Below are 56,060 nucleotides of genomic sequence, written 5' to 3'. Positions count from 1 at the left end.
GTAGTCGGTAACCGTAGCGGTGAGTTGACCGTTCTCCTTGTAGCGGCGAGCCGTTTCCTTCACGATGGCGAAAGCGGCCGGCAGCACTTCCAGCAGCACGACTTCCAGCTCCTTGTTACGCTGCTTTTCGAGCGCGTCGATCTGGTCGAAGAGCTGCTCTTTCTGATTAATGTCGAGCGTCGCATCCTCGGCGATGCGCTGGTGCAGGCCGGCAATCTGATCGTCGGTAGCTTTTAAATGCGCATCGATGCGGGCGCGGACTTCCTGGGTCTGCTGGCGCAGCTGGTCGTCGGAGAGCAATGCCAATTTGGCATATTCGGCGTTGATGAGCGCCACGTATGGGATAATCTCCTTCAAGTCCCGCTCCGATTTGGAGCCGAAAATCTTGGCGACGGTTTTCCCTAGGAAATCAAACATGCTGGTATTTTTTAGCTTAAAACGCCGGGGCGCATCTCAAATTTACGGCGTTTTCGGGAAACTCCCGGCTAAAAAGCCCCCCAGCCTCCAAAACGACGAAACCCCGCCACCTCAAAGAGTGTGCGGGGTTCCCAAGTCGGCTGAGTTGTCAGGCAGCACCCCCGGTCTCTGGCCAAAATGTAGCACGAACAGAGGGACGGCGTAGCCAGGCTTCTGCTTGGCGCTACATCTCAACGGCCACAACGATTCCCCAGACCGCCGCCTGGGGTTGGTTACGAAGCCGCCGCGATCTGCTCCTGGGGGGCATTTAGCATGTCGGCGGCCTCGTGCAGGTAGCGTTGCAGGCTGACTTCCAGTGCCGGCAGCAGCGCGCCGTGCTCGCTGCCCAGCACGCTGTATGCCGGTCGCGCGGCGGGCCAGCCAAAGGCCGCCCCTGGCCGTCCCACGATCATGGCGGGGTCGAGGCCAGCCAGCGCCGTGGCGGTGCGGGCCAGCTCGGCCCAGGTGCAGGTGCCCGCGTTGGCCAGGTGCCAGAGGCCTTGCTCCTCATCAAGCAGCAGGTCCAGGGAAGTATTCACTAGGTCGGGCACGTAGGTGGGGGCGATGCGCTGATCGTCGGCAGCCTCGAACAATTCGCCTTCGCCGACAGCGCGCAGGGCGTGGTAGACGAAGTTATGCTCATCCCAAGGACCAAAAAAGGCGCTGGTGCGCACGACCAACGCGGCCGGCATATGCGTGAGCACGTCGCGCTCAGCCAGGCGCTTGCTGTTGCCATACACGTTCAGCGGGCGCGGCAGGTCACTTTCCAGGTACGGAGTAGATTTTAAGCCATCAAAAACTAGGTCGGAGGAAAAGGTAAGCAGCTGCACGGCGCGGTGGGCGCAGGCGGCGGCCAGCACGGCCGGGCCAAGGGTGTTCTCGCGGTAGCAGCGCCGAAAATCGGTTTCCGCGTCATCTACGCGCACGTAGCCGGCGGTATTCACCACGGCCCAGGGCTGATACTGCTCTAGGGCTTGCTCTACGGACACCAGATCGGCAATGTCCATGTCTTGTCGGCTCAGGAGCACCGCTTTGATGCCACGGGTGTGGCAGATGCGGTGAAAGGCGCGGCCCAGCGTGCCACTGGCCCCGGTAATAAGCAGGGGCGGAATAAAGGGGACTGGCTCGGGTAAAAGCTCGGGTAGAATTCGCATAAGTAAAACGGACAAGTGACTATATGTGACAATGATGGCGGTAATGCAGGCGTACGTCGCGCTGCCACCAGCCTTCGGACCGCAGGACGGGGTGGTCGTAGTGGCCGTGGCGGGCCAGGCTCCGCACCATATTGAAGAGGGCAGTGGGCCGGGGCTGGCCGCCGCGCACGTCGAACACCCCGGTTTCGTAGTGGCCGTCGTCGCGGGTGAGCAGGCTGTTCCAGTCGAAGGCGCCCAGCAAGGACCAGACGGTAACGGCCTCTATCTGTACGCCCTCGGCGCGGAGGGCGTTGGCGGCCTGGCAGGTTTGGTGGACCCAGCGCATCTGCTCCTCGCGGGTGCAGGCCAGGTGGGCTTCCGTCACGGCCAGGGGCAGCTGGTAGCGCGTCCAGGCTTCGGTCAGCAGGCTTTGGATGCCTGTCAGCCGGGCCGGACCCACGCGCACGGCTTCCACGTCGGCGTAGTCGTCGCGACCGTTGCCGCCCACGATGGCGCAGTGCGCGGGGTAGTGGTGCAGCTCCTCATCGAGGTAGCGCTCACTGGTCACGTAGTAGTTTAGGCCGATAATATCGGGCGGCAAGGGGTTTTGCACGAATTCGTGCAGCTCGGCCTCCGTGGCCTGGCTATGGCGCAAATACCCCCAGAGCGGGTGCTGCTCATTCACGCGCCCGCAGAGCAGGTCGTAGGTCAGCCAGCGCCGATGGTTCTCAAACTCGGCCTGATACGCCAGCGCGGGCGTACTGTGGGTCTGGCCCAGATCCTCGGTTTGGACCAGTTTAGCCGCCGGCGTCACTTCCCGAATGGCCAGCATGGCCAGCCTGGTAGCTTTTAGCTGGTTGAGCAAGATGCGCACGAAGGTTGCGTCGTCGTGGCCGTGCGGATACCAGAAGCCGTACAGCCCGCTGAAGCGGGCCGTGGTCAGGGGCTCGTTGATGGGCGTGAAGTGCGTCACCCAGGGGTAGCGCTCCGCTACCAGACGGGCATAGCGGGCCAACTGGGGGGCAAAATCAGCCTGATCCAGGGCAGTATAGCGCGGCCCGCTGCCGTGGTGGACGAGCCCCACAATGGGGTCAATGCCCAGCTCCCGCAGGCGGGCAAGGCGCTCGTCGGGCCAGCGCCAGTCGGGCTCATCAAGGCTGTGGGGGGCAATTTGCTCCCACAGCACCGGGTAGCGGAGCTTCTGCAGGCCCAGCTCGGCGATGCGGTCCAGATCGGAGAGGCGGGTGAGATGCCCGCTGCGCTGTAGTTGGTTGGAGTAGGTATCGCCGATTCGGCGAATACTGCATTCTATTCCGCCCCATAGTGGTACTGCGGCCATAAGCTGTTGCCAGTTATGAGCTGCTCGCGGCCCGTTTTTCTATTGCCTAGAATTGTGTTGGCCAGGCTGCTAAACGGCTCTGTCATCCCGAGCAGAGATGAGGGCTTTAGTGGAAAGACCCTGTACTCTACGCAGGATGACAGATGCAGTTTATTTTCCTGTCTGGGTAAGCGTTGGCCGGGCGGCGGCCAGCCCGGTTTATTCCTTCGCCGGAGCGCGGGAAACGAGTTTTTCTACGAGTGAGGTCGAGCCGGAAATAGCGGGCTTCTTGGCCTTCTGCGCTTCCTCGGTTTTCTCCGTCAGCCTCTTGTACAAGGTCAGGGCCTGGGCTACTACCTGGTCCATGTTGTAGTACTTGTACGTGGCCAGACGACCCACGAAATGCACGTTGGGCGTCTCGTCAGCCAGCTTCTTGTACTTGTTGTATAGGTCGGCATTTTCGAGGCGCGGAATGGGATAGTATGGGTCTCCCTCCGCTTTCGGATACTCGTACACCACGCTGGTTTTGGGGTGCTGCTGGCCGGTGAGGGCCTTAAACTCCGTAATGCGGGTGTACAGATGCTCGTTGGGGTAGTTCACGACCGGCGCGGCCAGAAACTTCTCCACGTTCAGCGTTTCGTGCTTAAACTCCAGCGAGCGGTAGGGCAGCTTGCCAAACTTAAAGTCGAAATACTCATCAACCGGACCCGTGAAGATGATTTCTTTGAATGGGATGAAGTCGATGATGTCGTGGTAGTCGGTGTTGAGCATGATCTTGATGTTCGGGTGGTCGAGCATCTTCTCAAACATACGCGTGTAGCCGTGCAGCGGCATGGCCTGGTAGGTGTCCGTGAAGTAGCGGTCATCGCGGTTGGTGCGCGTAGGCACACGCGAGGTCACCGATTTGTCCAGCTCCGAGGGGTCCATGCCCCACTGCTTGCGGGTGTAGTTCTTAAAGAACTTCTCGTACAGCTCGCGGCCCACTTTGCTCACCACCACGTCTTCCGAGGTCTTGATCACCGGAATGCTCTCGGCCAGCGACTCCAGAAACTGCTCGACCTCAAAGCTGTTCAGGCTCAGGCCATACAGCTTGTTGATCGTGTCCAGGTTGATGGGCATAGGCACCATCTGCCCATCCACGGAAGCCAGCACGCGGTGCTCGTAGGGGCGCCAGTCGGTGAAGTTTGTCAGGTATTCGAATACGTCCTTGGAGTTGGTGTGGAAGATATGGGGGCCGTATTTGTGGACCAGGATGCCTTCTTCGTTGTAGTGGTCGTAAGCATTGCCCGCAATGTGGCTGCGCTTATCAACGATGAGCACTTTTTTATTGGAGCGTGTAGCCAGCCGTTCGGCCAGTACGCTGCCAGCGAAGCCGGCCCCAACGATCAGATAATCGAACATAGCTAAGTTTGTGTTTTGGTGAAAGAGATAGGGGCAGAAAAGCTACTATAAGTGTGATCAATTACGAGGACTATCCCCGATTCGGTATTGTCCAATTAGTTCTTGTCGGCTAAGCGCTGCTGCATCAGGTTTACCATGCCTTGCCAGGTAAGATCCCAGGAAATGGTAGCCAGGTAAACATCCGTGCGGGCGAGCCACTCAGCATCATCTTTTTGCTGTAAAGCCCAATTTATTGCTTGCCCGAAGTCGTCGGCATTAGAAGCAATCTGTACCAGGTTTAACTCACCGTAAGGCCGCACTACGTCCCGAATGGGTGTACTGACTACCGGCTTGCCCGCAGCCAAGTACTCGGGTGTTTTGGTGGGCGAGATAAACTTAGTACTCTCGTTATCAGCGAACAGCAGCGTTGCTACATCCCAACCCCGCAAATACATAGGGAGTTCCTTATAATCTTTGCCCCCCAGATAATGAATATTGGCAGTGCGGGGCAAGACAGCGTCTTCGATCTTCACTACCGGCCCAATAATGACAAACTGCCACTCCGGGTGAGCATTGGCTAGTTGGCCCAGCAATTCTATATCCAGACGCTCATCTACCACGCCAAAGAACCCGACGCGCGGATGTGCAATTTTAGCCTGGTCGGCCGGGTCGGTGCCGGCTTCGCGGGCCTGGCCAAAATGAGCTTTATCAATGCTGCTCGGAAAAGCATGCGCATCAGCGTGCTGCTTGCTTTTGGCCTCGTACAAACTTTGCCCCCCAGTAAAAACCAGGTCGGCACGCTCAAATAATTCCTGCTCCAACTCACGCAGACGCGGGGGGGCAAATTTGAAATTTGCCAATTCATCCATGCAGTCATACACGGTAAGAGCAGCCCGTAAATGACGTGATTTGCTTAGCGCCATTGGCGTATAGTACCACGCTACGAACTGGCTAATACTATTTTGAGCGAAATACTGCGTCAGCAGCTTCGCTTGCGCCTGATCAGCAGCTTCTTCATCCAGACCAGCCGGCAGGTGAGCTACCAGCACTTTCAGGCCATTCTGTCGCTCTTTTACTTCAATGTGAGCTTCAAGAGACTTTTTATCTCCATGCACAAATGGCTCTTCTACATAGAAAACCCGCCCGTACTGCGCGAAACGCGACAGTAAATGCTGAGGACGCTGCCACACAAAATCCCAATGCAGGTGCGCAAAGCAGACCAGATCAGGTAAAGTGTAAGAGGAGAGAGTATTAGTAGTCGGGTGAGAAGAGGCAGAAGTTTGGGTAGGTACTGAGGCTGAAGCGCGCGTAGGCGTTCCCGCCGAGGTGGAAATCGGCATAGACAAAAGGCTAGAAAGTATCGTGGTAAACCGGATGCGCTAACTCAACAGTATAATTCTCCGATGCTACAACGCTTAACTTATACGGACGTTTGCTAAAAAGGATACCACTTTCTCAATGCTATTTTAATTAGCAAAAAACAACCTCAACGCTATTAAGTCTCCCTTTAGTCCTAAAACGTGTAAGTATTTAATATACCGCTCATTGCCTCGTACAATAGTTTTTATAAAATTTTCTGAAGCTCAACAGCATCATTCCACCCGGCATCTGTCCGTAGCCACTCCTGCCGGATGCCAACCCGCCGGAAACCTGCCTTCCTAAACAGGCGTAAACTAGCTTGGTTGGTAGCTGCTACCGTACAATACAACTGATGTAAGCGTAGCGTGAGCCGAGCGTACTCTAGGCCCACCGCTACTGCCGCCAAAGCATAGCCACACCTGCGTTCGGCGCTCAAAATAGTAATGCCCAGGCCGGCCCGCAGGTGTAGCGGCTGGAAGTCGAATATATCGAGGATACCTACGGCTCGCCCATCCGTCGGAGCGCAGATAACGAGCCGCAGTTGGCGTACCTCATAGAAGTCGGCGGCCGCATGAGCCAGATATTCGCGCAACGCATAGCGCGACACCGGCGCCATCGTGTCCGACACCCCCCAGATAGCTGGATCATTTTCCAACGCGTACAGAAACTCCAGATCGGAGTCTTCGAGGGCACGCAGAAAAACCGGGGCAGATGACATTGAGTTGAAATACAGGATGTGCAGTAGACGTTACCAGCCAGCTGGGGGGCAAAATGGCAAGCGGCTAGACGGCTATGCTGCCCTCAAATACGCGGACGGCCGGACCGTTGAGGTAAATGTTAGTGAAAGAGCCATCGGGCTGGGCTTCGAAGGAAACCCGGAGGTCGCCGCCGGGCGTGCGTAGGTGTACTGGGCTGATAGCACCACGCCGGGAAGCGGCCAGCGCAACGGCTGTCACGCCGGTTCCACAGGAAAGGGTTTCATCCTCCACGCCCCGCTCGTAGGTGCGCACCTGCCAGGGCAAATCAGGTGTGGGGGGGATTTCCGCGAAGTTTACGTTGGTTCCGCGCTCCCGAAACCGCTCATTATAGCGAATGGCCCGTCCTTCATTGACCACGTTTAGCTCCGTCAATCGACTTGGGTCTAGAAAACGCACGATGTGGGGCGAGCCCGTATTCAGGAATACGCCGTCTTCGCCTACCTCCTGCTGGCCCAGCACATCCTGCATGCGCAGATTCACGGTGCCATCGGCCTCAATATGAGCTTCGTGCGCACCATCGGCGGCAATAAAGCGGGTTTCATTTTCAATAACCCTCAAGTGGTGTGCGAAAGCCACAGTACAGCGCCCACCATTACCACACATTGAACCCAGATACCCATCGGCGTTGAAATACACCATCTCGAAATCAAAGTCGACGTGCTGACGCAACAGAATCAGGCCATCGGCCCCAATTCCAAGCCGCCGGTCGCAGAGGCGCCGCACCAACTGATGGTTGCTCGCGTCGAACTGCTGAACGCGGTCATCCACCATCACAAAGTCGTTGCCGGTGCCCTGGTATTTATAGAAACGAATAGTCATAAAACAAAGGTCGCATTTATGGGCCGTAAAGTGTACTTCGATGTCGGCACCGGAATTATGTAACCAACTTGGTTCGTACCAAGGCCAACTGACCGGCATGCTACACATACGCTGTATCAGGAAAGCTACTCCTTCCGGTCCTAAAATAACCCGATCAAACGCAAAGGCTTACGCGCCTGCCTTACCTTTGGCCACCCACCCGGCGGCAATTTCACTCCACTCTATGTACTCTTTCCTCACTACCGGCACTTGGCCCGATTATGAGCTGCTCGACGCGGGCAACTTTGAAAAACTCGAACGCTTCGGGCGCTACGTGCTGGCCCGGCCCGAGCCCCAGGCCATTTGGGACCAACATTTGCCCCCCAGCGAGTGGGAACGCGCCCACGCTACCTTCCGCCGCGAAAAAGGCAGCCAGGAACGCGGCCAATGGCAGCTCAAATCCGGGATGCCCGAGCAATGGGCGATTAACTACGACCAGGGCGACCTGCATTTGCGCTTCCGACTGGGGTTGTCGGCGTTTAAGCATGTTGGGCTTTTCCCGGAGCAGGACCCTAACTGGCGCTTTATTTTTGAGCAAACCAAAAAGCGCCGCGCGGCTCAGCCGCGGGTGCTCAACCTGTTTGCCTACACTGGCGCGGCCACGCTGGCTGCCCGCGCCGCCGGTGCCGACGTTACCCACCTCGACTCGGTGAAGCAAGTCAACTTCTGGGCCCGCGACAATATGGAGGCCAGCCAGCTCGATGGTGTGCGCTGGCTCGTGGAAGATGCCATGAAATACGTGCGCCGGGAGGTGAAGCGCGGCAGCAAATACCAGGGCCTCATCCTCGACCCGCCCGCCTACGGCCGTGGCCCCAACGGTGAAAAGTGGCAACTGGAAGACGAGTTGAACGAGCTACTGAAACTCTGCAAGGAGCTACTGGATCCGCAAGACCATTTTTTTCTGATCAACTTGTATTCGCTGGGCTTCTCGGCGCTCATTCTCGACAACCTGGTTGCCAATATCTTCCCGACCATTACAGGCACCCGCGAAATCGGCGAAATCTATCTGCACGACCAAGGGCAGCGTAAGCTGCCACTGGGTACGTTCTGCCGGTTTAGCTCGTAGACCTTCCCGTTAGAAGTCAGACTTTCCATTGACCACCTATCCCATGACAATGACCAAATCGCCGCGTCTGGCCCTAATTGACATGGGCACCAACACATTTCATCTGCTCATCGTAGAAATGCCCCCCACGGGCTCCGGTGCCGAGCCCACCGTCTTGCTGCGGACCAAAGTGGGCGTAAAATTGGGCGAAGGCGGCATCAGCAACGGCGAAATCGCGCCTGAAGCCTTTGCGCGGGCTTTGCATACGCTGGCGGCTTTTCAGGAGGAAATAGAGCTACACCAGGTCATGGATGTGCGTGCTACGGCCACCAGCGCCGTGCGCAGCGCCCGCAATGGCGTGGAACTGGCGGAAGCCATTTTTGAGCAGACAGGCATTAAAGTCGATATTATTCCGGGTGACCGGGAAGCGGAATTAATCTGCCACGGCATGCGGCAGGCCGTAGCTCTAGGTCATACTCCTCATCTGCTGGTTGATATTGGCGGGGGCAGCGTGGAGTTTATTATTGCCAATGGGGATACTATTTTTTGGAAGCAAAGCTTTGAAATCGGGGCCCAGCGTCTGCTCGACCTGTTTTTCAAGCATGACCCGGTTACGGCCGACGATGTACGCGCCGAGCAAGCATATCTGGCGGCGCAACTCGCACCCCTGACCGCCGCCGTGCGGCAGTTCCAGCCAGTTGCCCTGGTAGGGGCCTCCGGCACGTTTGATACTCTGGGGGATTTGCAGGCGGCTCAGCGCGGCGAGTTTCGTCCCGACATGCCACCACCCGTTACCGAAATCACACTCCAAAGTTTTTACCAAAGCTACGAGTTGCTGCTCACCACTACCCACGCGCAGCGCCTGGCCATGCCCGGCATGACGCCCCTGCGTGCCGACATGATTGTGGTGGCCTGCATCCTGATCGATTTCATCTTGACAACCTACCAATTTACCGCCACCAACATACGGGCATCGTCTTACGCGTTGAAGGAAGGCTTACTGGCAGAGATTCTAAAGTCCTGAATCCACCCGAACCGGCGCTTGTAAGCTGCTACCACTTCGAAAGCCGAAATTTGCCCCCCAGCAGTCCTGATCCCCGTTTTTCACTCACTGGTTCGCATTAATTCCTTGATGCACGTCAGCGCCCGCCAGTATTACCTGCTATGACTTTTTCCTACAATCACCTGTTCACGTTCACAGAAGCCATCTTTCGCAGTATTGGCTGCCCTGAGGCCGACGCTGTACAGGCTACGGAAGCGCTGCTAGCGGCTGACCTGCGCGGCATCGACTCGCATGGCGTAGCCCGGCTCATTGGCTACGTGCGTCTTTGGGAAGCAGGCCGCATCAACCCTACGCCGCGGGTGGGTGTAGTGTATGAAACGCCCAGCACGGCCGTAGTGGATGGTGATGGTGGCCTGGGCCTGGTGGTAGCGCCCAAAGCTATGCAGGTAGCTACAGAGAAAGCTCGTTTGGCAGGTACTGGCTGGGTATCAGTTAAAAACTCTAACCACTTCGGCATAGCCGGCTACCACGCCATGAAGGCCCTGGCCCACGACATGATTGGCATTGCCATGACGAATGCCAGCCCTTTGGTAGCTCCTACGCATTCGCTGGACCGTTTGCTGGGCACTAATCCCATTGCCGTAGCCATTCCGGCCGGTGAGCAGCCCGATTTTGTGGCTGACTTTGCCACTACGACAGCCGCCAACGGTAAGCTTGAGATGTTGCAGCGCAAGCAGCAGCCCGCGCCTGCTGGCTGGATTCAGGATGCGCAGGGACATTCCTCGACCAACCCGAATGAGTTGAAAGACGGGGGCGCCTTATTGCCGCTGGGGGGCGAAACTGGTTCACATAAAGGCTATTGCCTGGGCAGCGTGGTCGATATTTTTTCGGCGGTATTATCCGGTGCTAACTATGGACCTTGGGTACCACCTTTTGTTGCCTTCCTCCAGCCGCCTGCCGACTCAGTGGGCCAAGGCATTGGCCACTTCTTTGGGGCCATGCGCGTCGATGCCTTCCGCCCGGCCGCCGAGTTCAAAGCCCATATGGATAACTGGATTTCCACTTTCCGTCAGGCCCGCGCCGTGGATGGTCAGCAAGTCCTCATTCCCGGCGACCCAGAGCGTGAAATGGCCGCTGAGCGCCTGCTGGGGGGCATTCCGCTGCTTGAAATCGTGGTGCAGGATCTGGAAACGGTTGGCCGCAAGTTTGGTGTGCAGCTATAGCATCAGGCGCAACGTACAGCACAAAAAAGCCCCCCGGAACTGATTCCGGGGGGCTTTTTTATTATCAATGAACCTTAGATCATTTGATTAACACTAACCAGAGTAGATAAAGCTACATCCTGGTTCAGGTACTTGGAGGAGTAATTCGTATCGGAACCATTGAGGAACAAGCAGGTTTTGCCACCTACTTCGTCAATAATCTGGGCGTATTGATCCATGGGCAGGGCTGGGCAACCAAGGCTGCGACCCAAACGGCCATACTGACGAACGAACTCCTCACTCACATAATCAGCGCCGTGCATTACTACCGAGCGAGCCAAGGCGTTACTATTGTAACCTTCATCCACGCCATCTAGCTTAAGCGAACGGCCATGTTTGCCGATATACTCATCCTGAGTTACATAAAAACCCAGGCTGCTCATATTCGATTCGTTCTCGTTGGAAAAAGTGCTGGTCAGGTTTTCACCCGAGTTGCGACCGTGGGCCACGAGCGTATGAAATTTTACCTCTTTGTTTTCGAGGTCTAATACCCACAAACGCTTCTCAGTGGAGGGCTTTTCGAAGTCAACAACAGTCAGGAGCTGCTTTTCGCCAAGCTTGTTTTCGCTGCGCAGATTGAGGTAGCCAGTCATAGCTTTCTCAAACACTTCAAAACGCAGGCCCTGCTGCTCCACATTCAGGTCGCGGTACAAATCGTGCAGGCGCTGGTCGAAAAAGGCAGTCTCCATTTCCTTTTCCGTCGGCATTTTCACCTCTACACCCTTTGTATTAGCCATAGTGCTTTTGATGGGCGTAGCCAATGGCGTAGCCATAAACAGCGAGGCCATAAAGGGCAGCATCCGCCGAACTACCCGACGGGCACGACGCTTCAAACGCTGACGATGTACTACACTGGTCTTTTCCATCTGCTTGGTTCTTTAGGATGAGTAACTTAGCTAAGCAGAGCTTACTTTCTCCACACAAAGACTCTTATACGCAAAGCCTCACGAAACGATATAGCTATTCAAAAATGCTAGGAGTCGTTTTAACATCTCGGGGCTATTTTTGATTCCATAAAAGGTTTGCCTCCGCATCTGCTTGGTAGATCAACGACCGTTTTCCTGCCATCCGGATACTACCAATTTAGAAGGAGGCATTGGGGAGGCAGCGGCAGCCGGCAGCTATATGCAAGTTAATCGGGCTGAATAAAAAACAATGTTTAGCGGGTGCGGGGAGCGTATTATGATGACTCAGACCCGACTAGCCGGTCTGAATGTGCGCTGTTATTTTCTGCCCGATTCAATACCTCTTCTTCGTGGGAGGCGTAAACAAACGCTGCCCGCATTTCTTATCTACTTTTGTTGCTCCGAAGCGTCTCCGGCTATTCCTAGCCACAGTTTCGCTTTGCTCATCTACCGCTTCGGCGCGTTGTTCTTCGCATTCATGGCTAAAGTCGCAATCAACCTTTCTACCGGGAGTATTCAGCAGGAAGAAATCATCGTGGGCATTGATCTGGGCACCACGAACAGCTTAGTGGCCTACATTCACCCCGAAGGTCGGCGGCCCGTGGCTATCAACGACCAGGGCCGTGGCACCATCGTGCCCAGCGTCGTGCACTTCCCCGGTGATGACAACGACCCCATCGTGGGCACCGACGCCAAGCAATACCTGCTTACCGATCCGCAGAACACGATTTACTCCGTGAAGCGCCTGCTCGGCAAGTCGTATCGTGACTTAGGTGAGCACGCCGGACAGCTGGGCTACAAAATCATTGACGACAATACCGAAGGCTTGGTCAAAATCCGCGTTGGGGGGCATTTTTACTCGCCCATTGAGCTGTCGGCCGAAATTTTGAAGGAACTGCGGACCCGTGCGGAGCACGCTCTTAAAACGCCTGTGAATAAGGCAGTAATTACCGTGCCGGCCTACTTTAACGACTCCCAGCGCCAGGCTACCCGCGACGCCGGCCGCCTAGCCGGTCTGGAAGTATTACGCATTGTGAATGAGCCTACGGCGGCGGCGCTGGCTTACGGCATTGGTTTGTCGCCCGATGAAGAGAAAACCGTAGCCGTATACGACCTGGGCGGTGGCACCTTTGACATCAGCATTCTGCGTATTCAGCAAGGCATATTCGAGGTACTTAGCACCAATGGCGACACGTACTTAGGCGGCGACGATTTTGACCGCTTAGTGAGTGAGCATTGGGTTCAGCAGTATAATCTAACCAGCCAGCTCGCCGCGACTCCTGATGGTCAGCTGAAGCAACAGCTCCGACTAACAGCCGAGCAGGCTAAAAAGCACCTAAGTCAGCACGAGGAATTTACCGCCGACCTGCCTGGTGCTGATCAGGTGCGGCTTACTAAAGCGGAGTTTAACGACCTGATTCGTCCCTTGGTAGCGCGCACCATCACCGCCTGTCAGCAAGCCTTAACTGATGCTAAATTACCCCCCAGCGCCCTCGACGCGGTGTTGCTGGTAGGAGGCTCTACGCGGGTGCCCTTAGTGTACGATACGGTCTCCGAATTTTTTCAGCAACCCGCCAATAGCTCCCTCAACCCTGATGAGGTAGTAGCTTTAGGAGCAGCTATTCAGGCCGACATCTTAGGCGGCAACCGTCGCGATGTTCTCTTGCTCGACGTAACGCCCCTCACTTTAGGCATCGAAACGCTGGGCGGCCTCATGGACCCCATTATCCCGCGCAACTCCAAGATTCCGACCAAAGCCGGCCGACAGTACACGACTAGCGTCGATGGGCAAGTGAATCTCAAGATCTCCGTGTACCAGGGTGAGCGTGATTTGGTCAAAGAAAACCGCAAGCTGGCCGAATTTGACCTTCGTGGTATTCCGGCCATGCCCGCTGGTTTGCCTAAAGTAGACGTCAATTTTATTCTAAATGCTGATGGCATTTTGAAGGTAGAGGCGCTTGAGCTTCGCTCTAATACCCATCAAGCCGTCGAAATAAAGCCCCAGTATGGCCTCACGGATGAGCAGGTAGAGAAGATGCTGATGGATTCACTAACCCACGCCCGCGCAGACGTGACAGCGCGCATGGTCATAGAGGCCCGCACCGTGGCCGAGCAGATGATTTATCAGGTGGAGCGCTTCGTGGATAAAAACTCCCAATACCTGACTGAAGACGAAATAACCCAGACGGCCGCCTCAGTTGAGAATCTGAAAGATGCTCTTACCACCCAGGATAAGGACACGATTCTGAAAGCCGTGGATGAGCTGGAAAGCCTGACCAGCCCCTTTGCCGAGCGAGTGATGAACATCTCCATCAAGCAGGCCATGACGGGCAGAAAGATCGAGTAAGACTATTTTTTCTGCTTGCCCTGCGGAGCCGGAATCATTCCAAAACTCAGGATACGCGTGGCCGCGGTATCCCGAAAGGTCACGTCGAGCATAACGCGGGGACGGTCCTGTAGGGAGTCGCTTTTAAAGGAAAAGGCGTAGAAGTAGCGCGGCGTTGCTTCTTCGCCCAGGCGTATACCCAGCTTGTAAAGCGCAATGGGTTGGCCGAAATCACGGCCTTGCTGATACAGGGGCCGCACCGCTTCCCGAAACTGTTTTTTAGAAACAGCTTTGCTCACCTCGGGAGCTAAGAGCTTGTACGCTGCGTTGTTATCTCCACGGAGTACGGCTAGCAAGAACTGACGAGCTACCTGTATCTGGGAAGGGTGGGCGGCCGCCGGGAAGCTAAGTAGCAGAAGCAGCGCCCAGCACACCAATTTGCCCCCCAGCCTCCATGCAGATACTAATTTAGGCCGGCTGGTGCTGTTATTTTTGAGCTGCATTACTCTTCTACTTGAGGCACAAGAATGAATACGTCCTCCCCTGGCCGCTTCATAATGTACCGCTCACGGGCAAACTTCTCTAGCAGCTCAGGACTGCTTAGCAGCTCGGCACGCTCCTTCTTCACAGTTTCAATACTGGTTAGATAGTACTCGCGCTCCGTTTGCAGCTCGCGCCACTTCTCGTACATATCGTATTGCTTAAACAAGTCGTTCGCGTCGAAAATACACATCCAGACCATAAAGCTAACTCCGGTCAGGAAGTAGAAGCTGCGCACCACGCGCGACACAGCAGTAAAGAAAGTAGACCAGCTCATAGGCTCAAATATACTAAAAACGGCACCGCAGCCTATGAAGCCGCGGTGCCGTTCTAGCAGCATCTGCGTAATCAGTGAAAAATCAGCCGAAATCAGGAATTTACATCTTGCGGCCAGGGTAATAAGCTATTTCGCCCAACTCCTCCTCAATACGCAATAGCTGGTTGTATTTAGCCATCCGATCGGAGCGCGAAGCGGAGCCCGTTTTGATCTGACCCGTGTTCAAAGCCACTGCCAAATCAGCAATCGTATTATCCTCGGTTTCTCCCGAGCGGTGCGACATAACGCTCTTATAGCCATTACGACGGCCCAGGTTAATGGCGTCGATGGTCTCGGTGAGGGTGCCAATCTGGTTTACCTTGATGAGAATAGCATTCGCAATATTCTCATCAATACCGCGCTGCAAACGGTCTACATTCGTTACAAACAAGTCGTCGCCCACAAGCTGAATTTTGCCCCCCAGACTCTCAGTGTGCTGCTTCCAGCCGGCCCAGTCATCCTCATCCATGCCGTCTTCAATGCTCAGGATAGGATATTTGCTAACCCAGTCGGCCCAATAGTTCGCCATTTCTGACGAAGTCAGCTTATCGCCGGAGCTTTTCTTGAAGTGATAGATGCCGTTCTCGTAGAACTCCGAACTGGCCGCGTCCATGGCAATCATAACGTCCTCGCCGGGCCGGTAGCCCGCCGTTTCGATTGCCTGAAGAACGACCTTAATTGCCTCCTCGTTGGACTTGATGTTTGGGGCGAAACCACCTTCGTCGCCCACGTTAGTGCTCAGGCCCTGCTTCTTCAGCACATTTTTCAGGTGGTGAAATATCTCAGTGCCCCAACGCAAGCCTTCCGAGAACGACTCCGCCCCCACGGGCATAATCATGAACTCTTGGAAGTCAATAGAGTTGTCGGCATGTGAGCCACCGTTCAGAATGTTCATCATCGGTACCGGCAGTGTCGAAGCGCCTACGCCACCTACATAGCGGTAGAGTGGCATACCAGCCTCCTGTGCTGCCGCCCGCGCGATAGCCAAGGATACGCCTAGGATAGCGTTGGCCCCAAGATTAGCCTTGTTAGGCGTGCCATCCAGCTCCAGCATGATTCGGTCGAGCAAGCTTTGTTCATATACCGAGAAGCCAATCAGCTCTTCAGCTATCGTACTGTTTACGTTCTCAACGGCTTTGAGCACTCCCTTGCCCATGTACATCGACTTATCATCGTCGCGTAGTTCCACGGCCTCATGCTTACCCGTTGAAGCTCCCGATGGCACGGCAGCGCGGCCTACTACGCCGTTGTCTGTCGTTACATCTACTTCAACTGTTGGATTGCCGCGTGAATCAAAAATCTGCCGGGCGTGAATGGCGGAGATAATGCTCATGATGAAAGAATAAAGGTTGAAAAATGAAGCGAAAAACTGCTTTATTGAAAGCTAAGGCACCGTAGCTATGTGCCTGGACCTAACTGCTTATACCATACACCGTAGCCACGCATCAGTTCCGGAGAATGAAAGCTAAGAGCCAGCAGCCAAAAGCTAATGGCTCATTACTTAGCTGCCAAAAGGCGACAACAAGGTAAGGAATTAGCTGTAGAGGAAAGTAGGCCATATACCGGGCAATAAGATTTGCCCCCACAACTGTTAAAACAGAAAAGGGGCATACCGTATGGTACGCCCCTTTTCTGTTTGTATTGCTTCACGTTACGAAGCAGCTTCCTCGTCTTTTGCTTTAGCGTCGTCACGAGTCTCGTCTTCTTTTACGGTCGTCGTAGGCGTGTCCTCAGGAGCAGTAGTAGCTACCACTGGAGCGGCCGTCTCTGCTGTAGTTGCAGCGGCTTTCGGCTCTGCTACTACTTCAGCGGAAGATTCGCCTTCTCCAGCCGTAGCCGACTTCTTGCGGCCACGGGAGCGACGAGTCGTCGTCTTAGCTTCACCGGCGTTCTTAGCCTCCAGCAGTGTCTCGTTATAATCTACCAGCTCAATAATGCATAACTCAGCATTGTCACCCAAACGGTTCTCGCTGAGTTTGATGATACGGGTATAGCCGCCGGGACGGGTAGCAATTTTAGCCGCAACCTCACCAAACAGTTCTTTTATTGACTCCTTGTTTTGTAGGGTCGAGAAAACCGTACGGCGAGCATGGGTTGTATCGCTCTTGGCTTTAGTCAGCAAAGGCTCGATGAACTTGCGAAGGGCCTTGGCTTTAGCTACCGTCGTTGATACGCGCTTATGCATTATCAGCGAAGAAGCCATGTTAGACAGCATCGAGTTGCGATGCGCAGCCGTGCGGCCTAAGTGGTTGATTGTTTTACCGTGTCTCATTGTGTTGTTGTGCTAATGCGGAGTGTATGTGCTTGCGTTGGGCGACCACGGCGGGCAGGATGCGCGGGGCAGCCACCTCATTAGAACCGCCCGACCTCGGGCACACTGAAATAAAAATTAAAAACAAAGGCTGAACTGTCCAAGCCGCTAAGCCTTCGACAATTCAGCCATTACGCATGAAGACTAATCTTCATCGAGTCTGTACTTACCCAGGTCCATTCCGAAGTTCAGACCTTTCTCTTCTACCAGGTTTTCTAACTCAGTCAGCGACTTCTTACCGAAGTTGCGAAACTTCATCATGTCGCTCATATCTAGCTGTACTAGGTCACCGAGGGTTTTGATATCGGCAGCCTTAAGACAGTTGTAAGCACGCACCGACAAGTCCATATCCGCCAGTGGCGTCTTCAGAACCTTGCGCATGTGCAGCGTCTCTTCGTCTACGGTTTCTTCTTCCTCAGCCTTAGCCGTCTCAAAAGTCATCGTATTGTCAGAGAACAGCATGAAGTGCTGAATTAGGATGTTAGCGGCACCTTTTAGTGCTTCCTCAGGGTGAATAGAGCCATCGGTCTGAATCTCAATGAGCAGCTTCTCATAGTCAGTCTTCTGCTCTACCCGAGTATTCTCAATGCTATACTTCACGTTTTTGATAGGCGTGAAGATGGCATCGATAGCAATTTGCCCGAATACTTGATCAGTAGGCTTATTCTCTTCGGCGGGTACATAGCCCCGACCTTTCTGCACAGCTAGTTCGAACTCTAACTCAGTATTGGCATCTACATGGCAGATAACCAAATCTGGGTTTAACACTTGGAAGCCGTTGGTAAACTTATTGATGTCGCCGGCCGTGAATGTCTCCTGACCTTTGATACGGACGGTGATCTTGTCCTCAATAGCGTCGCTTACCTTCTTGAAGCGGACCATTTTTAGGTTCAGAATGATTTCGGACATGTCCTCAATCACACCTTCGATGGTCATGAACTCGTGCAGCACGCTGGGCGTGCGAACCGATGTAACGGCATAGCCCTCCAGCGACGACAGCAGGATACGGCGCAAAGCGTTACCGATCGTGACGCCGTAGCCTTTCTCCAGCGGTTTGAATTCAAACGTTCCGTAAAAGTCATCGGATTTCTCCATCACAACTTTCTCCGGCATTTGAAAAGCTAAGATTGACATAAGTGGGGCTTTAAAAATACAACAAGGGGAAAAACGAAGTCTGCCAGCAGGCGATTACTTCGAGTACAGCTCGACGATCAGCTGCTCCTGGATCTTCTCCGGGATCAACTCACGTGAGGGGGCATTAGTAAACTTGCCAATCATTTCCTTGCCGTCCCACTCCAACCACGAGAAGGCGCGAGCATTGCGAGCGCTCAGGCTAGTGGTGATAGTTTCCAGCGACTTTGATTTCTCACGAACACCAATAACGTCACCTGCACGCAACTTATAGGAGGCAATGTTAACTACTTCGCCATTTACAGTGATGTGCTTGTGCAACACTAGCTGACGAGCAGCGCGGCGGGTAGGAGCTACTCCTAAGCGGTACACTGTATTGTCAAGACGTGACTCCAATAGAGCTAAAAGGTTGTCACCCGTAATGCCAGGGAGGGCAGCAGCTTTATGGAAGAGGTTTTCGAATTGCTTTTCCAGTACACCGTACATGTACTTTACCTTTTGCTTCTCCATCAGCTGGATAGCATATTCCGACTGCTTCTTGCGGCGGCCACGACCATGCTGGCCGGGGGGGTAATTTTTCTTATTAAGTGCCTTGCTTGGACCGAAAATCGGTTCTGCAAAGCGACGGGCAATCTTGGTTTTAGGACCGGTATAACGTGCCATTTCGAGGATGTTGAGTTTTGCAGGGGTTGAACCGCGAATGTCGAGCCTCGCAAACGCGTTGCAACAAGTGCATACGCATCGGAAACCCGACACCAGGGGGCAAATCCGCAGACGTGTAGCCTACGCTTTGCCTGTTCAGTATATCAGACGCGACGACGCTTAGGCGGACGGCAGCCGTTGTGGGGCAGCGGTGTTACGTCGCGGATGGTAGTTACCTCAATGCCCACATTCTGGAGGGTACGGATAGCCGACTCACGACCTGAGCCTGGTCCTTTTACAAATACTTCGGCTTTGCGCATGCCCAAATCATGGGCTACTTTACCGCAATCCGTAGCTGCCATCTGAGCAGCGTATGGAGTATTCTTCTTCGAGCCGCGGAAGCCCATCTTACCAGCAGAAGCCCAGGAAATAACCTGACCATTGTTGTTGGTGATGGAGATGATGATGTTGTTGAAAGAAGCCTTGATGTGAATCTGACCTACCTGCTCAACAACAACAACCCGCTTCTTGGCTTTGTCTTTTCTCTTTTGTGCCATTTAGTTATCGCAAAAAACGCGGAAGTTGTTGATGCCCGCTCAGTATGCTAAGCAAGCACCGATTTCCGCTACTGGTTATTTAGTAGCCTTCTTCTTGTTGGCAACAGTCTTACGCTTGCCCTTACGAGTGCGTGAGTTGTTTTTGGTACGCTGGCCACGAACTGGCAGTCCCTTACGGTGACGCAATCCACGGTAGCTACCAATGTCCATCAGGCGCTTGATGTTTAATTGCACTTCTGAGCGCAATACACCCTCAGTCTTGTGCTGGGCGGCGATGATAGCACGGATCTCGCTGGCTTCAGCCTCCGTCCAGTCTTTAACCTTCTTATCTACAGAGATACCGGCTTGGCCAAGAATCTTCTGAGCTAAAGAACGGCCAATGCCGAAAATGTACGTGAGGGCGATTTCGCCACGCTTGTTGTCCGGGATATCAACCCCTGCAATACGAGCCATATGCTTTTATAAAACGAATGGTTTAACCTTGACGCTGCTTGTAGCGTGGGTTCTTTTTGTTAATGACGTAAAGTTTGCCCTTGCGGCGAATTACCTTACAGTCAACGCTGCGCTTTTTGACCGATGCTTTGACTTTCATGTCGTCGTCAGTAAATTATTTGTAACGGTAAACAATGCGTCCCTTTGACAAATCGTAGGCCGACATTTCCAGCTTCACCTTATCTCCCGGCAGAATTTTGATATAGTGGATACGCATCTTTCCAGAAATGTGGGCCACCAACTGATGACCATTTTCCAACTCAACACGAAACATCGCATTAGAGAGTGCTTCTAGAATTACTCCGTCCTGCTCAATGGAGGATTGTTTGGCCATAAGGCTACTGTAAGGCTTTTTCTATGTACTCGAAGGAGGTTAAAATCTCCGCCTTGTCTTTTCTAACAACTACTGTATGCTCAAAGTGCGCTGAAGGTTTCTTGTCCTTGGTTCGGATGGTCCAGCCATCCTTTTCCTGAACAATATGCTTGACACCGAGATTGACCATAGGTTCAATTGCAATAACTAACCCCGTCTGCAGCTTTAGCCCCGAACCACGTTTACCGTAATTCGGCACCTCGGGCCGTTCGTGCAACTTCTTGCCCAAACCATGACCAACCAGTTCTCTGACTACTCCATAACCTTGCTTCTCAACAAAGCTCTGAATAGCGTTACCGACATCACCCATGCGGTTGCCAGCCACTGCTTGCTCGATGCCGAGATATAAAGACTGCTTGGTGTGAGCTAACAAGTTTATCACCTCAGGTGCCACCTCCCCGATTGGGTAAGTGTAAGCGCTATCGCTGTGGTACCCGTTAAGAAAAACTCCACAATCGATTGAAACAATATCACCACCTCTTAAAGTGTAGTCGCTGGGAAAACCATGGACTACAACCGAGTTAGGCGATATACAAAGACTATAGGGGAAATCATTGTAGCCTTTGAAAGAAGGTTGCCCTCCATTGTCGCGAATGAATTCCTCCGCGCGCTGGTCCAGCTTCCGGGTAGTTACCCCTTCTTTGATAAGGCTCGCGACTTCTCCGTGAGTCTGGGCTAAAACTTTCGCACTAGCCCGAATGAGTTCTATCTCTTCCTCGGTCTTATAAACGATCATTACCTAAGAAGCCATCGCCACATTTTGCGATCTACCTCTGAGCTTACCTGTTTTCATCATTCCATCGTAGTGACGCATCAGTAGGTAGCTTTCCACCTGGTTAAGCGTATCCAATACAACGCCAACCATGATGATCAATGAAGTACCACCATAGAAAGCTGAGAACGGACGAGTTACGCCAGCTAATAGAGCTAGAGCAGGAAAGATTGCAATGAGAGCAAGAGCAATAGCTCCGGGTAATGTGATACGGGTCAGGATCTCATCCATGTGCTCAGAGGTATCACGGCCAGGCTTAACCCCCGGAACAAAGCCTCCACTGCGTTTCAGATCATCAGCAATCTGGTTAGGATTAACGCTGATAGCAGTGTAGAAGTAAGTGAAGACAATAATCAAAGTAGCAAAAACGAGGTTATACTGCCAAGACGTATAGTCCGAAAACTTAACGCCTATATAGCTGGCAGTGTCACTGTCATTTTGCCAAATAGAGGCAACGATTGCTGGCACGAACATCAATGACTGAGCAAAGATGATAGGCATTACACCAGCAGCATTAACCTTTAGAGGGATAAACTGGCGTTGAGCGTTAAGCTGAGTCGTACCACCTACCTGCTTGGCGTATTGCACCGGAATGCGACGCACCGCTTGGGTTAGCACGATTACAGCCATCACCACCAGGAACAGCACCACCATTTCAATCAGAAAGATCAATGACCCACGCATGCCCTTGGCGGCAGCTTCACCGATAATGGCTCCTGGAAAGCGAGAAACGATACCAATCATAATGATCATCGAAATACCATTTCCAATGCCCTTATCGGTTATCTTCTCTCCTAGCCACATGCAGAATAAGGTTCCGGCCGTGATAATAATCATGGTGGAAATCGTGAAGAATGTGCCAGGCGAAATGATGGCTTCAGGAGTGATAGTGGCAATAAAACCAATCGACTGAGCCATCACAATAGGAATGGTCAGAATACGAGTATACTGATTGATTTTCTTGCGGCCTGACTCTCCCTCCTTCTGTAGCTTCTGGAAGTAAGGAACTGCAATCGTAAGCAGCTGCAAAACAATGGAAGCTGAAATATAAGGCATGATACCTAACGCGAAGATGGAAGCATTGCTGAATGCTCCACCTAGTAAGGTGTCCAAAATTCCGAAGAGACCTTCGGCTCCCTGCTTTAATCTGGTAGCATCTACCCCAGGCAACACGACAAAAGAACCTAGCCGGTAGATAGCAATGAAAAAAAGCGTATTGAGAATCCGCGTACGCAGATCCTCAATCGCAAAAATGTTCTTTATCGTTTCGATAAACTTCTTCATTGCAAGTCAGGCTTTATAAAGTCACTGCTTTGCCACCAGCTTTCTCAATCGCCTCAACGGCAGATTTAGAAAAAGCGTGAGCATGAACTTCCACAGCCTGGGTGATTTCACCACGACCGAGAATTTTGATTTTGGCGTTCTTAGAAACTAGGCCGTTGGTTACGAAGTAAGCAACATCCATGGTGGCTGCACTGTTCTTCTCCGTCAGGCTCTGGAGAGCGTCGAGATTAATACCCTTATACTCTACCCGATTAATGTTCGTGAAGCCAAACTTAGGCACTCGACGCTGTAGAGGCATTTGGCCACCTTCGAAGCCCGACTTCTTAGAATAGCCCGAACGTGACTTCTGCCCTTTGTGACCACGAGTAGATGTACCACCGCGGCCCGAACCCGTACCGCGACCGATGCGCTTTTCATTGCGCGTTGCGCCGACGGCAGGTTTTAGATTGCTGAGATTCATGTTAAGATACTTCTTAGAGTTCGGTTACTTCAACCAAATGCTGCACCGCGGCTACCATCCCAGCAATCTGGGGGGTATTTTCCTTTTCCGAGGTGCTTCCGATTTTACCCAAGCCTAGGGCTTGAACTGTACGCTTTTGACGCTCTGGGCGGTCAATTACGCTTTTTACCAATTTGATCTTTATCTGCGCCATCTCGTCTAGCCGTTAAAAACTTGTTGGAGAGTAATGCCGCGCTGCTGAGCAATCTGCATAGGATCACGCATCTTCAATAAAGCATCGAAGGTTGCCTTTACCACGTTGTGGGGGTTAGACGAACCTTTTGACTTAGCCAATACATCTTTGATACCAGCGCTTTCAAACACTGCGCGCATAGCACCACCAGCAATTACACCAGTACCAGCGGCAGCTGGTTGTACCAGCACGAAGCCCCCTGAATACTTGCCCTCCATTACATGAGGAACAGTATGCTTATACAGAGGAACTTTTACCAAGTTTTTCTTAGCGTCATCGATTCCCTTTGCAATAGCATCAGTTACCTCGTTAGCCTTACCAAGGCCAAACCCTACAGTGCCGTTGCCATCACCTACTACTACAATAGCTGAAAAGCTGAAACGACGACCACCTTTCACCACTTTGGCTACTCGGTTGATGGCTACTACCTTTTCTTTTAGATCAGTATCGCCAGCACGAGGAGTTTGCTCCCGGTTACCGCCCCGATCATTGCCACCACCACGACGGTCGTTGCCGCCCCGGTCATTGCCGCCACCACCACGGTTGCTGTTGTTAAATTCTGCCATGATGATTTAGAAATTGAGACCGCCTTCGCGGGCTCCTTCTGCCAATGATTTTACGCGGCCGTGGTAGAGATAACCTGAACGGTCAAACACTACCTTGGTAATACCCTTTTCCTGAGCGCGAGAGGCAATTTCTTTACCTACTGCAGCAGCAGAAGCTACGGGAGTAGCATCATCAGCCGTTATTACGTGCTTATATGATACAGATACCAGCGTTTGACCAATGGTGTCATCAATAATTTGGGCATAAATACCCTTATTGCTGCGAAACACCGACAAACGAGGCCGATCGGACGTGCCAGCCACCCGCGTACGGATGATGCGCTGGATCCGCTTTCTTCTTGATGCTTTATCGAAAGCCATAATGCGAAATTATTTCGAAGCTGTTTTACCAGCCTTGCGACGAATCTGCTCACCCACGAAGCGTACACCTTTGCCTTTGTAAGGCTCAACTTTGCGCAACGAACGAATTTTTGCAGCTACTTGACCTAACAGTTGCTTATCTATGCTGGTCAGAGTAACGATAGGATTTTTACCTTTCTCCGTAAGAGCAGTAGCAGTTACCTCCTTAGGCAGGGCCAAGAAAATATTGTGCGAGTAACCTAAGGAGAGTTCCAGCGTAGTACCAGCCATTGTAGCCTTATAACCTACACCTACTAACTCCAAACGCTCCGTGTAGCCATCACTAACACCAACAACCATGTTGTTAATGAGAGAACGATACAAGCCGTGCATAGCCTTATGGCGCTTCTGTTCGGTAGGACGCTCTACTACCAGTTGACCATCAGCAGTAGAAACGGTGATGTCGCGGTCTACGGGAGTGGTCAAAGTCCCTTTCGGACCCTTAACGGTTACTTCGTTTTCTTTGCTGATATCAATCTGCACGTTAGTGGGCAGGCTGATCGGTAGTTTACCAATGCGTGACATAGTTCTGTTTCCTCTCGCTTAGTAAACGTAGCACAGCACTTCGCCGCCCACGTTTTCGTTTTTGGCTTCTTTCTCCGTCATCACGCCTTTCGACGTGGATAGGATGGCTACCCCGAGACCGCTCAATACACGTGGCAGATTCTCCACATGCGCATATTTGCGCAGACCAGGCTTACTTACACGCTCCAACTTCGTAATAGCCGGCTGCTTAGTAGCAGGGTTGTACTTAAGTGCAATCTTGATCGTGCCTTGTACCGACGAATCATCAAAGCGGTAGCTCTGAATGTAGCCCTTATGGTAGAGCACTTTCGTGATTTCCTTTTTGATGTTGCTGGCCGGTATTTCTACTACCCGGTGGTTTGCCTTGATGGCATTACGCACCCGAGTCAAATAATCGGCAATTGGATCTGTATTCATTTGATGTAGAATAGTACACTCCTTTTTAGGGAGCGCAAAGATAAGAAAATTTCGCAGCTGCAGAAAGCAACAGCGAAATTTTCAGTTAAGACTACTTGGCTCGGGCTTAAAAGCACGGCCAATGGTTTCTTGGGCTACTTGTAAGAGGAGTAAAGAATAGCCAGTATACCAGTATTAGGAGGTATAATGGTTGTTCTTAAGCTACCAGCTAGACTTAGTAACTCCGGGGATCTTACCAGCTAGTGCCATCTCACGGAACGTAACGCGGCTAATGCCGAACTTACGCATGTAACCGCGGGGGCGACCGTTGATCTTGTCGCGGTTGTGAACACGTACTGGCGAAGCGTTGCGGGGCAACTTATCCAGACCTTCGTAATCGCCAGCAGCTTTGAGTGCTTTACGCTTCTCAGCATAACGAGCAACTGTAGCGATACGCTTTCTTTCTCTTGCTTTAACGGATTCCTTAGCCATTGTTTTCTTTCTTGGCGTTAGTGAAGGGCATTCCGAAAGCCTTAAGCAGCTCGTAGCTCTGCTCGTCGTTCTCGGCGGATGTAACGAAGGTGATATCCATACCAGAAATCGATTTGATTTTGTCAATCGAAATTTCTGGGAAGATAATCTGCTCTTTGATACCAAGGGTATAGTTACCCCGGCCATCAAAGCCCTTATCGTTGATGCCTTTGAAGTCACGTACACGAGGTAGAGCAACTGTCAGCAGACGGTCCATAAACTCGTACATACGCTCGCCACGCAAGGTAACTTTAGCACCGATAGGCATGCCCTCACGAAGCTTAAAGTTAGAAACCGAGCGCTTGGCAATTGTAGGAACAGCTTTCTGACCAGTGATGGTCGTCAGCTCGTCCACACCATTATCAACCAGTTTCTTGTCAGCTACAGCTGCACCGATACCACGGTTGATACAGATCTTAGTGATGCGTGGCACCTGCATTACGCTCTTGAACTGAAATTTCTCCTGGAGCGCAGGAACCACGTCTTTCTGATATATTTCTCTGAGTCGAGCCATTGTCGTAAAGCCAGGTTAGGCGTTTTGCTGGGGGGCATTTTTGCGTACCCGCTCACCCGTCTTAGGGTCAATGGGCTGCACGTTGCTCACATGAATGGGAGCTTCGATCTTAGTGATACCACCCTGTGGGTTTTTAGCGCTTGGCTTATTGTGCTTCGTCACTAGATTTAAACCCTCGATGATAACGCGCTGTGAAGTACGATTCACCGATTTGATAGTACCAGTCTTACCACGCTCGTCACCAGCAATTACCTTAACGGTATCACCAGTCTTAACGTGCAATTTCACAGGCTTTTGGTCTTTTGCTTTCGTTGCCATTTGCTACTATGCTTATAGAACCTCAGGGGCCAGTGAAACAATTTTCATAAACTGGCGCTCACGCAACTCACGAGCCACAGGTCCGAAGATGCGGGTACCGCGGGGCTCATCGTTGTTGTTAAGTAATACCGCAGCGTTGTCATCGAAACGAATGTAAGAACCGTCTTTGCGACGTACTTCTTTCTTCGTGCGGACGACAACCGCTCTTGATACAGTGCCTTTCTTAGCGTTGCCAGATGGTATAGCCGACTTGATCGAAACAACGATCTTATCGCCTACGCTAGCATATTTCTTACCAGTGCCCCCGAGGACACGGATGCAGAGCACTTCTTTTGCGCCGCTATTATCAGCGACGGTCAGACGGGATTCTTGTTGTATCATCTTACTTGGCGCGCTCTACGATTTCTACTAACCTCCAACGCTTGTTTTTGCTTAGCGGCCGTGTGGACATAATCCGTACGGTATCACCTTCACCACATTCGTTGTTTTCATCATGAGCCATGAACTTGGTAGTCTTGCTCACGAACTTGCCATAGATGGGGTGTTTCTGCTTTTCCTCTACCACTACTGTGATAGATTTATCCATTTTGGAGCTAGACACACGCCCAATAATCTCTTTGCGCATATTCCGCTCAATAGTAGCGGGAGTCTGCTGATCTGTGTTGGTTGCCATCGTTATTTAGCAGTTTGGTTTGCCTGCTCGTTCTCGCGGCGGGTCAACTCAGTCTTCAGACGAGCTACGTTCTTGCGGCTATGCTTCAGGCGAATCGGATTCTCTAGGGGAGAGATGGCGTGCGCGAAACGCAGCGACTGACCGCTAGTCTGTTCGGTTTTGATCTGGTTCTTTAGCTCTTCTACTGAGAGAGCACGGATATCAGCGTTTTTCATCTTACTAGTTTTCTACGTAGTCGCGACGAACAACAAACTTGGTCTTCACGGGCAACTTTTGCGCCGCTAGACGCAGTGACTCCTGGGCTACCTCGAGCGGAACGCCGTCCGATTCGAACATGATAGTGCCGGGGTGTACAATGGCTACCCAATACTCAGGTGAGCCTTTACCTTTACCCATCCGCACTTCAGCAGGCTTCTTGGTAATAGGCTTGTCAGGGAAAATGCGGATCCAAACTTGACCTTCACGCTTCATAGCACGGGTCATGGCGATACGAGCCGCCTCAATTTGGCGAGCCGTAATCCACGCAGTTTCCAGCGACTTGATAGCGAATGAACCGAAGTCAATGGAGCTGCCGCGGTAGGCTAAGCCTGTTACGCGACCCTTTTGCATCTTGCGATACTTGGTCCTTTTCGGTTGTAACATGATTATCGAAAAATATAGATTCGAGAAATGAGAATGGGTTAGCGACGAGGAGCACCGCCACCGCGGTTTTGCCCCCCAGGAGCACCAGCACCGCTGTTGCGACGTGGGCCACCACCCTGGCCTTGACCACCACGGTTGTCACCGCCACGATCACCACGGCCTTCACCGCCACGATCATTACGGTCACGGCGTGGGCCACGATCACCACCACGGTCGCCACGCTCACCACGTGGGCCACGGTCATTACCGCCACGGCTATCAGTACCCTGGTTGGCGGGCTGCTGGTTAGGCGACAAGTCTGGCTTGCCAAATACCTCACCACGCATTATCCACACTTTGATACCAATCTTACCGTACACAGTTTGAGCTTCTGACAAAGCGTAATCAATGTCAGCGCGCAATGTGTGCAGTGGAGTACGCCCCTCTTTGTACTGCTCCGAGCGAGCAATTTCAGCGCCGCCAAGACGACCACCACACTGCACTTTGATGCCTTCAGCGCCTACACGCATTGCAGCCTGAATAGCTTGCTTCATTGCACGACGGAACGAGATACGAGCCTGTAGCTGCTGAGCAATGCTCTCACCTACTAGTTTAGCATCAAGTTCCGGACGCTTAATTTCGAAGATGTTGATCTGAACGTCTTTGCTGGTAATCTGCTTTAGTTCATCTTTGATCTTATCAACTTCCTGACCGCCTTTACCGATAACTACACCTGGACGAGCCGTGTTGATAGTAATGGTGATGCGCTTCAGAGTACGCTCGATTACGATGCGGGAAATACCGCCTTTCGGAATACGAGCAAGGATGTATTTGCGGATTTTCTCGTCCTCTACCAGCTTGTCGGCGAAGTCCTTACCGCCGTACCAGTTCGAGTCCCATCCTTTGATGACACCTAAGCGGAAGCCAACCGGATTTACTTTCTGTCCCATAGTGCTTATGCGGTGGCTTCAGCCGTTTTTTCAGTAGTGGTTTTCTTAGTCGAGCTACGACGGGTGCGAGTAGCACTAGCTTTTGCTTCAGTCGGCTTTTGCTCGGAGGCTTGCTTAACAGCAGCTTTGCTACCAAGTGGCTCAACCTTCGAATCAATTACCAACGTCACATGGTTGCTGCGCTTTCGGATGCGGTGACCGCGACCCTGAGGAGCAGGACGTAAACGCTTCAACTGACGACCTTCATCAACGAATATCTCTTTGATGTAAAGGTTAGCGTCTTCGATGCGCTCGTCTTCATTCTTCTGCTGCCAGTTAGACAAAGCTGAGAGAAGCAATTTCTCGATGCGCTCAGCACCTGAATTGGCTTCAAACTTTAGCAAGCCCAAGGCGCGGGTCACTTTCTGACCGCGGACCATATCGGCTACCAGACGCATCTTACGAGGCGAGGTAGGCACATTGCGGAGTTTAGCTGTTGCTTCCATCTTAGCGCTTACCTTTATCTTTTTTGGCTACGTGGCCACGGAAGTTGCGCGTGGGTGCGAACTCACCGAGCTTGTGGCCAACCATGTTTTCAGTCACGTACACCGGAATAAACTTGTTACCGTTATGTACCGCGAAGGTGTGCGTCACGAAATCAGGGGAGATCATGGAGCGGCGCGACCAGGTTTTGATAACCGACTTTTTGCCGGAACCTTCCATCGCTGTTACTTTCTTCTCGAGCCGGAAGTCAATGTACGGCCCTTTTTTTAGCGAACGTGCCATTGCTTACTTTTTGCCTTTACGGTTTACGATGAGTTGCTCGGAGTACTTATTCTTGTTGCGAGTCTTCTGACCCTTAGCGAAGATACCGTTACGGCTACGTGGGTGACCACCCGACGACTTACCTTCACCACCACCCATTGGGTGATCGACTGGGTTCATGGCAACACCACGAACACGTGGACGACGACCCATCCAACGGTTACGACCGGCTTTACCGAGACGCACATTCATATGGTCGCCATTAGAAACAGTACCGACCGTAGCCATGCAGGTAACGAGTACCATACGCATCTCGCCGGAAGGCAATTTCAGCGTAGCGTATTTGTCTTCGCGAGCTACCAACTGAGCATATGTACCAGCTGAGCGAGCGATAGAGGCGCCACCGCCAGGCATCAATTCAATGTTATGAACGATAGTACCGAGGGGCATTTCACGCAATACCAATGCATTGCCTACTTCAGGAGCGACCCCAGGGCCAGCAACTACTGTAGTTCCTACTTCTAAGCCAGCGGGAGCGATTATATAACGCTTCTCACCATCGGCGTAGCTGAGCAGAGCGATACGCGCCGTGCGGTTAGGATCGTACTCAATCGTCTTTACCGTGGCTGGAACACCAGCTTTATCACGCTTGAAGTCGATGATGCGATACTTCTGCTTATGTCCACCACCGATGTAGCGGTTAGACATTTTACCCGAATTGTTTCGGCCACCGGATTTTTCCATGGGTGCCAACAACGATTTCTCCGGCGTCGACGTGGTTATCTCGTCGAAGGCCGGGGCGATGCGAAATCGTTGACCCGGTGATGTTGGTCTTAGTTTTTTGAGTGCCATTTTATCTTAAAATGCGCTTGCGAGTAAGCTCTCCTTATATACCGCTATAGAAGTCGATGATATCACCTTCTTTCACAGTTACGATAGCCTTCTTTCCGTGTGGGCGACGGCCGCTAACAGCACCACCTTTCTGGAATTTAGACTTCATTTTGCCGTTGGTGCGGATCGTGCTAATGCCCGTTACCGTGACACCATACATCTGCTCAATCTCTTTTTTGATCTGAACCTTATTAGCTGTACGCTCTACTTCGAAAGCATATTGACCTTTTTCGTTCAGAGCCGTGGCCTTTTCGGTCACAATGGGTTTCTTCAACGTGCTCATTACTCAGCAGGGGTATAAAGTTGTTCCAACGACTTCAGCCCGTCTTCCGACAGCAACAGCGTATCCGTGTTGAGCAGGTCGTGCGTATTCAAAGCGATTGGCGTAGCCACGGTCACTTTCTGAATGTTGCGCGCCGATAGCAGCACGTTCTTGTTGGCTTCGCCTGTTACGAGCAGAGTTTTCTTGCCGTTATTCAGCTTCAGACTAGTTAGAATCGAAAGAAAGTCTTTCGTGCGGGGAGCATCTAGTGTGATAGTTTCTACCAAAGCTACTTTGCCTTCCTGAGCCAAGGTGCTCAGGGCTGACAAACGAGCAACCCGCTTTGTCTTTTTGTTGAGCTTGAAGCCATAATCACGAGGCTGGGGGCCAAATACGCGACCACCACCGATGAATACAGGTGACTTCATGCTACCAGCGCGAGCACCGCCCGTACCTTTTTGCTTTTTGAGCTTCTTGGTAGTGCCTTGCACTTCGTGACGCTGCTTCGACTTGTGCGTGCCTTGGCGTTGATTGGCCAAGTATTGCTTCACGTCGAGGTACATCACGTGCTCATTCGGCTCTAGGCCGAAGATGGCGTCAGACAGCGTGACCTTACGGCCAGTGTCTTCACCTTTAATGTTATATACTGACAGTTCCATCTCGCGTTATTTTTCCAGGACCACGTAAGAATTCTTGGCGCCGGGAACCGAGCCGCTAACCAGAATCAGGTTTTTGTCGGCTACAATGCGCATTACCTTCAAGTTCTGGATTTTCACACGGTCACCACCCATACGACCACCCATGCGCATTCCTTTGAATACGCGTGAAGGCCAAGAGCAGGCACCGATAGAACCAGGGTGACGAAGACGGTTATGCTGACCGTGGGTTTGACCGCCTACACCAGCAAAGTTGTAACGCTTCACAACACCTTGGAAACCCTTACCTTTTGAGGTCCCTACTACGTCAACAAACTCACCTTCCTCGAAGAGGTCAGCCTTGATTTCGGCACCGGCAGCGTACGTAGACTCTGCGTCGAGGCGGAACTCAACAAGTTTTCTTTTGGGAGTAGTCCCGGCTTTAGCGAAGTGACCAGCTAGTGCTTTGGTGGTATTTTTGGCTTTTTTCTCGCCGTAACCGAGCTGAACAGCCGTGTAGCCGTCCTTTTCGATAGTCTTAACCTGCGTCACTACGCACGGACCCGCTTCGATGAGCGTACAGGGAATGTTCTTCCCGTCCGGAGTGAAGAGGCTTGTCATACCGATTTTTTTACCGATGATGCCAGGCATTCGTTTTTGGTTTAATTAAAAGACATAGAGAAAACGCCCGCATGGCGTTTTCGTAATGGGAGTGCAAAGCTAGGAAATTTTAATACCTTTTTCAAACCCGGCTCTAAAATATTTTCACAGAGGTCATCTTTCATGGTTTCCAGCTTTAGGCTCTATATCAATCAATTCCGACTGAAAACAGCCGAGCTAGCTAGGTCGCCAGTCCACTTCTTGTCGGGTTGGCAGCATCAGGCCATTTATTGGCATTAATAGAAAGAGCAGTGTGAATAATAAGCCCACTTGATTCTTTTGATCAAGAGTGTATTCTACCAAAAAAGACAAGGAAATAATTATGTACTGAGCAATCAGTAAGGGAGCTATGTTAGGCCATGACCAGTATAAAGGGTAGTAAAAGCAGACATTAAAGACAAATAGTCCCAATCCGCCAAAAGCTACCAGGTAGTATAGAAACTGATTGTGTGGCAATAAGTAGGCAGTTGGTTCTATAGCAGGAAAGTCGTCCTGATAATAAACAGCTACTTCGTCTTCCATGTCTGCTTTACCTACCCCTATTAATGGGTGAGCCTGCGCGATTTGGAGCCCTACTTTATAGGAGTACACTCGTCCTACCAACGAAAAATTGTTGGCTGAGCCTGCTTTCTCTACTCTACTCACATCGTCTTGGGTATTATAGTACTTATTGTGGAAGGTTGGAAAACATATAAAACTCATCAGTGGAAGTATAAGCAGCATCCCTCCTGCTCCAAGTGCCCATTTATAATGGCGCGTTTGCCATGACCATCCTATTACCACAAGACCAAGCGCGTTAAAGGCTACCAACCCGCTGCGTACGGCTAATAAGTACAAATACAGGATTAGAAAAATGGTTGTTAGCAATACTAGCAGCCGATGGCGGCCTGCTATTGCCTGGTTGATCAAAAATAGGCTTCCGATAGCTATAGCAAACGTAACCATCAGGCTAAACCGGATATAGTCCGGTACAGTCGGAATTATCTGGGATTGATAATAGAGCTGATCAATTTCAGCTCTGTGCATCAAGTAGTAGCCTGTACTGCCAAGTGCTGAAGCTACCACTAGGTAGTAAAACAACAGGTATAATCGCTGTAAAGCCAGCGATGATAGCGGCGGCAGGAGCCAGAAGGCCGCAGGCAATACCAGAAAAGGAAGCTGCTGAAAAATATCGACCCAGTATTCTTCCCTATTTGCCTCACTCGTGTTAAGCCCTGCCACTACATGCAGGAAGAATACCCCCGTCAGTGCACTATATACCCGCCAATGCTTCTTTTGCACAATATGTCGATGTCCGACAGTGTGTAGCAAAGCAGTTAGACCTATGCTTAGTGTTCCTATGCCAGAAAACGCTGGCAGAAAATCATTTGTAAAGAGGCCAATAAGCAGTAGCCCAACGCTTACTATCGTTGCTGCTTCCGTACGCTTAGCACTAAGGATGGTAACAAAAGACACTATAGAGAAATAAATTGATGAGCAGGGATGATGCAACATAGCAAAAAAGCCCCCCAGAATATTTCTGGGGGGCTTTTTATGAGCTATTGAAACCAGTCCTCAGACTTTGATTTCCACGTCTACGCCGCTTGGCAGTTCAAGCTTCATCAAGGCATCTACCGTTTTCGATGAGGTCGAGTAGATGTCCACGAGACGCTTGTACGTGCAGAGTTGAAATTGCTCACGCGACTTCTTGTTCACGTGGGGCGAACGAAGAACGGTGAACTTCTCCTTTTTGGTAGGTAGCGGAATAGGACCGCTCACGATGGCGCCCGTAGCCTTCACCGCTTTCACGATCTTCTCGGACGATTTGTCTACGAGATTGTGATCGTAGGACTTGAGTTTAATGCGAATTTTCTGGTTCATGTCTTAAGTCTGAAAGCGAATTAGCGAACGGCGTGACCTTTGGCTTTAGCAACAATGCCTTCCGCTAGGTTATTCGGTACTTGCTCGTAGTGTGAGAAGGTCAGGGAAGCTGAAGCGCGACCCGAAGAAATAGTGCGCAGATCGGTAACGTAACCGAACAGTTCCGACAGCGGTACGTCGGCCTTGATGAGCTGAGCACCAGCTTTGGTGTCCATGCCTTTCATCAGTCCCCGACGACGGTTCAAGTCACCAGTTACGGGACCCGTATACTCATCCGGGCAAACTACCTCAACGGCCATGATGGGCTCCAGAATCTTGGGGCCGGCCTGACGGGCAGCTTCGCGGAAACCACCACGGGCAGCCAACTCAAACGACAACGCGTCGGAGTCAACGTCGTGGAAGGAGCCGTGGAACAGGCGCACTTTCATCGAGTCCAAGGGGAAACCGGCCAGAGGGCCGTTTTTCATGGCTTCCTCAAAACCTTTCTGAATCGGCGCAATAAATTCGCGGGGAATCACACCACCTACGATGCCATTCTCAAACTCAAAACCAGGCTTCTCTGGCTCGGTCTCTTTCGGACCAAGCTCGAATACGATGTCGCCGAACTTACCACGGCCACCCGTTTGCTTCTTATAGGTTTCGCGGTGCTCGACTTTCTTGGTCAAAATCTCCTTGTAGGCCACTTGCGGCGCACCTTGGTTGATTTCCACCTTGAACTCGCGACGCATCCGGTCGATGATGATTTCTAGGTGCAACTCACCCATGCCGCGCAGAATCGTCTGGCCCGTCTCCGGATCGGTGTTTACCGTCAAAGTTGGGTCTTCTTCTACGAGTTTGGCAATGGCCATACCCATCTTATCAACGTCAGCCTGCGTTTTTGGCTCAATAGCGTAGCCAATTACCGGCTCAGGGAAGCTCATCGACTCCAGCACAAGCTTGTGCTTCTCATCGGTCAGCGTGTCACCCGTTTTGATGTCTTTGAAACCAACACCAGCCCCGATGTCACCAGCCTCAAGGCGGTCAATCGGGTTCTGCTTGTTGGAGTGCATCTGCATCAGGCGCGAGATACGCTCCTTCTTCTCCGTGCGGTTGTTATACACGTAAGAGCCAGCCTCTAGCACACCGCTGTAGCAGCGAAAGAAACACAAACGACCAACGAAGGGGTCAGTAGCAATTTTGAAAGCTAAGGCTGCGAAAGGGGCTTCCGTATTCGGCTCCCTAACTTCCTCTTCGTGGGTATCAGGATTGGTGCCAATGATGGGAGGCATATCCAGCGGCGAAGGCAGATAAGCCATTACGCCGTCCAGCATCGACTGCACCCCTTTGTTTTTGAAGGCCGAGCCGCACATGACGGGCGAGAACTTCATGTCGATAACCGCCTGGCGGATCACGACCATCATCTCCTCGCGGGTAATGCTGTCCGGGTCATCGAAGAATTTCTCCAGCAGTGCGTCATCATACTCGGCAACGCTCTCCACCAGCTTCTGACGCCATTCGGCCACTGTTTCCACGAGGTCCTCAGGAACAGGGATTTCGTGGTAGGCTTTGCCCTGCGTAGCATCATCCCACACGATGGCTTTGCCTGTAAGCAAATCCACCACGCCCTTGAACGTGTCTTCAGCACCAATTGGGATTTGCAGCGGCACGGGGTTAGCGCCCAGCTTGTCCTTAATCTCAGCTACTGCCTTGAAGAAGTCAGCACCAGCACGGTCCATCTTATTGACGAAGCAGATACGTGGCACTTTGTACTTATCAGCCTGACGCCATACAGTCTCCGACTGAGGCTCCACGCCCGACACTGCGCAGAACAACGCTACTGCGCCATCCAATACACGCAACGAGCGCTCTACCTCTACGGTAAAGTCTACGTGACCAGGAGTGTCAATCAGGTTGATTTTGTACTGCTTGGTTTCGTCAGTGGGTTCGCCGCTGGCGTCGGTCGGGTAGTTCCAGAAGGTAGTGGTGGCAGCCGACGTAATCGTGATGCCCCGCTCCTGCTCCTGCTCCATCCAGTCCATCGTGGCCGCACCTTCGTGCACCTCCCCGATTTTGTGGGTTTTGCCCGTATAATACAGAATGCGCTCCGAAGTCGTGGTCTTACCGGCGTCGATGTGCGCCATAATCCCAATGTTGCGGAGGTATTTGAGGTCTTGTTTAGCCATTTGATTTGTAGGGTCCTAAGAGCTTGGGGACTAAAGAGCGTAGAAATGATACAACATCTCCTGAAGCTCCTTAGTCCCCAAGTCCCTAATTTTCTCCTTTAAAAACGGAAGTGCGAGAAAGCCTTGTTGGCTTCCGCCATCCGGTGCGTATCGTCTTTCTTCTTCACGGAAGCACCTTCGCCTTTAGCGGCGGCGATGATTTCGCCGGCCAGTTTATCCTTCATGGTCTTCTCACCACGACGACGAGCGTACTGAATCATCCACTTGGCACCAACAGAGATGCGACGGTCAGGACGAACTTCGATCGGCACCTGGAAGGTAGCACCACCTACACGGCGACTTTTCACTTCTACGGTAGGCATCACGTTGTTCAGGGCCTTGCGCCACATTTCGAGGCCACTCTCTTTGGTGCGCTGCTCCACTAGCTCGCAGGCCTCATAGAAAATGCTGTACGCTAGGTTCTTCTTTCCGTCATACATCATGTAGTTGACGAAACGGGTTACTAACGTCTCCTTGTATTTAGGATCAGGCAGCAGGATGCGCTTTTTTGGTTTTGACTTTCTCATTTTATCAGAAGTGAGTACCGAGAAGTGAGAAGTGAGATAAGAACTGCGTCTCACCTCTCACTCCTTACTACTCATCTCTTATTTAATTATTTTTTCTTGCCGGGTGCTGGCTTGCCACCTTTGCCGGTTGCAGCGGGCTGCCCTGGCTTCGGACGCTTAGCGCCATACTTCGAACGACGCTGCGTACGACCACCTACGCCAGCAGTGTCAAGAGCACCGCGGATGATGTGGTAACGCACGCCGGGAAGGTCCTTCACGCGGCCACCGCGAATCAGCACGATGCTGTGCTCCTGCAGGTTGTGGCCTTCGCCTGGGATGTAGGCGTTGACTTCTTTGCCGTTGGTGAGGCGCACACGAGCGACTTTACGCATCGCCGAGTTTGGCTTCTTGGGCGTAGTGGTATATACACGGGTGCAAACGCCACGGCGCTGCGGGCAGGAATCGAGTGCCGGCGACTTTGACTTAGTCGTCAGCTTTTCTCTTCCCTTTCGTACTAACTGATTGATGGTAGGCATCTACGGAATGGTTTGTCAAGGAGGGTTCTCTCCCAAAAAATTAGGCTTGCAAAGGTATAGAAGTTGCTTTACAATAGCAAACAGGTTGAAATAGTTTGTTTTAGGGAAAGTGCTTTATAGCAAGTGACTTATCTCCTGCCTCACTTAACCCTTACAACTAGCCTATCATTTGTATCACAAAAGCCTTAGATAATAGCTGGGGGGCTTTTTGGATTCCTCTCTAAGTATTGAAGGCAATCTTAATAAGGCTCAGCTTATCTATAAAGTTTACGCCTCGCCCATTGTGCCACCGAAGTTCATTGGGAAGTTTGGCATATCAGGCTGCGTTTTAATTTGCCCGAACGTCTGCTCGAAGCGGTCTACATTATCAGCCAGCGCTGCCAAAAGACGCTTAGCATGTTCCGGCGTTATTACAATGCGAGCCTTAACCTTTGCCTTCGGCAAGCCCGGCATAAGCCGGATGAAGTCGATAACAAACTCCCCACTGCTGTGCGCAATCATAGCTAGATTGGCGTACTCACCTTCCGCAATTTGTTCAGACAACTCAATGTTGATTGCGTTCGGATCCTGGGGGGCATTTTGATCAGGAGGTTGATTCATATAATAAGGTTGGGGGGCAAATAATAGGTTGAAATCAAAATTAGTGAAAAGAGAAAAGCCGACCGGAAAGTATCCAGTCGGCTTTTCTCTTTACTCACTTATCAAATACTACTCCTGAATCGAAGCCTCACGCTTGCTTGCGCGAGCAGGACGCTTTGTTTCAGTGTCAGCCTTGGGTGCAGCGGCCGCTGCTTCCATCTCATCTTTCGAGCCCACAACCTGACGCGTATACTCGCGCAGGCCGGTACCAGCCGGGATAAGGTGACCAACGATTACGTTCTCCTTCAGGCCCAGCAGCTCATCAGCCTTGCCACGGATAGCCGCTTCGCTAAGCACCTTGGTCGTCTCTTGGAAGGAAGCGGCCGAGATGAAGCTTTGCGTGCCCAACGAGGCTTGGGTGATGCCTTGCAGTGTCGGACGAGAAACCGAAGGCTGCGCGTCGCGCACTTCTACGAGTTTTAAGTCGCGGCGCTTTAGGCTGGAGTTCTCGTCGCGCAGGCGGCGGGCACTCACAATCTGACCAGGCTTCAGTTCCGTAGAGTCGCCAGCCTCAGTAACCACCTTCATATCGATGATGGTATCGTTCTCCTCCATGAAGACGATCTTGTCGATCACCTGATTTTCGAGGAAAGTTGTGTCGCCGGCATCGAGGATAACCACCTTTTGCATCATCTGGCGAACTACCACCTCAATGTGCTTATCGTTGATTTTCACACCCTGCAAGCGGTATACTTCCTGAATCTCGTTCACGAGGTATTCCTGCACAGCACCCGGACCCTGAATGCTCAGGATATCGGATGGCGTGATAGCACCATCAGAAAGCGGCATACCAGCACGAATGAAGTCATTATCCTGCACCAGAATGTGCTTGGACAGCGGCACCATGTACTTCTTCTTCACGCCGTCTTTCGACTCAATGAAGATTTCACGGTTACCACGCTTCACAGTACCATACGTTACTACACCGTCGATTTCCGACACGACAGCCGGATTCGATGGGTTACGAGCTTCGAACAGCTCCGTTACACGAGGCAGACCACCAGTGATGTCGCGGGTCTTACCGATAGCGCGGGGAATCTTAGCCAGAATGTGACCAGCCTTGATCTTGTCGCCATTCTCCACATTAAGGTGCGAACCTACTGGGATGCTATAGCTCTTCTGACCTTCGGTGTCGCCTTTCTTACCAGCTCTAACGATGATTGATGGGTTCTGATCCTTAGCTTTTGATTCGATGATAACCTTTTCGCGGTGACCTGTCTGCTCATCTGATTCCTCACGGTAGGTGATTCCTTCCGTGATAGCATCGTATTGAACAGTACCGTCGAATTCAGAAAGGATGACAGCGTTGTAAGGATCCCAGTTGCAAAGCTCATCACCCTTCTCTACTTGCTGACCTTCGTCAACAATCAGGAAAGAGCCATAAGGAACGTGGTTCGAGATGAAGACTTTGCCAGTAGCAGAATCTACAATCCGAACTTCGCCTGAGCGACCCATTACTACTTTGCCCTTCACACCTTCATCGGTGGTAGTAGCTACCGTACGAATATCTTCGAACTCAACCGTACCTGCGAACTTAGCACGGATGCTAGCTTCAACAGCAATGTTAGAAGCCGTACCACCTACGTGGAAGGTACGCAGAGTAAGCTGAGTACCAGGCTCACCAATAGACTGAGCGGCAATTACACCAACAGCCTCACCTTTCTGCACCATGCGGCCAGAAGACAGGTTACGGCCGTAGCACTTGGCGCAAATACCACGCTTCGACTCACAAGTCAGTACCGAACGGATTTCCACCGTCTCAATAGCTGTATTGTCAATCAAGCGAGTGATTTCCTCAGTGATTTCTTCGCCAGCAGCTAAGATTATCTCATCATTCAGTGGGTTCACAACATTGTGAACTGCCACACGACCGAGGATACGCTCAGCCAAAGATTCTACGATGTCCTCATTGTCCTTTAAGGCCGAAACCTCAAGTCCACGAAGAGTACCGCAGTCCACCTCGTTCACGATTACGTCCTGCGATACGTCTACCAGACGACGCGTCAGGTAACCAGCATCAGCCGTTTTCAGTGCTGTATCGGCGAGGCCTTTACGAGCACCGTGGGTTGAGATGAAGTACTCGATAACGTCCAGACCTTCTTTGAAGTTAGACAGAATCGGGTTTTCAATAATCTCACCAACCGAGCCTTGCAGCGACTTCTGCGGCTTAGCCATTAGACCCCGCATACCGCCGAGCTGACGAATCTGCTCACGCGAGCCACGAGCACCGGAGTGCATCATCATATAGATCGAGTTGAAACCCTGGTTCTCCTTTTCGAGGCGGCCCATGAGCGTCTCCGTGATCTGGTTGTTGATACGCGTCCAGATGTCAATAACTTGGTTGTAACGCTCGTTATCGGTAATCAGACCCATCTGGTAGTTTTGGGTTACTGCTACCACGTCGGCCTGAGCCTGAGCAATAAGGGCATCCTTCTCCTTCGGAATCTGAATATCACCCAGACCCATCGACAAACCACCTTTGTAAGCCGACTGGAAACCCAGTGTCTTGATGTCGTCGAGGAACTGAGCCGTGCGGGCCATGCCCGTACGCTTGAACACAAGCGAAATAATCTGCTGCAGCTTTTTCTTAGTCAGCAGCTCGTCAACGAAACCTACTTCCTCAGGAACAAGCTGATTGAACAGAACACGTCCGGCTACGGTCTCAATGATCTTGGTAACAAGCTCATCGTTCTCGTTCCGCACTTTCGTACGAACTTTAATAAAGGCGTGCTTCGAAAGCTGACCTTCATTGATAGCAATTACAACCTCTTCGTCTGAGTAGAAGATACGGCCTTCGCCTTGTACCTTCTCTTCATCGGTGCTGCGCTTGCCTTTTGTTACATAATACAGTCCGAGTACCATGTCCTGCGACGGTACCGCGATAGGTGCGCCGTTGGCTGGGTTCAGAATGTTGTGCGAAGCCAGCATCAACGTTGAAGCTTCCAGGATAGCAGCCGGTCCTAGTGGAACGTGCACAGCCATCTGGTCACCGTCAAAGTCAGCGTTGAAAGCCGTACAAACGAGTGGGTGCAATTGGATTGCCTTACCTTCTATCAGGCGAGGCTGGAACGCCTGGATACCTAAGCGGTGCAAGGTAGGAGCACGATTAAGCAGGACTGGATGGCCTTTCAGCACGTTCTCCAGAATGTCCCACACTACAGCATCCTTACGATCTACAATTTTCTTCGCTGATTTCACCGTCTTCACAATACCGCGCTCAATGAGCTTACGGATGATGAAAGGCTTGAACAGCTCAGCTGCCATATTCTTTGGCAGACCGCACTCATGCAGCTTCAACTCAGGACCAACTACAATAACCGAACGGCCAGAATAGTCAACACGCTTACCAAGCAAATTCTGACGGAAACGGCCCTGCTTGCCTTTCAGCATATCGGACAGCGACTTTAGGGCACGGTTACCTTCGGCGCGCACGGCGTTTACCTTACGCGAGTTGTCGAACAGCGAGTCTACAGCTTCCTGCAGCATGCGCTTCTCATTCCGCAGAATCACTTCAGGAGCCTTGATTTCGATAAGGCGCTTGAGGCGGTTATTACGAATGATAACGCGACGGTACAGGTCATTCAGGTCGGAAGTAGCAAAACGCCCCCCATCCAATGGAACAAGCGGACGCAGTTCCGGTGGAATCACCGGCACCATGCGAATCACCATCCATTCGGGCTTGTTCTCAATGCGAGTAGCCGCATCGCGGAAAGCTTCTACTACACGCAGACGCTTCAGCGCATCAGCTTTACGCTGCTGCGAAGTCTCGTGTGCTGCGGAGTCGCGAAGGCTATAAGAAAGCTCATCAAGGTTTGTACGCTCCAACAGGAGTTGCAGCGCGTCAGCCCCCATACGGGCAATAAACTTATTCGGATCTTCATTGGGCAACATCTGATTCTCCCGGGGGAGTTTATCGATGATGTCCAGGTACTCGTCTTCTGTGAGGAAGTCAAGCTGCTGTACGCCCTCTTCGGCCAGCACGCCCGGCTGCACCACTACGTAGCGCTCGTAGTAAATAATCTGGTCGAGCTTCTTGGTGGGCATGCCCAGCAAATAGCCAATCTTATTGGGCAGAGACTTGAAGTACCAGATGTGAGCAACAGGCACCACCAATTCGATGTGGCCCATCCGCTCCCGACGCACCTTTTTCTCAGTCACCTCTACGCCGCAACGGTCGCAGATGATGCCCTTATAACGGATGCGCTTGTATTTGCCGCAGTGGCATTCCCAGTCCTTCACAGGACCGAAAATCCGCTCGCAAAACAGGCCACCCATTTCAGGCTTGTACGTCCGGTAGTTGATCGTCTCGGGTTTTACTACTTCACCGTTCGACCGCTCCAGAATGGATTCGGGCGAGGCCAGCGAGATAGTGACTTTCGAGAAGTCCTGCACCAGTTTTTTATTCTTTGCAAACGCCATACTGTCGTTTTTCTAAAAACTATGTCAGAAGTAAAATGTGCTTTGCAGCCTATCGTAACACTAGAGCTGGCGCGGCCCGTTCCAATTAATCAGAACTCGGGCCGCGCCTTTTTCTAGTTATTCAAGCGTGATTTCCAGTGCCAGACCACGTAGCTCATGAATGAGTACGTTGAACGACTCAGGAATATTTGGCTTGGGTAGCACGTCGCCCTTCACGATGGCTTCGTAAGCTTTGGCTCGGCCAACAACGTCGTCCGACTTCACCGTCAGGATTTCCTGCAGTACGTTCGACGCACCGAAGGCCTCCAACGCCCACACTTCCATTTCGCCGAAGCGCTGACCACCAAACTGAGCCTTACCACCCAGCGGCTGCTGCGTAATAAGCGAGTATGGTCCGATAGAACGGGCGTGCATCTTGTCATCCACCAAGTGACCTAGTTTCAGCATATAGATAACACCCACGGTTACCGGCTGGTCGAACTGCTGACCAGTCAGACCATCGTGCAAATAAGAACGTCCAAAAATTGGCAGTCCAGCCTCCGCGAGTTCTTTGGATACTTCATCTTCGGTAGCACCATCGAAAATCGGGGTGGCGTAGGTACGACCTAGCTTGAGGCCAGCCCAGCCTAGTACAGTCTCATAAATCTGACCGATGTTCATACGGCTTGGTACACCGAGCGGATTAAGCACGATGTCCATTGGCGTACCATCAGCGAGGAAAGGCATATCCTCATCGCGCACGATGCGGGCGACAACGCCTTTGTTACCGTGACGACCAGCCATTTTGTCCCCCACCTTCAGCTTACGCTTCTTGGCGATGTAAACTTTGGCCAACTGTACGATACCAGCGGGCAGTTCATCACCCACTTCCAGCGTAAACCGGTCGCGCTTGAAACGAGCCGTGATAGTGTTGCGGCGCTTGGCGTAATTTTTCACCAATTGTAGCAGCATGCCATTCACTTTCTCGTCGGCGGTCCAGTTCTCCAGGATCAGGTCCTTGAACATGTTCACCTCTTCCGGCACAGCGTAGTTGCTCTCATCCTTATAAGGGTTCTTCTCGGGGAAGAGCGCCTCGGTGACGTTCTTCTTACCAAACTTCACTCCTTTAGACAAGATCTCATCGCCAAACTTGTGCTTCACACCCTGAGAGGTTTTGCCCTCCAGAAGTTGCACCAGCTTTTCAACCATCACCGACTTCACGCTACGAAGTTCTTGGGCGTAGCGGTCTTTCAACTCTTCTACCTCCTTCTTCGACTTAGCACGCAGGTTCTTGTCCTTCTTAGGACGTGAGAACAGCTTAGTGCCGATAACTACACCGTTTAAGGATGGCGGCGCCTTAAGCGAAGCGTCTTTCACATCACCAGCTTTGTCACCAAAGATGGCGCGGAGAAGCTTCTCCTCAGGCGTCGGATCGGTCTCACCCTTAGGAGTGATCTTACCAATCAGAATATCGCCCTCCTTCACCTCAGCGCCCAAACGGATGATACCGTTGTCGTCGAGGTTACGAACAGCTTCTTCGCTCACGTTCGGGATTTCCGACGTCAACTCCTCCTCACCACGCTTCGTCTCCCGAACTTCCAGCTCGAATTCCTCAATGTGGATAGAAGTGAATATGTCATCACGAACTACACGCTCCGAAATAACGATAGCATCCTCGAAGTTGTAACCCTGCCATGGCATAAAGGCCACCTGCATGTTACGACCGAGAGCTAGTTCACCCTTGTTGGTGCCATAACCTTCACACAGCGGCTCACCCTGCTTTACGCGCTGGCCTTTCTTCACCAGCGGCGTGAGGTTGATGCATGTATCCTGGTTGGTACGACGGAACTTGATCAAGTCATATGATACTCGCTCTGCATCGAAGCTCACGAGGACATCTTCAGCAGTCAGATCATAGCGAACGATGATCTTATTAGCATCAACATAATCAATCTCACCATCGCCTTCGGCCACAACCAGCGTACGAGAGTCAATAGCAGTACGACCTTCCAGACCCGTGCCCACGATAGGAGCTTCAGGACGGAGCAGTGGTACGGCCTGACGTTGCATGTTCGAGCCCATCAGTGCGCGATTGGCGTCATCGTGCTCCAAGAACGGAATCAACGAAGCAGCTACTGATACAATCTGGTTCGGCGCAACGTCCATATAGGAGTACTCCGCTGGCTCTACAACTGGGAAGTCACCTTCAAAACGGCCTTTAACAAGCTCTGATAAGAAGTTACCCTTATCATCGATGCGAGCATTAGCCTGCGCGATGTGGTGAGTGTCTTCTTCTTCAGCGGTCAGATACTTCACTTCATGACTTACGTCCACCTTGCCTTCTTTTACAGCGCGGTAAGGCGTTTCGATGAAGCCCATGCCATTCACGCGAGCGTGAACGCATAGTGAAGAAATCAAACCAATGTTTGGTCCTTCAGGAGTCTCGATGGTGCACAAACGCCCGTAGTGGGTGTAGTGTACATCACGCACCTCGAAACCAGCACGCTCACGCGACAGACCTCCTGGCCCCAGTGCCGATACGCGACGCTTGTGCGTCACCTCGGCCAGCGGGTTAGTTTGGTCCATGAACTGAGAAAGCTGGTTCGTACCGAAGAAGGAATTGATAACCGATGACAACGTACGAGCGTTGATAAGGTCAACAGGCTTGAAGTCCTCATTGTCGCGCACGTTCATGCGCTCCTTAATAGTACGCGCCATACGGGCCAGGCCTACGCCAAACTGAGCGTAAAGCTGCTCCCCTACCGTACGTACCCGACGGTTAGACAAGTGGTCAATATCATCGACTACTGCCTTCGAGTTGATAAGACCGATCAGGTACTTCACGATGAGAACGATGTCCTCATTAGTCAGTACCCGAGCTTCCCAGTTCTTGTCAAGACCGAGCTTTTTATTGATACGGTAACGACCAACATCACCGAGGTCGTAGCGTTTATCAGAGAAGAACAGCTTTTGGATGATGTCGCGAGCAGTTTCCTCGTCAGGTGCCTCTGTATTACGGAGCTGACGATAAATTTGCTCTACAGCTTCCTTCTCCGAGTTGGAGTTGTCCTTCTGAAGGGTGTTATAAATAATAGCGAAGTCGGCGATGTTTACATTCTCTTTGTGGAGAATGATAGACTTTGGACCCGCATTCAGGATGGTATCGATGTCCTCTTCCTGAATAGTAGAGTCACGCTCCAACAGAACTTCGTTACGATCGATAGAGACCACTTCACCGGTATCCTCGTCCACAAAGTCCTCTGTCCAGGTACGTAGCACCCGAGCAGCCAACTTACGACCTACTGCCTTTTTCAAGCTCTTCTTCTCTGCCTTTACCTCCTCTGACAAACCGAATAGATCGAGAATGTCTTTATCAGTTCCGTAACCGATAGCACGAAGCAAAGTAGTCACCGGAAATTTCTTCTTCCGGTCAATGTAAGCGTACATCACGTTGTTCACGTCCGTGGCAAACTCAATCCACGAGCCTTTGAACGGGATGATACGCGCTGAGTACAGCTTAGTACCGTTGGTGTGCTTGCTTTGGGCAAAGAACACACCAGGTGAGCGGTGCAACTGTGATACAATAACACGCTCAGCACCGTTGATAACGAACGAGCCTTTTTCGGTCATGTAAGGGATATTTCCCAAAAACACTTCCTGCTCAATCGTCTCGAAGTCCTCATTATCCGTATCGTTGCAGATAAGACGAAGCTTAGCCTTCAACGGTACAGAATAAGTCAAGCCACGGTCAATGCACTCGTCGACCGAATACTTCGGCGGGTCGACGTGGTAATCCATAAACTGTAGCACAAAATTCTCGCGCGAGTCCGAGATTGGAAAGTTCTCCGCGAACACCTTAAACAGGCCTTCGTCGGCACGGCTTTCGGCCGCAGTCTCCAACTGAAAGAAATCCTGGAACGACTGCAGTTGCACGTCCAAAAAGTCCGGATACTCGATAACTTTTTTAATCTTGGCGAAATTGATTCGCTCAACGGCTTTCTGCAAAGCCTCTGCTTTCGGTGTAGCCAATGCGTTTGGGTCTTAAGAAATGGACACTGAAGCTTACTAACTCTGGTCAACCTGACCATTCCCACCTACGTACCCGTAGGCACGAAAAGCCGCAATGCGGCGCTGGGGGGCATTTTATTAAAACTTATAGCCTACAAACAGGAAAAGACCTGGCTTAGTTGCCAGGCCTATCCAAGTTTATAGGAGAAAAAGCGGGCCGCAGCTTACTTAACTTCTACTTCAGCGCCGGCTTCTTCCAATTGCTTCTTCAGCGTGTCGGCTTCATCTTTGGTAACACCTTCTTTCAAAGGCTTAGGAGCACCGTCAACTAGTTCTTTGGCTTCTTTCAAGCCAAGACCAGTTAGGTCCTTTACCAACTTAACTACAGCCAGCTTAGCGCCGCCAGCAGCCTTCAGAATTACGTCGAACGAGGTCTTCTCCTCGGGAGCTTCAGCAGCAGCGCCACCGCCGCCACCAGCCATCATTACTGGAGCAGCCGCAGCAGGCTCAATGCCGTACTCGTCCTTCAGGATAGTAGCCAGTTCGTTTACTTCTTTCACCGTCAGGCTAACGAGCTGCTCAGCGAATGCTTTCAAATCTGCCATTTCTGTAGATTGTTAAAAAAAGGTTATTGAATCGTTTGGAAATTGAAAGTGAAAAAGATGAGCAGCGGTTAGCCTGCAACCTCTTCTTTTTCGGAAAGTGTCTTGAGGATACCAGCCAATTTGCTGCCGCCGCTCGACAGAGCAGAGATAACGTTCTTGGCAGGTGATTGCAGCAGGCCGATGATTTCACCGAGCAGTTCCTGCTTGCCTTTGATAGTGCTAAGCATTTCTAACTGATTAACACCGACGTAAACGCCACTGTCAATATATGCTCCTTTGAGAGCTGGCTTAGGAACTGCAGTTTTGCTGTAGTTCTGCTGCTTATAGAAATCCTTTAACAGTTTGGCCGGTGCGTTACCTGACTCTTTCGAGAACAGAATGCCTGATTGGCCTTTCAAAGCCTCATCCATCTCGGCAGTATCGCCACCGAGGGTATCGAGTGCTTTGCGGATCAACGTGTTCTTGTACACTTTGTACTCCATCCCGCGGTTGAAGCACAGGCGACGGAAATCGTTGATCTTCGCCACGGACATCGTAGAGGCATCCGTGATATAGAACGCGTTGTGCGATTGAAACTTTTCGCTCAACTCGTTGACGAGGTCTTGTTTTTCTTCCCGGGTCATAGTTCGTCGTCAGTTAGTTAGGCGGAAGTTACCGTCGTGTCTACCGGAACAGCCGGGCTCATCGTGCTCGAAAGCGTGATGCTCTTGATGTAAGTACCCTTAGCCGATGAAGGCTTCAGTCGCGTAAGCGTTTGAATTACTTCGAAAGCATTTTCGGCGAGCTTATTATCGTCGAAAGATACTTTGCCTACGCTGCAGTGAATGATGCCAGTCTTGTCAACTTTAAAGTCGATTTTACCAGCTTTTACTTCCTGTACAGCCTTGGCTACGTCAGTGGTAACAGTACCCGACTTAGGGTTAGGCATTAAGCCACGAGGGCCGAGTACGCGACCCAGACGACCTACTTTAGCCATTACTGACGGCATCGTAATAATTACGTCGATGTCAGTCCAGCCTTTCTCGATTTTCGAGATGTAGTCATCAAGGCCAACAAAGTCAGCACCAGCAGCAGTTGCTTCGGCTTCTTTATCAGGTGTTACTAGAGCTAGTACACGAACGGTTTTGCCGGTACCGTGGGGCAACGTAGCTACGCCACGCACCATTTGGTCGGCTTTACGGGGGTCAACGCCCAAACGCACGTCAATGTCAACAGATGAGTCAAACTTAGTGTAGGTGATATCCTTCACTACTTTCGCTGCCTCAACTAATGAGCGAACTTGCGTTAAGTCGTGCTTAGCAAGGGCTTCCTTGCGTTTTTTGCTAACTTTTGCCATGAGATTTTCTAGGTTTAAAAGTTAGTTTGCGAAGGGAGAATCGCCCTTAACGGTGATACCCATGCTGCGGGCGGTGCCAGCAACAAGCTTCATAGCCGACTCAATCTTGAAAGCATTGAGGTCAGCCATTTTGGTCTCAGCAATTTGGCGCACCTGATCCCAGGTAACCGAGCCTACCTTATTCCGGTTGGGCTCCTTCGACCCGCTCTGGATCTTTGCTGCTTCAAGCAGCAAAACCGGCGCGGGGGGTGTTTTCACCACAAAGTCGAAAGACTTATCGGTGTACATGGTGATCAAAACGGGACATACTTGGCCGGCCTTATCTTGAGTGCGCGCATTGAACTGCTTGCAGAACTCCATGATGTTAAGGCCTTTGCTACCAAGTGCAGGTCCAACCGGCGGCGAAGGATTCGCAGCGCCTCCCTTTATCTGCAGTCGCAGATAACCTCTAATTTCTTTGGCCATTGGGGTTGAAAGGCTTCAGGCTTGCAGGTCGTAACACCGTGGGCCCTCAGTTTAAAATTTGCTTCGAAATACTATGTGGAAGCATCACCAGCTCGAAGCGACTAGCCAGCGACGATAAAATCTATGACTATGATTCCTTCTCGACCTGCGTGTAGCTTAGCTCCATGGGAGTACTACGGCCGAAAATCTTGACGATAACATTGAGCTTTTTACGCTCTTCGAATACTTCGGAAACTGTACCGGAGAAGCCGCTGAAGGCTCCATCGATTACTTTCACCAATTCACCGGTGATGAAAGGAGTTTCCAGCGAAGCTGTTTGCTCCTCCTGCTCATCTACAATTCCTAAAATGCGGTTCACTTCCGATATATGTAGCGGAGCAGGCTTGCTGGTGGCCGTCTTATTGTCCTTACTACCTACCCAGCCGATAACACCGGGCGTACTAGTAATGATATGGTCAACCTCGCCGTGGGCCAGATCGGCGTGAATGATGATGTAGCCCGGATACAGGTTCCGCTCTCGGACGCGCTTTTTACCATTGCGCATCTCGAACACCTTCTCTATCGGAATTAGTACCTGTGGCACCATCTCCGTCAGATTGTGTCGGCCAAGTTCCGTTTCCAGATACTGCTTAGCCTTTTTCTCCTGCCCGCTTACGGAACGAACTACATACCACTTCAACTCTCCCATTGATCAGCCGATTAACGGAATGAATTGTAAAAAGCTTGAAGGCTCGTATTGAAAACCAAGTCCATAGCACCAACAATGGCCGCAAAAATAAGTGAACCAAGTAGTACCAGACCAGCACTTTTCTGCAGTTCCTCGAAAGAAGGCCACGTTACCTTGTAGCGCATCTCCTCAGTCGTCTCGCGGATATAATTTGTCAGCTTACTCATGTCTGGAGCCGGATTAGGCTTTAAGATTAGACCAGATAAACGATCTTTTTGCACGGGCGGAGAGATTCGAACTCCCATCAAAGGTTTTGGAGACCTCTATTCTACCCTTGAACTACGCCCGTAAAAAATGTACCCTACGAAACAAAAGCCTCAATTGGGAGTGCAAATGTAAGGTAAACTAGGTTCAAAACAAATCCGCCCCCGATTTTTCGGGGGCGGATCGTCTTGACTGTTAATAATTAGTCGAGGATTTCAGTCACCTGACCAGCACCTACGGTACGGCCACCTTCGCGGATAGCGAAGCGGAGACCTTTCTCCATAGCTACTTTGCTGATCAACTCCACTTGGATAGTGATGTTGTCACCAGGCATTACCATTTCTACACCTTCGGGTAGGGTGATAATACCAGTAACGTCAGTGGTACGCAGATAAAACTGGGGGCGATAGTTGTTGAAGAATGGCGTGTGACGGCCACCTTCTTCTTTCGACAGAACGTAAACTTCAGCTTTGAACTTCTGGTGAGGAGTTACCGAGCCTGGCTTGCAAATAACCATGCCGCGACGGATGGCTTCTTTTTCAATACCTCGCAGGAGCAAACCAACGTTATCACCAGCTTCGCCGCGGTCAAGGATTTTGCGGAACATTTCCACACCTGTTACGGTCGACTTCAAGCCAGGAGCTGCACCCATACCGAGGATATCAACCTGCTCACCCGAGTTGATGATACCACGCTCAATACGACCAGTTGCTACCGTGCCACGACCCGTGATAGAGAACACGTCCTCTACAGGCATCAGGAAGGGCAGGTCGGTCAGACGAGCAGGAATCGGAATGAAGCTGTCAACAGCAGCCATTAATTCCTCAATCTTGGGAACCCAATTGGCATCACCATTCAGGCCACCCAAAGCCGAGCCCTGGATGATTGGAATATTGTCGCCGTCGAAGTCATAGAAAGAGAGCAGCTCACGGATTTCCATCTCAACGAGTTCGAGCAACTCGGGGTCGTCGACCATGTCGACTTTGTTCATGAATACTACCAGTTGAGGTACACCTACCTGGCGAGCCAGCAGAATGTGCTCACGGGTCTGGGGCATTGGGCCGTCAGTAGCAGCTACCACGAGGATAGCACCGTCCATCTGAGCAGCGCCCGTTACCATGTTCTTCACATAGTCAGCGTGACCTGGGCAGTCAACGTGAGCGTAGTGACGGTTTTCGGTAGCGTACTCTACGTGCGACGTGTTGATAGTAATACCGCGCTCTTTTTCCTCAGGAGCGTTGTCGATCGAGGAGAAGTCACGCTTAGCAGCCAAACCTTTGCCCGCCAGTACCATAGTGATAGCAGCGGTCAGGGTGGTTTTGCCGTGGTCGACGTGCCCGATCGTACCGATGTTCACGTGCGGCTTGGAACGATCAAAATTTTCTTTGGCCATTGTAAAGAGATTAGAGAAATGTAATGAGGATGAGAGTGAAACGCGACTGAACTAACCTACAAGAAAGCGAAACGCAGCGCTATGTTAAAAGCTTCTGCATATCGCTCTATCTTGCTGACAGATCCAAACGGTGCAGTCGCGCTGCTCCGCCGGTATTCATATTGATGTATTGAGCCATTTATGGGATTTGAACCCATGACCTCTTCCTTACCAAGGAAGTGCTCTACCACTGAGCTAAAACGGCTTAATTCGGTTCTTACTTATCCCTTAACAGCTTAACAAAACAGTGACTGCTAAATAACAAAGAGCGGGAGACGAGGTTCGAACTCGCGACCTACAGCTTGGAAGGCTGTCGCTCTACCAACTGAGCTACTCCCGCGATATCAAGCTTAAAAACTTGAGGGTTGAAACATAAAAAAGATGCCACTACAGCCACCATTTTCAATGCCTCAATTCTCAAACTTTTATACTTACTCAGTGGGGAGAGAAGGATTCGAACCTTCGAAAGCTTACGCTAACAGAGTTACAGTCTGTCCCATTTGGCCGCTCTGGAACCTCCCCTAATATGTTTTCTCTACCATTTATAGAGAATACTTTCCCTTTAAAACAACTACCTTAAAGTGGTAGGGCGGCAAAAGGAGTTGCAAAATTAACGGCTTTCTGATGTAAGTCAAGCTCACAGGCGAAAAGCTTTCAATATTTTTTCTGGCTGTGTGTGATAATTTTTAAAAAATAGCCACCCACACGTTGAGTTCAGTCGGCTGATTTTGAAGCTAATCAATTGCCTGAGAGCTATAAAGACAGGGCCTGACTTTACTGAAGCAAGGTATACATCGTCTTCAGGTTAGGGTCTTTTTCTTTCATGCGAATATCCTGAAGCGTCGTTTTTAAGGCAGGCATACTAGAAGCCATCGTACTTAAGGCCTTGTATGCGCCGAGCCGGACAATATCGCGCGAGTGAGAGCGGGCATAGCTCTCCAGACGCTGAATTCCTTTATCACGCTCAACTGGAGGCATTCGCAGCATAAAGATGGCAAAGCTCTGTAAGTAGGATTCATACAGATCTTCGTCGCTTACTTCGCCCATACGGCCCAGATACCATTGGTACTGCTCGACACCACCATTGAGAGCATAGTAATTGGATAACGCACCTAATAAGCTGGGGCCGGCATTTTCCCGAAGCTTATTTATTTGAGTTCTCGACTCAATAGTGGGCGCCTTGGCCAGCGCATTAAGAGCGGCACCAACTACAAGATTGGAACTGTCCGTAAGGGCGACAGAGTATACAGAGCCAAAATCTTCATTTTGAAAGGAAGACAGGCTTGTTAGAGCGGCGGCTCGGACTTGGCTTTTCTTGTCCCTAGCTGCCACGCGTTGAAGCTCAGATCGTACGGCATTGCCTTCCGACCCTTTGTACCGCCGGAGCGCTTCTGCCGCCGCTTGGCGCACGGCCCAAAAGCTGTCGTTCAAAGCGTTGCGCATCATACCGCTTACAGCCAGGTCGGCTAGTTTGGGGCGCAGCTTTTCAATGGCTTCGTATTTCTGCAAGTAGCTACGAGCGTGATAATACTGATAGAGCAGTTCGTCTTGCGTTAGCTCTTCCTCAATATCCGCTAATAATTGCCCCCCAGAATCAAACTTCACCAAGGCAGGACGCTGACTGGCCGGTAGTTGAAACGTTTGGTTAGCCTTCGTGACAACGATACGATGGTCAGTAGCCTGGTTATTTACCCAAGTTGTGACGGTGATAGGCAAACGATAAATAGGTGAGAAGGTAGAATCCTGCAATTGCTGAACGCGCAGTGCGATTTGCCCCCCAGCATAGCTATGCGTAACGCGTAGCTCAGGGTGGCCCCGTTGCAGAAACCACTGGTCAAAGAACCACATCAGATCCTCGCCGGTCACATCCTCGAATGCAGTACGCAACTCAGACAACTCAACGGCTGTGTATTTGTGTTGAGTCAGATAGCGGTTCAAAGAAGCAAAAAAGGCTTCATCACCCACCTGCTTACGCAGCATGTGCAGTACCCGTCCTCCCTTATTATAGGAGTGTCGGTCGAACATATCCTCCTGGCTAGCATACTGATAGCGTATAAGTGGCTCACGCTTACTCCGGGCCTCATCCAAATATTGGCTCAGGCTTTTTTGCTGTACTAAAGCAGCGGCATCAGCACCGTACTTGTGCTCAGCCCACAGAAATTCCGAGTAATCGGCAAATGACTCGTTGAGAGGCAAATTGGACCACGACTCGCTCGTGACGTAATCACCGAACCAATGATGAAATAGCTCGTGGGTGATGGTTGACTCAGCGTCGTAGTTCATGTCCAGGATATCGCGCACTGACCGCTGTACGATGGACTGCTCAAACGTAACGGCGGTCGTGTTTTCCATTGCCCCCGACACGAAATCATGTACGGCGATTTGGGAGTATTTCTCCCACGGAAAGTCTACGCCGAGCTTCTGGGAGTAGAACTCCATCATTTCGGGTGTGTTCCCGAATATTGCCTTGGCCGTGCTTTGATACTGTGGGTCAACGTAATATTCTACTGCTTTGCCCCGCCAAGTGTCGCTCACCACAGCAAAATTACCCACGGCCAGCATGGTTAGGTAGGGCGCAGCAGGTAATGACTGTTTCCACACATCCGTGCGAGTGCCATCAGAGTTCTTTTTAGAAGAAACCAGCAGACCGTTAGATAACGTTTTGTATTGCGCCTCCACCGTCATGGCAATCTCCTGGGTCATCCGCTGATTTGGCTTATCAATGGTCGGAAACCAGCAGGAGTTAGCCTCAGTCTCTCCCTGCGTCCAGATTTGCTTCGGCTTGTCTTTCTCGGTGCCCAGCGGGTTTATAAAGTACAGACCCTTATTAGAGGTAATAGCCGCACTACCATTGGAAGGCAGTTCATTGGGCTTCGCTATATAGTTGATACGGACTTGATACGTCTCAGAACGCGTGTATTGGCGGTCCAAGTTAATCGTCAGCCTACGCTTATCGTAGCCATAAGTAAGCGTCTTGTCTTTATTACCCGTAACCAAACGTACGTTTTTGATGTCGAAGCCTTTGGCGTTGAGTATAACTTGGTTCTGCGTATAGAAATGCGGACGTAGCGTAAGCAAAGCGGTACCCAGCAGCTGTTGCTTGGACCAATCAAACCGTACGTCGAGCTTCGTATCAAGTACGTCGGTGAGGATGGTAGCCGATGGCTGTGCAGGATTGGTGGGGGGCAACCAAGAAGGGACGACTATTGAGGTAACTGGTGCCGTTTGAGTGCTTGGCGATGCAGCTGTAGAGGGGGCTTTTTTGGTTACGGCCGCTTTGGTTGCCGCCGGCTTGTTGGATTTCACCGCTTGAGCCGGAGCCCCGAAGTGACACGTAAGGACCAGGCTAAGAGCGCCGAGGACCGAGTATTTCATGCTGGGTGGCAATAAGGAAAGGATGGCTAAAGTTCCGAAATTATTTCAGATTTGGCCTATCTTTAAGCCCCTTTCCGTCTTTTACTGCCCTTACCCTATGCTGCAAGTGCGCACCGGACCCAATCAAATATGGGACATTGAGTACCAAGCCAACAGCTCCATCAGCGTAGATAATGAGCCCTTTAATTGGGACATCGTAGCACTAGGCTCCGGCCGCTACCACATACTGTATGAGGGGCGCTCCTACTCTGCTGAGCTAATCACGATTGATTATGCGGCCAAAACACTTCAACTAAAGCTGAATAATCGCCTCGTGGAGGTGCAGGCCAAAGACCGCTTCGATTTACTGCTCGATAAGTTGGGGATGAGCAATGCTACGGCCAGCAAGGTGAACGAGTTGAAAGCCCCAATGCCCGGTCTGATCGTGGATATCCGGGTAGAGCCCGGCCAAACGGTACAGAAGGGTGACCCGCTTCTGGTATTGGAAGCAATGAAAATGGAGAACATTCTAAAAGCACCGAGCGACGTTACGATCGGAGCCATCAAAATAAATCTGCGCGATAACGTGCAGAAGGGTCAGGTGCTCGTACAGTTCACCTAAATGCGTTTGGAATGGGTAGTATAGGCTACCCTTTTTTGTAAGCATCTTATCCACCAACTCCCACCATTTTGAAGTACAAACGAATCCTGCTCAAGCTAAGCGGCGAGGCGCTGATGGGCCAACAGCAATACGGTATCGACGCCGCTCGATTGATGCAGTATGCCGAAGAAATAAAGGCGGTAGCGGCTACGGGTACGCAGCTAGCTGTAGTAATTGGCGGCGGCAATATCTTTCGGGGCGTGCAGGCCGAAACTTTTGGCCTCGATCGGGTGCAGGGTGATTATATGGGAATGCTAGCCACGGTTATTAACTCAATGGCCTTGCAGAGTGCCCTCGAGAAACTCGAGGTGAATACTCGCCTACTGTCCGGCCTTACTATTCAGCAAGTGTGCGAGCCTTATATCCGGCGGCGGGCGCTGCGGCATCTGGAAAAAGGCCGCGTGGTTATTTTTGGAGCTGGCATCGGCTCGCCATACTTTACCACTGACTCGGCGGCTTCCCTTCGAGCTATTGAGATTGAGGCTGATGTGGTGCTGAAAGGCACTCGCGTAGATGGCATTTACTCAGCTGACCCGGAGAAAGACCCTTCCGCCGTTCGTTATCCTGAAATCTCCTTTGATGAGGTGATAGAGAAGAATCTGAACGTGATGGATATGACTGCTTTCACGCTCTGCAAGGAAAACAACCTGCCCATCGTTGTATTCGACATGAACAAAACCGGCAACTTGCAGCGTCTGATTGACGGCGAGAATATCGGTACGCGGGTGTCCATGGAAGGCGCTAGGGGGCAAATTTCGGAGGCCAAGCATAGCAGCCTGCAACCTAATCTGAATTCACCAGCTTAATACTTTTCACATCTGACATTATGCGTACTGAATAGCGCCTACCGAATTAATCGATAGGCACTATTCAGGATTCAACTTTTAACATTCAACATTTCCACAATGGACGAAGAAATTCAGTTTTATCTGAGCGAGGCGGAGGAATCGATGGGGAAGGCCCTGCAACACACCAGCCTGGAGTTGAGCCGCATTCGGGCAGGCAAAGCTTCGCCGGCCATGCTGGAGGGTTTGCGCGTGGATTATTATGGTACGCCTACTCCTATTAGCCAGGTAGCCAATATTTCCGCGCCCGACGCCCGCTCGCTTTATATCAAAGCCTGGGAGAAAAATATCGTCAGTGAGATAGTAAAGGCTATTAAGAACAGTGACCTGGGCCTCAACCCACAGTCCGACGCGGAAGGCGTACGCCTGAATATTCCGCCCATGACGGAAGAGCGCCGCCGCGACTTGGTAAAGCAGGTAAAAAACGAGTCGGAAGGCGGCAAGGTGCGTATTCGTGGTATTCGCAAAGACGTGAACGAATCGTTGCGCAAGCTGCTAAAGGAAGGCGCTGCCGAAGACGCGGTAAAGGACGCCGAAGCCAAAGTGCAGAAAGCCACTGACAGCTACATCACCAAGATTGACGACCTGATGAGTAAGAAAGAAGCCGAGATTATGACGGTGTGAGCATGCTTACTTCTTAACAAAAAAGCCCCCCAGACAAGTCTGGGGGGCTTTTTTGTTAGTT

The 56,060-nt window shown here is 51.5% G+C and carries 63 protein-coding genes and 4 tRNA genes (1 of these 67 running past the window's edge); 7 read left to right on the top strand and 60 right to left on the bottom strand.

Annotated elements, in window-relative coordinates; all coding sequences use genetic code 11:
* From secA to dapF, 7 genes are all read right to left on the bottom strand, one after another.
* A protein-coding gene (gene secA / locus B9A24_RS11870) for a preprotein translocase subunit SecA (RefSeq protein ID WP_084446114.1) crosses the window boundary here: on the bottom strand, positions 1–417 show its 5' end (the start). It extends 2,997 nt beyond the left edge of the window; 417 of the gene's 3,414 nt are visible here — the first part of the coding sequence; it begins with the start codon at positions 415–417; its stop codon lies beyond the left edge, outside the window.
* 272 nt (positions 418–689) lie between these two features.
* A complete protein-coding gene (locus B9A24_RS22335; protein WP_200813915.1) occupies positions 690–1,610 on the bottom strand; it encodes an SDR family oxidoreductase in 921 nt (306 codons plus the stop codon).
* A 19-nt stretch (positions 1,611–1,629) separates the two neighbouring features.
* Complete coding sequence (locus B9A24_RS22330; protein ID WP_200813914.1) at positions 1,630–2,928, bottom strand: family 1 glycosylhydrolase; 1,299 nt, start codon at positions 2,926–2,928, stop codon at positions 1,630–1,632.
* Between the two features lie 198 nt (positions 2,929–3,126).
* On the bottom strand, positions 3,127–4,308 hold the full coding sequence (gene glf, locus B9A24_RS11860) for a UDP-galactopyranose mutase (protein WP_084446112.1): 1,182 nt from the start codon (positions 4,306–4,308) through the stop codon (positions 3,127–3,129).
* A gap of 95 nt (positions 4,309–4,403) precedes the next feature.
* The gene (locus B9A24_RS11855; protein ID WP_084446109.1) at positions 4,404–5,627 is read right to left on the bottom strand and encodes a glycosyltransferase family 1 protein; all 1,224 of its coding nucleotides are present in this window, start codon (positions 5,625–5,627) and stop codon (positions 4,404–4,406) included.
* Between the two features lie 224 nt (positions 5,628–5,851).
* Positions 5,852–6,364, bottom strand: a complete 513-nt coding sequence (locus B9A24_RS11850) for a GNAT family N-acetyltransferase (protein ID WP_084446106.1) — start codon at positions 6,362–6,364, stop codon at positions 5,852–5,854.
* A gap of 64 nt (positions 6,365–6,428) precedes the next feature.
* Entirely contained in the window at positions 6,429–7,223 is a 795-nt protein-coding gene (gene dapF, locus B9A24_RS11845; protein WP_084446103.1) for a diaminopimelate epimerase, read from the bottom strand.
* 223 nt (positions 7,224–7,446) lie between these two features.
* On the opposite strand from dapF, the gene B9A24_RS11840 reads away from it, so the two are divergent.
* From B9A24_RS11840 to B9A24_RS11830, 3 genes are all read left to right on the top strand, one after another.
* On the top strand, positions 7,447–8,328 hold the full coding sequence (locus tag B9A24_RS11840; protein WP_084446099.1) for a class I SAM-dependent methyltransferase: 882 nt from the start codon (positions 7,447–7,449) through the stop codon (positions 8,326–8,328).
* Positions 8,329–8,377: 49 nt separating this feature from the next.
* A complete protein-coding gene (locus B9A24_RS11835) occupies positions 8,378–9,331 on the top strand; it encodes a Ppx/GppA phosphatase family protein (protein WP_084446096.1) in 954 nt (317 codons plus the stop codon).
* Positions 9,332–9,471: 140 nt separating this feature from the next.
* Complete coding sequence (locus B9A24_RS11830) at positions 9,472–10,533, top strand: Ldh family oxidoreductase (protein ID WP_084446093.1); 1,062 nt, start codon at positions 9,472–9,474, stop codon at positions 10,531–10,533.
* A 74-nt stretch (positions 10,534–10,607) separates the two neighbouring features.
* Here B9A24_RS11830 and B9A24_RS11825 read toward each other — a convergent pair whose 3' ends face one another.
* Positions 10,608–11,438 carry a murein L,D-transpeptidase catalytic domain family protein gene (locus B9A24_RS11825; RefSeq protein ID WP_084446090.1) on the bottom strand — a complete coding sequence of 277 codons (831 nt, stop codon included), beginning with the start codon at positions 11,436–11,438 and terminating at the stop codon, positions 10,608–10,610.
* A gap of 517 nt (positions 11,439–11,955) precedes the next feature.
* On the opposite strand from B9A24_RS11825, the gene hscA reads away from it, so the two are divergent.
* A complete protein-coding gene (gene hscA, locus B9A24_RS11820; protein WP_084446087.1) occupies positions 11,956–13,824 on the top strand; it encodes a Fe-S protein assembly chaperone HscA in 1,869 nt (622 codons plus the stop codon).
* 2 nt (positions 13,825–13,826) lie between these two features.
* Here the strand turns inward: hscA and B9A24_RS11815 are convergent, their stop codons facing one another.
* From B9A24_RS11815 to B9A24_RS11560, 52 genes are all read right to left on the bottom strand, one after another.
* Complete coding sequence (locus B9A24_RS11815; protein WP_084446084.1) at positions 13,827–14,306, bottom strand: hypothetical protein; 480 nt, start codon at positions 14,304–14,306, stop codon at positions 13,827–13,829.
* Complete coding sequence (locus tag B9A24_RS11810; protein WP_084446130.1) at positions 14,306–14,620, bottom strand: FtsB family cell division protein; 315 nt, start codon at positions 14,618–14,620, stop codon at positions 14,306–14,308. Before B9A24_RS11810 ends, B9A24_RS11815 begins: the two co-directional genes overlap by 1 nt.
* Positions 14,621–14,720: 100 nt before the next feature.
* On the bottom strand, positions 14,721–15,992 hold the full coding sequence (gene eno, locus B9A24_RS11805) for a phosphopyruvate hydratase (protein ID WP_084446080.1): 1,272 nt from the start codon (positions 15,990–15,992) through the stop codon (positions 14,721–14,723).
* Positions 15,993–16,310: 318 nt separating this feature from the next.
* Positions 16,311–16,931, bottom strand: coding sequence for a 50S ribosomal protein L17 (gene rplQ, locus B9A24_RS11800; RefSeq protein ID WP_084446078.1), 621 nt, complete (start codon positions 16,929–16,931; stop codon positions 16,311–16,313).
* Positions 16,932–17,114: 183 nt separating this feature from the next.
* Positions 17,115–18,104, bottom strand: a complete 990-nt coding sequence (locus B9A24_RS11795; protein ID WP_084446075.1) for a DNA-directed RNA polymerase subunit alpha — start codon at positions 18,102–18,104, stop codon at positions 17,115–17,117.
* Positions 18,105–18,158: 54 nt separating this feature from the next.
* Complete coding sequence (gene rpsD / locus B9A24_RS11790) at positions 18,159–18,764, bottom strand: 30S ribosomal protein S4 (RefSeq protein ID WP_084446072.1); 606 nt, start codon at positions 18,762–18,764, stop codon at positions 18,159–18,161.
* A gap of 143 nt (positions 18,765–18,907) precedes the next feature.
* Positions 18,908–19,300 (bottom strand): 30S ribosomal protein S11, encoded by a 393-nt coding sequence (gene rpsK, locus B9A24_RS11785; protein WP_084446069.1) that lies wholly within the window; start codon positions 19,298–19,300, stop codon positions 18,908–18,910.
* A 75-nt stretch (positions 19,301–19,375) separates the two neighbouring features.
* Positions 19,376–19,753 (bottom strand): 30S ribosomal protein S13, encoded by a 378-nt coding sequence (gene rpsM, locus B9A24_RS11780; RefSeq protein ID WP_084446066.1) that lies wholly within the window; start codon positions 19,751–19,753, stop codon positions 19,376–19,378.
* A gap of 22 nt (positions 19,754–19,775) precedes the next feature.
* On the bottom strand, positions 19,776–19,892 hold the full coding sequence (gene rpmJ, locus B9A24_RS11775; RefSeq protein WP_071890035.1) for a 50S ribosomal protein L36: 117 nt from the start codon (positions 19,890–19,892) through the stop codon (positions 19,776–19,778).
* Between the two features lie 15 nt (positions 19,893–19,907).
* Positions 19,908–20,126, bottom strand: a complete 219-nt coding sequence (gene infA, locus B9A24_RS11770) for a translation initiation factor IF-1 (RefSeq protein ID WP_084446063.1) — start codon at positions 20,124–20,126, stop codon at positions 19,908–19,910.
* A gap of 4 nt (positions 20,127–20,130) precedes the next feature.
* Entirely contained in the window at positions 20,131–20,901 is a 771-nt protein-coding gene (gene map / locus B9A24_RS11765) for a type I methionyl aminopeptidase (protein WP_084446060.1), read from the bottom strand.
* A 3-nt stretch (positions 20,902–20,904) separates the two neighbouring features.
* Positions 20,905–22,221, bottom strand: a complete 1,317-nt coding sequence (gene secY / locus B9A24_RS11760) for a preprotein translocase subunit SecY (protein WP_084446057.1) — start codon at positions 22,219–22,221, stop codon at positions 20,905–20,907.
* 13 nt (positions 22,222–22,234) lie between these two features.
* Positions 22,235–22,681: a 50S ribosomal protein L15 gene (gene rplO / locus B9A24_RS11755; RefSeq protein WP_084446054.1), complete on the bottom strand. Its 447-nt coding sequence runs from the start codon at positions 22,679–22,681 to the stop codon at positions 22,235–22,237.
* Positions 22,682–22,694: 13 nt separating this feature from the next.
* Complete coding sequence (gene rpmD / locus B9A24_RS11750) at positions 22,695–22,874, bottom strand: 50S ribosomal protein L30 (protein WP_084446051.1); 180 nt, start codon at positions 22,872–22,874, stop codon at positions 22,695–22,697.
* Between the two features lie 5 nt (positions 22,875–22,879).
* Positions 22,880–23,479, bottom strand: a complete 600-nt coding sequence (rpsE, locus tag B9A24_RS11745; protein WP_084446047.1) for a 30S ribosomal protein S5 — start codon at positions 23,477–23,479, stop codon at positions 22,880–22,882.
* A 6-nt stretch (positions 23,480–23,485) separates the two neighbouring features.
* Entirely contained in the window at positions 23,486–23,839 is a 354-nt protein-coding gene (gene rplR / locus B9A24_RS11740; RefSeq protein ID WP_084446044.1) for a 50S ribosomal protein L18, read from the bottom strand.
* Positions 23,840–23,848: 9 nt separating this feature from the next.
* Positions 23,849–24,403, bottom strand: a complete 555-nt coding sequence (gene rplF / locus B9A24_RS11735; RefSeq protein WP_084446041.1) for a 50S ribosomal protein L6 — start codon at positions 24,401–24,403, stop codon at positions 23,849–23,851.
* Between the two features lie 18 nt (positions 24,404–24,421).
* Positions 24,422–24,820, bottom strand: coding sequence for a 30S ribosomal protein S8 (gene rpsH / locus B9A24_RS11730; protein ID WP_084446038.1), 399 nt, complete (start codon positions 24,818–24,820; stop codon positions 24,422–24,424).
* Positions 24,821–25,021: 201 nt separating this feature from the next.
* Positions 25,022–25,291, bottom strand: coding sequence for a 30S ribosomal protein S14 (rpsN, locus tag B9A24_RS11725; RefSeq protein ID WP_084446035.1), 270 nt, complete (start codon positions 25,289–25,291; stop codon positions 25,022–25,024).
* Positions 25,284–25,844: a 50S ribosomal protein L5 gene (gene rplE, locus B9A24_RS11720; RefSeq protein ID WP_084446032.1), complete on the bottom strand. Its 561-nt coding sequence runs from the start codon at positions 25,842–25,844 to the stop codon at positions 25,284–25,286. Before rplE ends, rpsN begins: the two co-directional genes overlap by 8 nt.
* Before the next feature lie 15 nt (positions 25,845–25,859).
* A complete protein-coding gene (gene rplX, locus B9A24_RS11715; protein WP_084446029.1) occupies positions 25,860–26,162 on the bottom strand; it encodes a 50S ribosomal protein L24 in 303 nt (100 codons plus the stop codon).
* Positions 26,163–26,174: 12 nt separating this feature from the next.
* Positions 26,175–26,543 (bottom strand): 50S ribosomal protein L14, encoded by a 369-nt coding sequence (gene rplN / locus B9A24_RS11710; protein WP_084446026.1) that lies wholly within the window; start codon positions 26,541–26,543, stop codon positions 26,175–26,177.
* Between the two features lies 1 nt (position 26,544).
* Positions 26,545–26,835 carry a 30S ribosomal protein S17 gene (rpsQ, locus tag B9A24_RS11705; RefSeq protein ID WP_084446023.1) on the bottom strand — a complete coding sequence of 97 codons (291 nt, stop codon included), beginning with the start codon at positions 26,833–26,835 and terminating at the stop codon, positions 26,545–26,547.
* Between the two features lie 2 nt (positions 26,836–26,837).
* Positions 26,838–27,050, bottom strand: coding sequence for a 50S ribosomal protein L29 (rpmC, locus tag B9A24_RS11700; RefSeq protein ID WP_084446020.1), 213 nt, complete (start codon positions 27,048–27,050; stop codon positions 26,838–26,840).
* A gap of 4 nt (positions 27,051–27,054) precedes the next feature.
* Positions 27,055–27,477: a 50S ribosomal protein L16 gene (rplP, locus tag B9A24_RS11695; protein WP_084446017.1), complete on the bottom strand. Its 423-nt coding sequence runs from the start codon at positions 27,475–27,477 to the stop codon at positions 27,055–27,057.
* Between the two features lie 38 nt (positions 27,478–27,515).
* Complete coding sequence (gene rpsC, locus B9A24_RS11690) at positions 27,516–28,406, bottom strand: 30S ribosomal protein S3 (RefSeq protein ID WP_084446014.1); 891 nt, start codon at positions 28,404–28,406, stop codon at positions 27,516–27,518.
* Positions 28,407–28,411: 5 nt separating this feature from the next.
* Positions 28,412–28,891, bottom strand: coding sequence for a 50S ribosomal protein L22 (gene rplV, locus B9A24_RS11685; RefSeq protein ID WP_084446011.1), 480 nt, complete (start codon positions 28,889–28,891; stop codon positions 28,412–28,414).
* Position 28,892: 1 nt separating this feature from the next.
* A complete protein-coding gene (gene rpsS / locus B9A24_RS11680; RefSeq protein WP_084446008.1) occupies positions 28,893–29,171 on the bottom strand; it encodes a 30S ribosomal protein S19 in 279 nt (92 codons plus the stop codon).
* A gap of 3 nt (positions 29,172–29,174) precedes the next feature.
* A complete protein-coding gene (gene rplB / locus B9A24_RS11675) occupies positions 29,175–30,002 on the bottom strand; it encodes a 50S ribosomal protein L2 (RefSeq protein WP_084446005.1) in 828 nt (275 codons plus the stop codon).
* 34 nt (positions 30,003–30,036) lie between these two features.
* Positions 30,037–30,324 carry a 50S ribosomal protein L23 gene (gene rplW / locus B9A24_RS11670; protein ID WP_084446002.1) on the bottom strand — a complete coding sequence of 96 codons (288 nt, stop codon included), beginning with the start codon at positions 30,322–30,324 and terminating at the stop codon, positions 30,037–30,039.
* Complete coding sequence (rplD, locus tag B9A24_RS11665) at positions 30,324–30,962, bottom strand: 50S ribosomal protein L4 (RefSeq protein WP_084446000.1); 639 nt, start codon at positions 30,960–30,962, stop codon at positions 30,324–30,326. Before rplD ends, rplW begins: the two co-directional genes overlap by 1 nt.
* Positions 30,963–30,968: 6 nt before the next feature.
* Positions 30,969–31,589 (bottom strand): 50S ribosomal protein L3, encoded by a 621-nt coding sequence (gene rplC, locus B9A24_RS11660; protein ID WP_084445997.1) that lies wholly within the window; start codon positions 31,587–31,589, stop codon positions 30,969–30,971.
* Positions 31,590–31,775: 186 nt separating this feature from the next.
* Positions 31,776–33,092 (bottom strand): O-antigen ligase family protein, encoded by a 1,317-nt coding sequence (locus B9A24_RS11655; protein ID WP_084445994.1) that lies wholly within the window; start codon positions 33,090–33,092, stop codon positions 31,776–31,778.
* 60 nt (positions 33,093–33,152) lie between these two features.
* The gene (gene rpsJ, locus B9A24_RS11650; RefSeq protein ID WP_084445992.1) at positions 33,153–33,458 is read right to left on the bottom strand and encodes a 30S ribosomal protein S10; all 306 of its coding nucleotides are present in this window, start codon (positions 33,456–33,458) and stop codon (positions 33,153–33,155) included.
* A gap of 20 nt (positions 33,459–33,478) precedes the next feature.
* Positions 33,479–35,620, bottom strand: coding sequence for an elongation factor G (gene fusA / locus B9A24_RS11645; RefSeq protein ID WP_084445988.1), 2,142 nt, complete (start codon positions 35,618–35,620; stop codon positions 33,479–33,481).
* 98 nt (positions 35,621–35,718) lie between these two features.
* Positions 35,719–36,186: a 30S ribosomal protein S7 gene (gene rpsG / locus B9A24_RS11640; RefSeq protein ID WP_084445985.1), complete on the bottom strand. Its 468-nt coding sequence runs from the start codon at positions 36,184–36,186 to the stop codon at positions 35,719–35,721.
* An 86-nt stretch (positions 36,187–36,272) separates the two neighbouring features.
* On the bottom strand, positions 36,273–36,701 hold the full coding sequence (rpsL, locus tag B9A24_RS11635; RefSeq protein ID WP_084445982.1) for a 30S ribosomal protein S12: 429 nt from the start codon (positions 36,699–36,701) through the stop codon (positions 36,273–36,275).
* A gap of 267 nt (positions 36,702–36,968) precedes the next feature.
* The gene (locus tag B9A24_RS11630; protein WP_084445978.1) at positions 36,969–37,301 is read right to left on the bottom strand and encodes a DUF3467 domain-containing protein; all 333 of its coding nucleotides are present in this window, start codon (positions 37,299–37,301) and stop codon (positions 36,969–36,971) included.
* A gap of 108 nt (positions 37,302–37,409) precedes the next feature.
* Positions 37,410–41,759 (bottom strand): DNA-directed RNA polymerase subunit beta', encoded by a 4,350-nt coding sequence (gene rpoC, locus B9A24_RS11625; protein WP_084445975.1) that lies wholly within the window; start codon positions 41,757–41,759, stop codon positions 37,410–37,412.
* 117 nt (positions 41,760–41,876) lie between these two features.
* Positions 41,877–45,767: a DNA-directed RNA polymerase subunit beta gene (gene rpoB / locus B9A24_RS11620; protein ID WP_084445972.1), complete on the bottom strand. Its 3,891-nt coding sequence runs from the start codon at positions 45,765–45,767 to the stop codon at positions 41,877–41,879.
* 203 nt (positions 45,768–45,970) lie between these two features.
* Positions 45,971–46,351, bottom strand: coding sequence for a 50S ribosomal protein L7/L12 (gene rplL / locus B9A24_RS11615; RefSeq protein WP_084445969.1), 381 nt, complete (start codon positions 46,349–46,351; stop codon positions 45,971–45,973).
* Positions 46,352–46,419: 68 nt separating this feature from the next.
* Positions 46,420–46,974: a 50S ribosomal protein L10 gene (gene rplJ, locus B9A24_RS11610; protein ID WP_084445966.1), complete on the bottom strand. Its 555-nt coding sequence runs from the start codon at positions 46,972–46,974 to the stop codon at positions 46,420–46,422.
* Between the two features lie 17 nt (positions 46,975–46,991).
* Complete coding sequence (gene rplA, locus B9A24_RS11605) at positions 46,992–47,687, bottom strand: 50S ribosomal protein L1 (protein ID WP_084445964.1); 696 nt, start codon at positions 47,685–47,687, stop codon at positions 46,992–46,994.
* A gap of 21 nt (positions 47,688–47,708) precedes the next feature.
* The gene (gene rplK, locus B9A24_RS11600) at positions 47,709–48,152 is read right to left on the bottom strand and encodes a 50S ribosomal protein L11 (RefSeq protein WP_084445961.1); all 444 of its coding nucleotides are present in this window, start codon (positions 48,150–48,152) and stop codon (positions 47,709–47,711) included.
* A 127-nt stretch (positions 48,153–48,279) separates the two neighbouring features.
* Complete coding sequence (gene nusG, locus B9A24_RS11595) at positions 48,280–48,840, bottom strand: transcription termination/antitermination protein NusG (RefSeq protein ID WP_084445958.1); 561 nt, start codon at positions 48,838–48,840, stop codon at positions 48,280–48,282.
* Between the two features lie 11 nt (positions 48,841–48,851).
* Positions 48,852–49,100, bottom strand: a complete 249-nt coding sequence (gene secE, locus B9A24_RS11590) for a preprotein translocase subunit SecE (RefSeq protein WP_317044240.1) — start codon at positions 49,098–49,100, stop codon at positions 48,852–48,854.
* A tRNA-Trp gene (locus B9A24_RS11585) sits at positions 49,098–49,168 on the bottom strand. The genes secE and B9A24_RS11585 overlap by 3 nt, the downstream gene beginning before the upstream one ends.
* Before the next feature lie 117 nt (positions 49,169–49,285).
* Positions 49,286–50,476, bottom strand: coding sequence for an elongation factor Tu (tuf, locus tag B9A24_RS11580; RefSeq protein WP_084445952.1), 1,191 nt, complete (start codon positions 50,474–50,476; stop codon positions 49,286–49,288).
* 172 nt (positions 50,477–50,648) lie between these two features.
* A tRNA-Thr gene (locus B9A24_RS11575) sits at positions 50,649–50,720 on the bottom strand.
* Positions 50,721–50,782: 62 nt separating this feature from the next.
* Positions 50,783–50,855, bottom strand: a tRNA-Gly gene (locus B9A24_RS11570).
* A 99-nt stretch (positions 50,856–50,954) separates the two neighbouring features.
* Positions 50,955–51,037 (bottom strand) — tRNA-Tyr (locus B9A24_RS11565).
* A 252-nt stretch (positions 51,038–51,289) separates the two neighbouring features.
* On the bottom strand, positions 51,290–53,890 hold the full coding sequence (locus B9A24_RS11560) for a M1 family metallopeptidase (RefSeq protein ID WP_084445949.1): 2,601 nt from the start codon (positions 53,888–53,890) through the stop codon (positions 51,290–51,292).
* 97 nt (positions 53,891–53,987) lie between these two features.
* On the opposite strand from B9A24_RS11560, the gene B9A24_RS11555 reads away from it, so the two are divergent.
* The 3 genes from B9A24_RS11555 to frr all read left to right on the top strand — a co-directional run bounded on the left by B9A24_RS11555 (position 53,988) and on the right by frr (position 55,999).
* The gene (locus tag B9A24_RS11555) at positions 53,988–54,491 is read left to right on the top strand and encodes an acyl-CoA carboxylase biotin carboxyl carrier protein subunit (protein ID WP_084446128.1); all 504 of its coding nucleotides are present in this window, start codon (positions 53,988–53,990) and stop codon (positions 54,489–54,491) included.
* 68 nt (positions 54,492–54,559) lie between these two features.
* Positions 54,560–55,336 (top strand): UMP kinase, encoded by a 777-nt coding sequence (gene pyrH, locus B9A24_RS11550; protein ID WP_084445946.1) that lies wholly within the window; start codon positions 54,560–54,562, stop codon positions 55,334–55,336.
* 99 nt (positions 55,337–55,435) lie between these two features.
* The gene (gene frr / locus B9A24_RS11545) at positions 55,436–55,999 is read left to right on the top strand and encodes a ribosome recycling factor (protein WP_084445943.1); all 564 of its coding nucleotides are present in this window, start codon (positions 55,436–55,438) and stop codon (positions 55,997–55,999) included.
* Positions 56,000–56,060: the final 61 nt, after the last annotated feature.

The organism is Hymenobacter roseosalivarius DSM 11622 (assembly GCF_900176135.1).
In the GTDB taxonomy this organism is placed as follows: domain Bacteria; phylum Bacteroidota; class Bacteroidia; order Cytophagales; family Hymenobacteraceae; genus Hymenobacter; species Hymenobacter roseosalivarius.
Note: the sequence above shows the minus strand (reverse complement) of the source record. Positions and strands in the feature narration are given on the sequence as shown.

Coding starts and splice junctions, on each gene's coding strand:
- B9A24_RS22335 (WP_200813915.1), bottom strand. CDS start 1,610: ATGCGAATTCTACCCGAGCTTTTACCCGAGCCAGTCCCCTTTATTCCG.
- B9A24_RS22330 (WP_200813914.1), bottom strand. CDS start 2,928: ATGGCCGCAGTACCACTATGGGGCGGAATAGAATGCAGTATTCGCCGA.
- glf (WP_084446112.1), bottom strand. CDS start 4,308: ATGTTCGATTATCTGATCGTTGGGGCCGGCTTCGCTGGCAGCGTACTG.
- B9A24_RS11855 (WP_084446109.1), bottom strand. CDS start 5,627: ATGCCGATTTCCACCTCGGCGGGAACGCCTACGCGCGCTTCAGCCTCA.
- B9A24_RS11850 (WP_084446106.1), bottom strand. CDS start 6,364: ATGTCATCTGCCCCGGTTTTTCTGCGTGCCCTCGAAGACTCCGATCTG.
- dapF (WP_084446103.1), bottom strand. CDS start 7,223: ATGACTATTCGTTTCTATAAATACCAGGGCACCGGCAACGACTTTGTG.
- B9A24_RS11840 (WP_084446099.1), top strand. CDS start 7,447: ATGTACTCTTTCCTCACTACCGGCACTTGGCCCGATTATGAGCTGCTC.
- B9A24_RS11835 (WP_084446096.1), top strand. CDS start 8,378: ATGACCAAATCGCCGCGTCTGGCCCTAATTGACATGGGCACCAACACA.
- B9A24_RS11830 (WP_084446093.1), top strand. CDS start 9,472: ATGACTTTTTCCTACAATCACCTGTTCACGTTCACAGAAGCCATCTTT.
- B9A24_RS11825 (WP_084446090.1), bottom strand. CDS start 11,438: ATGGAAAAGACCAGTGTAGTACATCGTCAGCGTTTGAAGCGTCGTGCC.
- hscA (WP_084446087.1), top strand. CDS start 11,956: ATGGCTAAAGTCGCAATCAACCTTTCTACCGGGAGTATTCAGCAGGAA.
- B9A24_RS11815 (WP_084446084.1), bottom strand. CDS start 14,306: ATGCAGCTCAAAAATAACAGCACCAGCCGGCCTAAATTAGTATCTGCA.
- B9A24_RS11810 (WP_084446130.1), bottom strand. CDS start 14,620: ATGAGCTGGTCTACTTTCTTTACTGCTGTGTCGCGCGTGGTGCGCAGC.
- eno (WP_084446080.1), bottom strand. CDS start 15,992: ATGAGCATTATCTCCGCCATTCACGCCCGGCAGATTTTTGATTCACGC.
- rplQ (WP_084446078.1), bottom strand. CDS start 16,931: ATGAGACACGGTAAAACAATCAACCACTTAGGCCGCACGGCTGCGCAT.
- B9A24_RS11795 (WP_084446075.1), bottom strand. CDS start 18,104: ATGTCAATCTTAGCTTTTCAAATGCCGGAGAAAGTTGTGATGGAGAAA.
- rpsD (WP_084446072.1), bottom strand. CDS start 18,764: ATGGCACGTTATACCGGTCCTAAAACCAAGATTGCCCGTCGCTTTGCA.
- rpsK (WP_084446069.1), bottom strand. CDS start 19,300: ATGGCACAAAAGAGAAAAGACAAAGCCAAGAAGCGGGTTGTTGTTGTT.
- rpsM (WP_084446066.1), bottom strand. CDS start 19,753: ATGGCTCGTATTGCAGGGGTTGATATCCCGGACAACAAGCGTGGCGAA.
- rpmJ (WP_071890035.1), bottom strand. CDS start 19,892: ATGAAAGTCAAAGCATCGGTCAAAAAGCGCAGCGTTGACTGTAAGGTA.
- infA (WP_084446063.1), bottom strand. CDS start 20,126: ATGGCCAAACAATCCTCCATTGAGCAGGACGGAGTAATTCTAGAAGCA.
- map (WP_084446060.1), bottom strand. CDS start 20,901: ATGATCGTTTATAAGACCGAGGAAGAGATAGAACTCATTCGGGCTAGT.
- secY (WP_084446057.1), bottom strand. CDS start 22,221: ATGAAGAAGTTTATCGAAACGATAAAGAACATTTTTGCGATTGAGGAT.
- rplO (WP_084446054.1), bottom strand. CDS start 22,681: ATGAATCTCAGCAATCTAAAACCTGCCGTCGGCGCAACGCGCAATGAA.
- rpmD (WP_084446051.1), bottom strand. CDS start 22,874: ATGGCGCAGATAAAGATCAAATTGGTAAAAAGCGTAATTGACCGCCCA.
- rpsE (WP_084446047.1), bottom strand. CDS start 23,479: ATGGCAGAATTTAACAACAGCAACCGTGGTGGTGGCGGCAATGACCGG.
- rplR (WP_084446044.1), bottom strand. CDS start 23,839: ATGGCTTTCGATAAAGCATCAAGAAGAAAGCGGATCCAGCGCATCATC.
- rplF (WP_084446041.1), bottom strand. CDS start 24,403: ATGTCACGCATTGGTAAACTACCGATCAGCCTGCCCACTAACGTGCAG.
- rpsH (WP_084446038.1), bottom strand. CDS start 24,820: ATGAATACAGATCCAATTGCCGATTATTTGACTCGGGTGCGTAATGCC.
- rpsN (WP_084446035.1), bottom strand. CDS start 25,291: ATGGCTAAGGAATCCGTTAAAGCAAGAGAAAGAAAGCGTATCGCTACA.
- rplE (WP_084446032.1), bottom strand. CDS start 25,844: ATGGCTCGACTCAGAGAAATATATCAGAAAGACGTGGTTCCTGCGCTC.
- rplX (WP_084446029.1), bottom strand. CDS start 26,162: ATGGCAACGAAAGCAAAAGACCAAAAGCCTGTGAAATTGCACGTTAAG.
- rplN (WP_084446026.1), bottom strand. CDS start 26,543: ATGATACAACAAGAATCCCGTCTGACCGTCGCTGATAATAGCGGCGCA.
- rpsQ (WP_084446023.1), bottom strand. CDS start 26,835: ATGGCAACCAACACAGATCAGCAGACTCCCGCTACTATTGAGCGGAAT.
- rpmC (WP_084446020.1), bottom strand. CDS start 27,050: ATGAAAAACGCTGATATCCGTGCTCTCTCAGTAGAAGAGCTAAAGAAC.
- rplP (WP_084446017.1), bottom strand. CDS start 27,477: ATGTTACAACCGAAAAGGACCAAGTATCGCAAGATGCAAAAGGGTCGC.
- rpsC (WP_084446014.1), bottom strand. CDS start 28,406: ATGGGACAGAAAGTAAATCCGGTTGGCTTCCGCTTAGGTGTCATCAAA.
- rplV (WP_084446011.1), bottom strand. CDS start 28,891: ATGGAAGCAACAGCTAAACTCCGCAATGTGCCTACCTCGCCTCGTAAG.
- rpsS (WP_084446008.1), bottom strand. CDS start 29,171: ATGGCACGTTCGCTAAAAAAAGGGCCGTACATTGACTTCCGGCTCGAG.
- rplB (WP_084446005.1), bottom strand. CDS start 30,002: ATGGCACTCAAAAAACTAAGACCAACATCACCGGGTCAACGATTTCGC.
- rplW (WP_084446002.1), bottom strand. CDS start 30,324: ATGAGCACGTTGAAGAAACCCATTGTGACCGAAAAGGCCACGGCTCTG.
- rplD (WP_084446000.1), bottom strand. CDS start 30,962: ATGGAACTGTCAGTATATAACATTAAAGGTGAAGACACTGGCCGTAAG.
- rplC (WP_084445997.1), bottom strand. CDS start 31,589: ATGCCTGGCATCATCGGTAAAAAAATCGGTATGACAAGCCTCTTCACT.
- B9A24_RS11655 (WP_084445994.1), bottom strand. CDS start 33,092: ATGTTGCATCATCCCTGCTCATCAATTTATTTCTCTATAGTGTCTTTT.
- rpsJ (WP_084445992.1), bottom strand. CDS start 33,458: ATGAACCAGAAAATTCGCATTAAACTCAAGTCCTACGATCACAATCTC.
- fusA (WP_084445988.1), bottom strand. CDS start 35,620: ATGGCTAAACAAGACCTCAAATACCTCCGCAACATTGGGATTATGGCG.
- rpsG (WP_084445985.1), bottom strand. CDS start 36,186: ATGAGAAAGTCAAAACCAAAAAAGCGCATCCTGCTGCCTGATCCTAAA.
- rpsL (WP_084445982.1), bottom strand. CDS start 36,701: ATGCCTACCATCAATCAGTTAGTACGAAAGGGAAGAGAAAAGCTGACG.
- B9A24_RS11630 (WP_084445978.1), bottom strand. CDS start 37,301: ATGAATCAACCTCCTGATCAAAATGCCCCCCAGGATCCGAACGCAATC.
- rpoC (WP_084445975.1), bottom strand. CDS start 41,759: ATGGCGTTTGCAAAGAATAAAAAACTGGTGCAGGACTTCTCGAAAGTC.
- rplL (WP_084445969.1), bottom strand. CDS start 46,351: ATGGCAGATTTGAAAGCATTCGCTGAGCAGCTCGTTAGCCTGACGGTG.
- rplJ (WP_084445966.1), bottom strand. CDS start 46,974: ATGACCCGGGAAGAAAAACAAGACCTCGTCAACGAGTTGAGCGAAAAG.
- rplA (WP_084445964.1), bottom strand. CDS start 47,687: ATGGCAAAAGTTAGCAAAAAACGCAAGGAAGCCCTTGCTAAGCACGAC.
- rplK (WP_084445961.1), bottom strand. CDS start 48,152: ATGGCCAAAGAAATTAGAGGTTATCTGCGACTGCAGATAAAGGGAGGC.
- nusG (WP_084445958.1), bottom strand. CDS start 48,840: ATGGGAGAGTTGAAGTGGTATGTAGTTCGTTCCGTAAGCGGGCAGGAG.
- tuf (WP_084445952.1), bottom strand. CDS start 50,476: ATGGCCAAAGAAAATTTTGATCGTTCCAAGCCGCACGTGAACATCGGT.
- B9A24_RS11560 (WP_084445949.1), bottom strand. CDS start 53,890: ATGAAATACTCGGTCCTCGGCGCTCTTAGCCTGGTCCTTACGTGTCAC.
- B9A24_RS11555 (WP_084446128.1), top strand. CDS start 53,988: ATGCTGCAAGTGCGCACCGGACCCAATCAAATATGGGACATTGAGTAC.
- frr (WP_084445943.1), top strand. CDS start 55,436: ATGGACGAAGAAATTCAGTTTTATCTGAGCGAGGCGGAGGAATCGATG.